At 42.6% G+C, this 44,669-nt stretch carries 31 protein-coding genes and 3 pseudogenes (1 of these 34 only partly in view); 12 read left to right on the top strand and 22 right to left on the bottom strand.

Annotation, left to right across the window (positions count from 1 at the left end; all coding sequences use genetic code 11):
- The 6 genes and pseudogenes from J699_RS02070 to J699_RS02085 form a co-directional block, all read right to left on the bottom strand.
- The coding region (locus tag J699_RS02070; protein ID WP_032882972.1) for an Ig-like domain-containing protein at positions 1 to 286 on the bottom strand (286 nt) is incomplete at its 3' end.
- A pseudogene (locus tag J699_RS19955) lies at positions 270 to 1,502 on the bottom strand (Ig-like domain-containing protein); the annotation flags it as partial. The gene J699_RS02070 and the pseudogene J699_RS19955, both read right to left, overlap by 17 nt.
- A gap of 39 nt (positions 1,503 to 1,541) precedes the next feature.
- Positions 1,542 to 7,307, bottom strand: a pseudogene (locus J699_RS19285) (Ig-like domain-containing protein); the annotation flags it as partial.
- A 465-nt stretch (positions 7,308 to 7,772) separates the two neighbouring features.
- Entirely contained in the window at positions 7,773 to 9,272 is a 1,500-nt protein-coding gene (locus J699_RS02075) for a cation:proton antiporter (RefSeq protein ID WP_005288466.1), read from the bottom strand.
- 286 nt (positions 9,273 to 9,558) lie between these two features.
- On the bottom strand, positions 9,559 to 10,449 hold the full coding sequence (locus J699_RS02080) for a neutral zinc metallopeptidase (protein WP_032869801.1): 891 nt from the start codon (positions 10,447 to 10,449) through the stop codon (positions 9,559 to 9,561).
- 37 nt (positions 10,450 to 10,486) lie between these two features.
- Positions 10,487 to 11,410 carry a DUF808 domain-containing protein gene (locus tag J699_RS02085; protein WP_032869802.1) on the bottom strand — a complete coding sequence of 308 codons (924 nt, stop codon included), beginning with the start codon at positions 11,408 to 11,410 and terminating at the stop codon, positions 10,487 to 10,489.
- A gap of 165 nt (positions 11,411 to 11,575) precedes the next feature.
- On the opposite strand from J699_RS02085, the gene trpS reads away from it, so the two are divergent.
- The 3 genes from trpS to J699_RS02100 all read left to right on the top strand — a co-directional run bounded on the left by trpS (position 11,576) and on the right by J699_RS02100 (position 15,393).
- Positions 11,576 to 12,589 (top strand): tryptophan--tRNA ligase, encoded by a 1,014-nt coding sequence (gene trpS / locus J699_RS02090; protein ID WP_005227112.1) that lies wholly within the window; start codon positions 11,576 to 11,578, stop codon positions 12,587 to 12,589.
- A 416-nt stretch (positions 12,590 to 13,005) separates the two neighbouring features.
- Positions 13,006 to 13,650: a YqiJ family protein gene (locus tag J699_RS02095; protein WP_032869803.1), complete on the top strand. Its 645-nt coding sequence runs from the start codon at positions 13,006 to 13,008 to the stop codon at positions 13,648 to 13,650.
- Positions 13,651 to 13,680: 30 nt separating this feature from the next.
- Positions 13,681 to 15,393, top strand: coding sequence for a flotillin family protein (locus tag J699_RS02100; protein ID WP_032869804.1), 1,713 nt, complete (start codon positions 13,681 to 13,683; stop codon positions 15,391 to 15,393).
- Between the two features lie 53 nt (positions 15,394 to 15,446).
- Here the strand turns inward: J699_RS02100 and J699_RS02105 are convergent, their stop codons facing one another.
- The 13 genes from J699_RS02105 to sdhC all read right to left on the bottom strand — a co-directional run bounded on the left by J699_RS02105 (position 15,447) and on the right by sdhC (position 32,839).
- A complete protein-coding gene (locus J699_RS02105) occupies positions 15,447 to 16,505 on the bottom strand; it encodes a fimbrial protein (protein WP_032869805.1) in 1,059 nt (352 codons plus the stop codon).
- Position 16,506: 1 nt separating this feature from the next.
- Positions 16,507 to 19,023, bottom strand: a complete 2,517-nt coding sequence (locus tag J699_RS02110; protein ID WP_228133447.1) for a fimbria/pilus outer membrane usher protein — start codon at positions 19,021 to 19,023, stop codon at positions 16,507 to 16,509.
- A gap of 39 nt (positions 19,024 to 19,062) precedes the next feature.
- Complete coding sequence (locus J699_RS02115; protein WP_032869811.1) at positions 19,063 to 19,791, bottom strand: molecular chaperone; 729 nt, start codon at positions 19,789 to 19,791, stop codon at positions 19,063 to 19,065.
- A gap of 41 nt (positions 19,792 to 19,832) precedes the next feature.
- Positions 19,833 to 20,372, bottom strand: a complete 540-nt coding sequence (locus J699_RS02120) for a fimbrial protein (protein WP_005227101.1) — start codon at positions 20,370 to 20,372, stop codon at positions 19,833 to 19,835.
- Positions 20,373 to 20,896: 524 nt separating this feature from the next.
- The gene (gene sucD, locus J699_RS02125) at positions 20,897 to 21,787 is read right to left on the bottom strand and encodes a succinate--CoA ligase subunit alpha (RefSeq protein WP_003655479.1); all 891 of its coding nucleotides are present in this window, start codon (positions 21,785 to 21,787) and stop codon (positions 20,897 to 20,899) included.
- 12 nt (positions 21,788 to 21,799) lie between these two features.
- The gene (gene sucC / locus J699_RS02130; protein ID WP_004640348.1) at positions 21,800 to 22,966 is read right to left on the bottom strand and encodes an ADP-forming succinate--CoA ligase subunit beta; all 1,167 of its coding nucleotides are present in this window, start codon (positions 22,964 to 22,966) and stop codon (positions 21,800 to 21,802) included.
- 135 nt (positions 22,967 to 23,101) lie between these two features.
- A complete protein-coding gene (gene lpdA / locus J699_RS02135; protein WP_004652192.1) occupies positions 23,102 to 24,535 on the bottom strand; it encodes a dihydrolipoyl dehydrogenase in 1,434 nt (477 codons plus the stop codon).
- 131 nt (positions 24,536 to 24,666) lie between these two features.
- Positions 24,667 to 25,857, bottom strand: a complete 1,191-nt coding sequence (odhB, locus tag J699_RS02140; protein WP_005227096.1) for a 2-oxoglutarate dehydrogenase complex dihydrolipoyllysine-residue succinyltransferase — start codon at positions 25,855 to 25,857, stop codon at positions 24,667 to 24,669.
- Complete coding sequence (locus tag J699_RS02145) at positions 25,857 to 28,697, bottom strand: 2-oxoglutarate dehydrogenase E1 component (protein ID WP_005227094.1); 2,841 nt, start codon at positions 28,695 to 28,697, stop codon at positions 25,857 to 25,859. Before J699_RS02145 ends, odhB begins: the two co-directional genes overlap by 1 nt.
- A gap of 742 nt (positions 28,698 to 29,439) precedes the next feature.
- Entirely contained in the window at positions 29,440 to 30,150 is a 711-nt protein-coding gene (locus J699_RS02150; RefSeq protein WP_005227092.1) for a succinate dehydrogenase iron-sulfur subunit, read from the bottom strand.
- 14 nt (positions 30,151 to 30,164) lie between these two features.
- Positions 30,165 to 32,060 (bottom strand): succinate dehydrogenase flavoprotein subunit, encoded by a 1,896-nt coding sequence (gene sdhA, locus J699_RS02155; protein WP_005227091.1) that lies wholly within the window; start codon positions 32,058 to 32,060, stop codon positions 30,165 to 30,167.
- Positions 32,061 to 32,072: 12 nt separating this feature from the next.
- Positions 32,073 to 32,438 carry a succinate dehydrogenase, hydrophobic membrane anchor protein gene (gene sdhD / locus J699_RS02160; RefSeq protein ID WP_005227090.1) on the bottom strand — a complete coding sequence of 122 codons (366 nt, stop codon included), beginning with the start codon at positions 32,436 to 32,438 and terminating at the stop codon, positions 32,073 to 32,075.
- On the bottom strand, positions 32,438 to 32,839 hold the full coding sequence (gene sdhC / locus J699_RS02165; RefSeq protein ID WP_050441709.1) for a succinate dehydrogenase, cytochrome b556 subunit: 402 nt from the start codon (positions 32,837 to 32,839) through the stop codon (positions 32,438 to 32,440). The genes sdhD and sdhC overlap by 1 nt, the downstream gene beginning before the upstream one ends.
- An 898-nt stretch (positions 32,840 to 33,737) precedes the next feature.
- On the opposite strand from sdhC, the pseudogene gltA reads away from it, so the two are divergent.
- Together gltA and J699_RS02175 are read left to right on the top strand one after the other, a co-directional pair.
- A pseudogene (gene gltA, locus J699_RS02170) lies at positions 33,738 to 35,013 on the top strand (citrate synthase).
- 118 nt (positions 35,014 to 35,131) lie between these two features.
- Positions 35,132 to 36,895 (top strand): DKNYY domain-containing protein, encoded by a 1,764-nt coding sequence (locus tag J699_RS02175; RefSeq protein WP_032869817.1) that lies wholly within the window; start codon positions 35,132 to 35,134, stop codon positions 36,893 to 36,895.
- 79 nt (positions 36,896 to 36,974) lie between these two features.
- Here J699_RS02175 and J699_RS02180 read toward each other — a convergent pair whose 3' ends face one another.
- Positions 36,975 to 37,472, bottom strand: a complete 498-nt coding sequence (locus J699_RS02180; RefSeq protein ID WP_032869819.1) for a DUF1289 domain-containing protein — start codon at positions 37,470 to 37,472, stop codon at positions 36,975 to 36,977.
- A gap of 109 nt (positions 37,473 to 37,581) precedes the next feature.
- Between J699_RS02180 and J699_RS02185 the strand changes: the two genes are divergently transcribed.
- The 3 genes from J699_RS02185 to J699_RS02195 all read left to right on the top strand — a co-directional run bounded on the left by J699_RS02185 (position 37,582) and on the right by J699_RS02195 (position 40,063).
- Positions 37,582 to 38,514, top strand: coding sequence for a rhodanese-related sulfurtransferase (locus J699_RS02185; RefSeq protein ID WP_005288517.1), 933 nt, complete (start codon positions 37,582 to 37,584; stop codon positions 38,512 to 38,514).
- 145 nt (positions 38,515 to 38,659) lie between these two features.
- Positions 38,660 to 39,277 carry a DedA family protein gene (locus J699_RS02190; protein WP_032869822.1) on the top strand — a complete coding sequence of 206 codons (618 nt, stop codon included), beginning with the start codon at positions 38,660 to 38,662 and terminating at the stop codon, positions 39,275 to 39,277.
- 384 nt (positions 39,278 to 39,661) lie between these two features.
- On the top strand, positions 39,662 to 40,063 hold the full coding sequence (locus J699_RS02195; RefSeq protein ID WP_228133448.1) for an ABZJ_00895 family protein: 402 nt from the start codon (positions 39,662 to 39,664) through the stop codon (positions 40,061 to 40,063).
- A 79-nt stretch (positions 40,064 to 40,142) separates the two neighbouring features.
- Here J699_RS02195 and J699_RS02200 read toward each other — a convergent pair whose 3' ends face one another.
- Positions 40,143 to 40,667 carry a YecA family protein gene (locus tag J699_RS02200; RefSeq protein WP_005227080.1) on the bottom strand — a complete coding sequence of 175 codons (525 nt, stop codon included), beginning with the start codon at positions 40,665 to 40,667 and terminating at the stop codon, positions 40,143 to 40,145.
- Positions 40,668 to 40,743: 76 nt separating this feature from the next.
- The gene (locus J699_RS02205) at positions 40,744 to 40,950 is read right to left on the bottom strand and encodes a PA3496 family putative envelope integrity protein (RefSeq protein ID WP_004775189.1); all 207 of its coding nucleotides are present in this window, start codon (positions 40,948 to 40,950) and stop codon (positions 40,744 to 40,746) included.
- Positions 40,951 to 41,297: 347 nt separating this feature from the next.
- On the opposite strand from J699_RS02205, the gene rpoD reads away from it, so the two are divergent.
- From rpoD to J699_RS02225, 4 genes are all read left to right on the top strand, one after another.
- The gene (gene rpoD / locus J699_RS02210) at positions 41,298 to 43,187 is read left to right on the top strand and encodes an RNA polymerase sigma factor RpoD (RefSeq protein ID WP_005227079.1); all 1,890 of its coding nucleotides are present in this window, start codon (positions 41,298 to 41,300) and stop codon (positions 43,185 to 43,187) included.
- Between the two features lie 130 nt (positions 43,188 to 43,317).
- On the top strand, positions 43,318 to 43,605 hold the full coding sequence (locus J699_RS02215; RefSeq protein ID WP_004775193.1) for a YbeD family protein: 288 nt from the start codon (positions 43,318 to 43,320) through the stop codon (positions 43,603 to 43,605).
- Between the two features lie 148 nt (positions 43,606 to 43,753).
- A complete protein-coding gene (gene lipB, locus J699_RS02220; protein ID WP_032869831.1) occupies positions 43,754 to 44,407 on the top strand; it encodes a lipoyl(octanoyl) transferase LipB in 654 nt (217 codons plus the stop codon).
- Positions 44,408 to 44,487: 80 nt separating this feature from the next.
- Positions 44,488 to 44,669, top strand: partial view of a hypothetical protein gene (locus J699_RS02225; RefSeq protein ID WP_032869833.1) — the 5' portion only. 352 nt of this gene lie beyond the right edge of the window; only the first 182 of its 534 coding nucleotides appear in the window; it begins with the start codon at positions 44,488 to 44,490; its stop codon lies off the right edge, out of view.

Below are 44,669 nucleotides of genomic sequence, written 5' to 3'. Positions count from 1 at the left end.
TGCCTGCGGCATCTGTTGCCGTAATGCTGACATTGATGGTGCTGTCTGCATCAAGCACTAACTGTCCGCCATCAACGGTCACACTCCATAAGCCACCGGTTTGTACCGTGGTGGTGATGTCTACGCCATTGACGTTGACCGTAACCACGTCACCCACGGTGTATTCACCGGTGACCGTACCGCTGATGGTTTGATTGGTTGCGGCTTCGCCTGAATCTACAATGCCATCGCCTGCAATCGGGTTAATGGTAATCGTCGTCGTGCTGTTGATTCGGTGCAGTGACATCCACGTTATAGACTTGGGTGTCAGTCACGCTGCTGCTGTTACCTGCTGCATCGGTGAAGGTCGCTGTGGCATCAATGGTTTTATCGCCATCGGCCAACAGGTCGCTACCTGCGACATCGGCTGTCCAGTTACCTGTTGCTGCATCTACAGTTGCAGTGTAAGTCACGCCATTGATAACTAAAGTCACCACTGTGGTAGCTGCATCTGCAGGGATACCGGTTAAGGTACCTGTCACTGTTACTGTGCCCGCTGATTCTGCTGCGTTGAGGACGTTGTCCGCAGTTACCGCATCAATCGCAAGGGTTGCACCCGCTGGATTTGGTGGGGTCGCATCGACGGTTTCTGTACCTGGTACAGACGGGTTGCCTGCAGGGTCGGTGGCAATCGCAGTGATGGTATCACCATCCACCAGACCGCCCGGGTTTGGTACAGTCCATTCGCCTGTTACTGGATCAGTCACCACATCAACGGTGCTGCCATCCGGGAAGGTCACAGTCACAGTTGAACCTGGTTCTGCCGTACCGGTGATTGGATCGGTACCATTGACCGGATCAATCTCTGGGGCATTCGGTGCAGTCACGTCAACAGTGAAGCTTTGGGTATCAGTGATTGTGCTGCTGTTACCTGCTGCATCAGTGAAGGTCGCTGTAGCATCGATGGTTTTATCGCCATCGGCCAACAGGTCACTACCTGCTACATCGGCTGTCCAGTTACCTGTTGCTGCATCTACAGTTGCAGTGTAAGTCACGCCATTGATAACTAAAGTCACCACTGTGGTAGCTGCATCTGCAGGGATACCGGTTAAGGTACCTGTCACTGTCACTGTGCCAGCTGATTCTGCTGCGTTAATAACGTTGTCTGCTGTTACTGGCGCAACAGTCAGTGTGCTACCAGTGGTATCTGGTGCAGTGGTATCCACAACATAGCTGTGATCTGCACTGACCGGACCTGTACCTGTTACATTCACGGTCACTTCAATGGTGCTGTCTGCATCTGCAGTCAACTCGCTACCTGGAACGGTCACGCTCCATGTACCATCCGCCTGTACCGTGGTGTTGTAATTGTTGCCGTTGACCACAACCGTCACTGCATCACCTGCAGTGAAGTCGCCTACAACCGCACCACTGACCGTTTGGTCCACACCCGCTTCTGCTGCGTTAACGGTGTTATCGCCTGCAATCGGGTTGATCACCACCACTGGTGTGGTGATATCCACGGTGTAGCTGGCATCTGCTGTCACAGTACCGGTGTTGCCTGCGGCATCTGTTGCCGTAATGCTGACATTGATGGTGCTGTCTGCATCAAGCACTAACTGTCCGCCATCAACGGTCACGCTCCATAAGCCACCGGTTTGTACTGTGGTGGTGATGTCTACGCCATTGACGTTGACCGTAACCACGTCACCCACTGTGTATTCACCGGTGACCGTACCGCTGATGGTTTGATTGGTTGCGGCTTCGCCTGAATCTACAATGCCATCGCCTGCAATCGGATTAATGGTAATCGTCGTCGTGCTGTTGTCCGGACCAGTGGTATCGACTGTATAGACTTGCGTGTCAGTCACTGTGCTGCTGTTACCTGCTGCATCGGTGAAGGTCGCTGTGGCATCAATGGTTTTATCACCATCGGCCAACAGGTCACTACCTGCCACATCAGCTGTCCAGTTACCAGTTGCTGCATCTACAGTTGCAGTGTAAGTCACACCATTGATAACTAAAGTCACCACTGTGCTTGCTGCATCTGCCGGGATACCAGTTAAGGTACCTGTTACTGTTACTGTGCCCGCTGATTCTGCTGCGTTGAGGACGTTGTCCGCAGTCACCGCATCAATCGCAAGGGTTGCACCTGTATTGTCTGGTGCAGTGGTATCCACTGTATAAACTTGAGTATCGATGACTGTGCTGCTGTTACCTGCTGCATCAGTGAAGGTGGCTGTGGCATCAATGGTTTTATCGCCATCTGCTAGCAAGTCACTACCTGCCACATCCGCTGTCCAGTTACCTGTCGCTGCATCTACAGTTGCAGTGTAAGTCACACCATTGATAACTAAAGTCACCACTGTGCTTGCTGCATCTGCTGGGATACCGGTTAAGGTACCTGTTACTGTCACGGTGCCAGCTGATTCAGCTGCGTTGAGGACGTTGTCTGCAGTCACATCATCAATTGCAAGAGTTGCACCTGTATTGTCTGGTGCTGTGGTATCCACTGTATACACTTGCGTATCAGTGACAGTACTACTGTTACCGGCCGCATCAGTGAAGGTGGCTGTAGCATCAATGGTTTTATCGCCATCGGCCAACAGGTCACTACCTGCAACATCTGCTGTCCAGTTACCTGTCGCTGCATCTACAGTTGCAGTATAAGTCACGCCATTAATTACAAGCGTAACAACCGTGCTTGCGGCATCTGCTGGAATATTCGTTAAAGTACCTGTGATGGTCACAGTGCCCGCTGATTCTGCAGTATTCAATACATTATCGGCAGTTACGTCATTAATGCTTAATACCGAACCTGTCGTATCTGGTGCATTCGTATCTACTGTATAGCTTTGATCAGCATTGATTGGCCCAACACCTGTAACTTCAACCGTTACATTGATTTTACTGTCTGTATCTGCAGTCAGATCGCTACCTGGAACAGTGACGCTCCATGTACCACCTGTTTGCAAGGTAGTCGTGTAATCTGTGCCATTCACATTGACAGTGACTTTATCTCCAACAGTAAAGCTGCCAACTACTGAACCACTAATAGTTTGGTCGACACCCGCTTCTGCTGCGTTAACAATGTTATCCCCAGCAATCGGGTTAATCACTACCACTGGTGTGGTGATATCCACGGTATAAGTAATGTCTGCAGTAACAGTACCTACGTTACCTGCGGCATCTGTTGCCTGAATAGTTACATTAATGGTTTTGTCTGTATCAAGCGCCAATTGACCACCGTCAACTGTAATACTCCATACACCACCCGTCTGAACCGTTGTCGTGATATCCACGCCATTAACGTTGACAATAACGACGTCACCAACTTTATATTCGCCTGTTACGCTACCACTAATCGTTTGATCTGTGCCTGCTTCTGTTGAATCCAGAATATTGTCACCCGCAACCGGATTAATTGTAATCGTCGTTGTACTGTTGTCAGGGGCTGTTGTATCAACCGTATAAGTATGATCTGCAGTAACAGAACCAACGCCAGTTACATCTACAGTCACATTAATGGTTTTATCCGCATCTGTGGTTAGCTCAGCGCCAGCAACCTCAATACTCCAGTTACCGTTGTTATCTAAAGTAGTGGTGTAATCTGTACCATTGACATTGACAGTGACTTTATCTCCAACAGTAAAGCTGCCAACCACTGAACCACTAATGGTTTGATTGACGCCAGCTTCTGCTGCATTCAGAACGTTATCACCCGCAATTGGATTAATCACCACAACAGGCGTGGTGATATCGACCGTGTAGGTCGCATCAGCCGTTACACTACCCACATTACCAGCAGCATCTGTTGCCTGAATAGTCACATTAATGGTTTTATCTGCATCAAGAACCAGTTGCCCACCGTCAACCGTGATACTCCATAAGCCACCCGTCTGAACAGTTGTTGTAATGTTGATACCATTCACATTGACAGTAACTACATCACCAACACGATACTCGCCTGTGACTTTACCGCTGATGACTTGACTGGCACCTGCCTCTGTTGAATCAACAACATTATCACCCGCAATCGGGTCAATGGTAATCGTGGTGGTGCTGTTGTTTGGTGGAGTTGTATCTACAGTTTCTGTACCCGGTGCTGACGGGTTACCTGCAGGGTCGGTGGCAATCGCTGTAACAGTATCGCCATCTTTCAAACCGCCCGGATTTGGTACGGTCCATTCACCTGTGGTTGGATCGGTAGGAACTTGGACAGTGCTGCCATCCGGGAAGGTCACCGTCACGGTTGAACCCGGCTCTGCAGTACCGGTGATTGGATCGGTACCATTGACAGGGTCAATCTCCGGTACAGCTGGTGCAGTCACATCCACGTTATAAGTTTGTGTATCCGTAACGTTGCTGCTATTGCCTGCGGCATCAGTGAAAGTCACTTTTGCATCAATGGTTTTGTCGCTATCCGCCAGTAAGTCACTACCTGCAACATCTGCCGTCCAGTTACCCGTCGCCGCATCCACAGTTGCTGTATAGGTCACACCATTAATCACAAGCGTCACAACAGTGCTCGCAGCATCTGCTGGCACACCTGTTAATTTACCTGTAATTGTGACAGTCGACGTTGACTCTGCTGCATTGAGGACATTATCTGCTGTGACCGGATCAACGCTAAATTCAACGTTACCCGTAATCGGTGGAGTAAGGTCTACAGTTTCTGTGCCCGGTGCAGATGGGTTACCTGCTGGGTCAGTCGCAATAACTTTAATCGTATCGCCATCTTTTAAACCGCCCGGATTTGGTACGGTCCATTCACCTGTGGTTGGATCAGTAGGAACTTGGACAGTGCTGCCATCCGGGAAGGTCACCGTCACGGTTGAACCCGGCTCTGCAGTACCGGTGATTGGATCGGTACCATTGATTGGGTCAATCTCTGGTACAGCTGGTGCAGTCACATCCACGTTATAAGTTTGTGTATCCGTAACATTGCTGCTATTGCCTGCGGCATCAGTGAAAGTCACTTTTGCATCAATGATCTTATCGCTATCTGCCAGTAAGTCACTACCTGCCACATCAGCAGTCCAGTTACCCGTCGCTGCATCCACAGTTGCTGTATAGGTCACGCCATTAATGACGAGTGTCACTACTGTGCTCGCAGCATCTGCAGGGATACCGGTCAAAGTACCGGTAACCTTCACAGTCGAAGTCGATTCTGCCGCATTCAAAACGTTGTCTGCGGTCACTGGATCTACATTAAATTGAACTGAACTTGTATCCGGTGGTGTACCGTCAATAGCCACGGTTTCTGTGCCCGGTGCAGATGGGTTACCTGCTGGGTCAGTCGCAATAACTTTAATCGTATCGCCATCTTTTAAACCGCCCGGATTTGGTACGGTCCATTCACCTGTAGTTGGATCCGTTTCAACATCAACTGTTGATCCATCAGGGAAGGTCACAGTCACGGTTGAACCCGGTTCTGCAGTACCTTTGATTGGATCGGTACCATTAATTGGGTCAATTTCTGGTACCGCTGGTGCAGTCACATCTACGTTATAAGTTTGTGTATCCGTAACGTTGCTGCTATTGCCTGCGGCATCAGTGAAAGTCGCTTTCGCATCAATGGTCTTATCGCTATCTGCCAGCAAGTCACTACCTGCCACATCTGCCGTCCATTTTCCTGTTGCTGGATCTACAGTTGCAGTATAGGTCACGCCATTGATAACTAAAGTCACCACTGTGGTGGCGGCATCTGCAGGAATACCGGTTAAAGTACCGGTCACCTTCACAGTCGAAGTTGACTCTGCTGCGTTCAATACGTTGTCTGCAGTTACCGCATCAATCGCAAGGGTTGCACCGGTATTGTCTGGTGCTGTGGTATCCACTGTATAGACCTGGGTATCGGTCACGTTACTGCTATTGCCTGCAGCATCAGTGAACGTCACTTTTGCATCAATGGTCTTATCGCTATCTGCCAACAAGTCACTACCTGCGACATCTGCCGTCCATTTTCCTGTTGCAGTATCTACAGTTGCCGTATAAGTCTTACCATTAATGACGAGTGTCACGACTGTGCTTGCTGCATCAGCAGGGATACCGGTCAAAGTGCCAGTAATTTTCACAGTCGAAGTGGATTCTGCCGCATTCAAAACGTTGTCTGCGGTCACTGGATCTACATTAAATTGAACACCATCTGTATCTGGTGGTGTGCTATCAATAACCACGGTTTCTGAGCCCGGTGCAGATGGGTTACCTGCCGGGTCAGTCGCAATAACTTTAATCGTATCGCCATCTTTTAAACCGCCCGGGTTGGGTACGGTCCATTCACCTGTAGTTGGATCAGTAGGAACCTGAACGGTACTGCCATCAGGGAAGGTCACAGTCACGGTTGAACCAGGTTCTGCTGTCCCCGTGATCGGATCTTTGCCATTAATTGGATCAATTTCTGGTACCGCTGGTGCAGTCACATCTACGTTATAAGTTTGTGTATCCGTAACGTTACTGCTATTGCCTGCGGCATCGGTGAAAGTCACTTTTGCATCAATGGTTTTGTCACTATCAGCCAGTAAGTCACTCCCTGCCACATCAGCAGTCCATTTACCGGTTGCTGGATCTACCGTTGCCGTATAAGTCTTACCATTAATGACGAGTGTCACCACTGTGTTTGCTGCATCAGCAGGGATACCGGTTAAGGTACCAGTCACCTTGACGGTCGATGCTGATTCTGCCGCATTCAGGACATTATCCGCAGTCACCGGATCTACATTAAATTTAACTGCGCCAGTGTCTGGCGGTGTAGTGTCTGGATTATTACCATTATTATTATCGCGCCCATGACCATCGCTGCCGCCACTTGCGGCTGCAATAATACCGCCAGCCACTAAAGGCACAGCCCACAACCATGGATTCATACCACCATCATGGTAAAGCAAAGGTTCTACAGACTGAATCGGTTGATAGACCACATCTGAAACAGGAACCTCTGGAGCAGCCTCTGGCACAACCGCTGGCGTTTCTTCTAAGTATACTGCCCCTTCCGTGTCTGCATCTGCATCTGCATCTGCGTCACTATCTGCATCCGCATCATTTTCGGCATCTTTAAAACGTGCCCAAATGAGTTGACCATCTTCGCCTTGAAAAACCAGACTGTTATCCAGATTCGCCCCTTCATTAAAGAAGTTTTGAATAACAATTGTTTCTCCGTTTTTCAGTAAAATAACGGCATTAGAACCATCTCTTTTTACTGTTGAGATATCGTTGACAGGGATCTTAACCAGAACCACCGTGGCCTCAGATGGTAAAGTCGTTGTTTTTTCCGTCGTATTTGCAAGGGTTTTATGACTTTCCTTGGAAATAATTTGTATTTCAGACATGATTATATTCCTCAATTATATATTATTAATTTCAAATCAATTTCTAATGACGTTATTACTGAAGTTAAAATTATTTTTTCAAGTGATAGAGTTCACGACACTACTTTAAATTAAACCGAATAAATGTTAAATAGCTCACAAAACAAAGAAAATAAACTTACATTGAAATAAATTATAACACTTACACAAATATATGTTTTACAACAACAAAAAAAATAAAAATTACTTTAAAAAATAAAAAATTTACACTTTTAAACAAATAAATTTACAAAGAAATAATAAGTTCCTAAAAAGTATTTTAATTAAATTAAACAAACTTTTTAAATATATTATTTAAATTAAAATAAAAGCCGCTCCCACACTTTAATTAAACTAAACACACCATTTAACGATTTTGTTAACTAAAAACAAAAAAGCCTTTTCATTATAAAAAGGCTTTTTTTAACAAAAGAAAAAAATATACGATTAAAAATTATCAGGATTTTCCAAGCGTTTGACCTCTTCCCGTTTACTTGGGTGATGCATGGTGGCGACCCCGTCCTCGGTTTTCTGATCCAGTAAAATTTCAGGGTTATAGATAGTAATCGTCTCTCGCCCTAAAGCATCCTCACCAATAATATATTTAAAACCACGGCGGTTCATCTTGTTACACATGCGTTGATAGAAGCCTTTTAAGCCTTCTTTCTCTTCATTTGGATTGTAGTAGAACGCATTCATCACCGCAGGCAAACCAAGACCACATACCACCCCGGACAGCAACACACTGATAAAGGTATAACCAATCAGGATACTGCTGTATGGGCTAAGCTGAGGAATGTTGGCCACAGCCAGAATCAAGGCCAGTGAAATACCACCACGTACCCCTCCCCAGGATAGAATCGCTAAACTGCCGTTATAGCTTTTTTTACGGAAAGAGGGAAATAAGGCAAAAGAAGCAAAGTTGGCCGCAAAACGGGACAGATGCAGGATAATAAACGCAATAATCCCGCCAATAATCAGGTTAGCACTCAGATCAAGAATAAAGAGCTCCAGACCAATCAGGGTAAATAAGAAGGAGTTGATAATGCCTTCAACCGTATGCCAGAAGTGATTCACTTCACGTATTTCACGCTGTTCACGAATCTCTTGCCATTTGTTGCCGACAATCAGACCGCCAATGACACAAGCGATCGGTGCTGATGCATGAGCAAATAATGCGACCAGATAAGAACCACTGGCCAGCAAGGCTGTGGTTAAGATTAATGACTCCATCTCGTGTTTACCGCGTAATAAACGCAAGATTGCAAAACCGAATCCAAAACCAATAATCACCGCGACAAAGATTTCATAAAGTAAGGTTTCAACGGTTGCCAATAATGAAAAATGCTCACCTTGTAGCACTTTTAATAAAGTCATAAATAAGGCAATACACATGGCATCATTAAATAAAGACTCACCTTCCAGCTTTACCATGAGATGGTGTGGCGCACGAATTGAACTGAGTACACCTTTAACACCAATAGGATCTGTCGCCCCAAGCGCTGCACCTAATAACAATAAAACGCCAATCGGGACCGGATAACCAACCAGCCATTGAAATAAATACAATAAACCTGCATAAAATCCTGCACATAGCACCAATGCAATAGTGGCTAAAATACCGATAGGTTTCCAGTAGTTTTTTAAATCTGAAATTTTAAACTTAAGTGCTGAAGAGGTTAAAATGAAACAAATCACACCATTAATTAAAAAATCATAAAAATCAATATTTCTTACAGCAGCTTCAATATTATGAATATTAATGGTAATAAACTGGTTGCCATTTAACAGGCTTGCGCCCCACTGTAAAATAAAGACAAAAATCGCAGAAACAATCGGAACCCCAATCGCTTGAGGAAAACCCAGTATTCGTTTATTAAAAATGGTGGTGGCAATGGATAATGCAAAAATTACCGTTAATGCTTGTAAAAGAAAAAAATTACCCATATGACCTCTTTATTTATTTCAACTTCGACACATACAATTTATTTAAACTTTACAACTCACCATAAAGTGCAATTCAAAAGTCTATTGTTTTTTATGATTGAATAAAGAATGAAGGTCTATGCTGCAGTTTGACTCACTAATTATTTAATTTTATTTACAAATGATTCAGTACAGTAATAAACCTATCATCCTCAATTCAGCATAGACATGTTATTTTACGTTAATTCTGCTTAAGCTTCGTATATCTTCCGTATAAAAATCAAGGACAAAAAACCGCCGGGGCTGATCACTTAAAAGTATTACATTGATTGACATCACCCGATTTCAAACCGGTCTGAAACCACTGCATACGCTGTTCACTGGTGCCATGAGTAAAACTATCAGGCACAACCTGTCCTGTGGCACGACGCTGCAGATAGTCATCACCAATTTTTTCAGCGGCATCCATCGCTTCTTCAATATCCCCTTGCTCAAGGAATTGGGTGCGCTGCTGATTTTGATGCGCCCATATACCGGCAAAACAGTCGGCCTGTAATTCTAGACGTACAGAGAGTTGATTGCCCTGTGCCTGGCTCGCCTGAGCACGTGCTTGCTGTACCTGATCTGAAATTCCTAACAGATTCTGGATATGATGCCCCACCTCATGTGCGATTACATAAGCTTGGGCAAAGTCCCCGGCCTGATCCTGACGGGAAAGCTCGGTCTGGTTCTGCTCACCAGAGATGCCCATCTGTTGACGCATATCCTTAAAGAAAGAGGTATCAATATAGACCTTTTGATCTGCCGGACAATAGAACGGTCCCATCGCGGCTTGCGCAGTCCCGCAACCTGATCTGTCCACACCACTAAACAGCACCAGACGAGGTGGCTTATAAGTCATTCCCAATTGCTGGAAAATCGGCGTCCAGGTATCTTCTGTATCTGCCAGTACCGTACCGACAAAATCACTGGCCTCTTTCTGCTCAGCGGTTAGGCTTTGTGGCGCACTACCTTGTTGAGACGATTGTGCCGTGACGGCTTGCGTGGCCTGATAGGCTTGTTGTGGATCGACACCAAAGAACTTCCAGGCCACAAAAGCCACCACCAGACCCAATATACTGATACCACCTGCTTTTGCACCGCCACCACCACGACGGTCTTCAACATTGGTACTGACTCGACGACCTTTCCAACGCATAACTACCTCACATAATTCTGATGATGACGATTCAGGCTTAAGTTGATGCCTTTGGCCAAACTTTCTGAATCAGACTGATAATAAGCAATACAATTGCGCCCGCCACCAGACCAATTCCAAGATTGATCAAAGTCGGCGTCAATGCACCAATGATTGAACCCACATTGGGAATCAGCTCTAAATGGTCAACGGTTTCTTCGGTAAAATGATGCAGTAAAGGAATGGTATGCGAAATAATACCGCCACCGACTAAAAACATGGCAATTGTCCCAACAATTGACAGTGTTTTCATCAAAACTGGAGCAAAAGCAAGTAAACCACGTCCTATTTTATTTTTAAATTCAGAAGCCTGTTGGGTTAAAAATAAACCTAAATCGTCAATTTTAACGATCATTGCAACCAGACCGTAGACACCGGCCGTCATGACAATTGCAATAATACTTAATACTGTCACTTTAGACATAAATGGTGCGGTTGCAACTGTACCTAACGAAATCACCACAATTTCAGCCGATAAAATAAAGTCGGTACGAATCGCCCCTTTGACTTTTTCTTTTTCGAATTTGGCCAGATCAACTTCGACATGCTGTAAATCTTCACTCGCCTCTTCTTTGGTTTTGGCTTTTTTATGCTGCAAGGTATGAACGACTTTTTCCACACCTTCATAACAGAGAAACAAGCCACCAATCATCAACAAGGGATTAATCAGCCAGGGCGCAACCACACTGATAAGCAATGCCAATGGTACGAGGATTAACTTATTAACAAATGATCCTTTTGCAACACTCCACACCACAGGCAGCTCTCGATCTGCACGTACGCCACTGACCTGTTGTGCATTCAGCGCCAGATCGTCGCCCAAGACACCCGCAGTTTTTTTGGCTGCCATTTTGCTCATTACAGCAACATCATCCAGAATCGTCGCAATATCATCCAGTAATAATAATAAACCACTCGCCATTTTTAATTCCTCATTTGTATTTATGTCGCTATTGTAGATTCCCTCAATATATTCACAATATTATTTTTCAGAAAAAGTTTCAGCAATCGCTGACGAAAAAAAATTATTTCCCGTACAATAATATCAATCTTATATTTATTAAATCACTGAATCTTGGAACATATCATGAGTAATATTGATCAACGTCCAATCATTTTGACAGGCGACCGTCCGACTGGACAACTTCATCTTGGACACTTTGTCGGTTCATTACGTTCTCGTGTAGGTCTACAAGACAGTCATCATCAACATCTGTTATTGGCTGATGCTCAGGCCATGACAGACAATGCCGATAACCCGGATAAAGTTCGCAATAACATTCTTCAAGTGGCACTAGATTATTTGGCAGTCGGCATTGATCCGAGCAAAACCACAATTTGTGTACAGTCATGCTTACCTGCGCTAAACGAATTGACCATGCTGTACCTCAACTACGTGACAGTTGCACGTTTAGAGCGTAACCCGACCATTAAATCCGAGATCCAGATGCGTGGATTTGAGCGTGATATTCCAGCGGGCTTCCTGTGCTACCCGATCGCGCAAGCAGCAGACATCACGGCATTTAAAGCCACCGTTGTTCCTGTCGGCGAAGACCAGATTCCAATGATCGAGCAAACCAACGAAGTGGTTCGTCGTGTTAACCGTCAAATCGGTCATGACCTGTTACCAGAATGTAAAGCGTTGTTATCCAATATGGCACGTTTACCTGGTTTTGACGGTAAAGCAAAAATGTCTAAATCATTAGGCAATACCATTGTGCTGAATGCTTCTGACAAAGACATCAAGAAAGCGGTTAATGCCATGTATACCGATCCGAATCACTTACGGATTGAAGATCCAGGTCAGGTTGAAGGCAACATCGTATTCACTTATTTAGATGCTTTTGATCCAAATAAAGAAGAAGTGGAAGAATTAAAAGCGCATTATCGTCGTGGTGGTCTCGGTGATGGTACAGTGAAAAAACGTCTGGAAGGTGTACTTAAAGAACTGATTACACCAATCCGGGAACGTCGTGCCGAGTTAGAAAAAGATCCGGATTACATTATGGATGTGCTTAAACAAGGCACTGAAAAATGCCGGATTATCACTCAACAGACGCTTGATGAAGTCAAAGACGGCTTAGGATTATTTAAATTCTAATTTATGTTCTTATTCACATAAAAAGCCCGATTTCGGGCTTTTTTTAATATAAGCATTTGATTTAAGTTTGATTTTAGAACTTCCCGATAAAATATAAAACTAACACTTTTTGTCACTTATTAACATGTATTAACAGTTGTTAACATGAATACCGATGAACTTGGTCGGGATTTTAAATAAGATTGCGTTGTAGATTAGCAAACACTAATCTCATGACATTTCTCCTTTCAACCGAAACTGTTTTAAACAGATTCGTTGTTCAACGCAATGACAACCCCAATCATTGCGTTTTTTTTCGCCTGTCATAATCTGAACAATTTAAGTTGAAATTCAACTGTATTAGTTTTATTCTTATAACTGTTTTATTTTTATAAAAAATTTATTAATTATCTCTAAAAGAAATAAGAGAAACGCTGATGATCTGGGATTTATTAACACATCCTTCTAATCTTATTTTTAGCATTGCCTTAATGCTATGTCTATTTATCGGTGTACTCGAATTCATCTTGCTATTATTTGGCGGTAGTTCCAGTTTTCTGGAACAGTTTCTTCCCGATAGCCTGACTGATATTGACCATGCCGATGTTTCACTGGAACAGTCAGGAAATCTGTTTACCCAGCTTTTAGAATGGCTTTATCTGGGCAAGGTCCCGTTACTGATCTGGTTAATTATTTTCTTAACCCTGTATGCATTAACAGGTCTGATTATTCAGGATGTTTTTTTCCAGTTTACAGAACAATATGTATCGGCATGGATCATTGCCCCTGCCTGCCTTTTTTTGGCAATGCCACTGGTACGTTATAGCGCGGCGCTGATTGCCAAGATTATTCCCAAAGATGAAACCACCGCCATTCGGCATGATGATCTGATTGGCCGTACCGCCCACATTATTTTAGGGGAAGCCAGACCAAACTCCCCTGCTCAGGCCAAAGTAAAAGACCAGTTTGGCCAGATGCATTACGTCTTGGTTGAACCCGAATTTGATATGGTTTTCCATCAAGGTCAGGACGTTATTTTAACGCAAAGAACCAAAATTGGCTTCCAAGCGATTGTTGTTTAGTTTTTATATTTATTACATGAGGGTGTTTAAATGTTGAGTTCAGCATTGACTGAAATTCTAATTATTACAGGTGTTATTTTTGCTGCACTGATTTTTATTGGTATTGTCATCGCGCGTCTTTATACTCGTTCCAGCAAAGAAGTCTCTTTCGTGCGTACCGGTTTTGGTGGTGAAAAAGTCATTTTAAATGGAGGCGCTATCGTGCTTCCTGTTTTACATGAAATTATCCCGGTCAACATGAACACCTTACGCTTAGAAGTAAAACGTGCCGCGGATCAGGCATTGATTACCCGTGACCGTATGCGTGTCGATGTCATGGCAGAATTTTATGTTCGGGTCAAACCGATTGCAGAATCCATTGCAACCGCGGCACAAACCTTAGGCCGTAAAACCATGTCTCCACCAGAGCTAAAGGATCTGGTTGAAGGTAAATTTGTCGATTCACTACGTGCGGTGGCCGCTGAAATGGCAATGGAAGAGTTGCATGAAAAGCGTGTCGACTTTGTGCAAAAAGTTCAGCAAGTGGTCTCTGAAGATTTATCCAAGAATGGTCTGGAACTTGAAACCGTGTCTTTAACCGGTCTCGATCAAACCAGCTTTAAATTTTTTAATCCGCAAAATGCCTTCGATGCAGAAGGTTTAACCAAACTGACTGAAACTATTGAAGATCGTCGTAAAAAGCGTAACGACATTGAGCAAGATGCTGACTTGGCGATCCGTGCCAAAAATCTTGAAGCTGAACGTGCCCGTCTTGGTATTTCGCGTGAAGAAGAATATGCCAAGCTAGAACAGGAACGTGAAATTTCCATCCGTAAGGCCGAACAATTGGCTGAGATTGCCTCTCAGGAAGCAGGCAAAAAACGTGAAGCTGAAGAAGCACGTATTGCTGCGGAACGTGAAGTGGAAATTAAACGGATTGCTTCTGCACGTGATGTCGAAAACGAGAATATTCAAAAAGCGCAATTAATCCAGAAAGCGCAGGTTGAACAGAAGAAAACCATTGAGCTGGCTGAACAGGATCGTGCCATTGCCATTGCTGAAAAATCCCGTGCCGAATCAGAAGCTAAGGCGCTGGCGGATAAAGCCCGTGCTGAAGCGGTAAAAGCAGAAGAAGAAGTTGTCACTGTCCGTGAAACCCAACGCGCTGAACGTCAAAAGGCGGTTGAACTGGTTGCAGCGAAACAAACTGCCGAGAAAGAAGCGATTGCCATTACCGTTGCTGCGGATGCGGGTAAAAAAGCCGCTGCCGATGAAGCAGAAGCCGTACGTATTGCCGCAGAAGCGGATGCTGAGAAAATCCGCTTAAAAGCCAAAGGTGAAGCAGATGCGAAAGTGTTGCTGGCTCAAGCCCTAGAGAAACAATATCAAGTCGATGCAGAAGGTGCGCGTGCAGTCAATGAAGCAGCCAACACCCTTTCTGCTGAACAGGTTGAAATGCAGGTGCGTCTGGCCTTATTGAAGCATTTACCAGAGATTATCCGTGAAAGCGTGAAACCGATGGAAAATATTGATGACATCAAGATCTTGCAAGTCAATGGTTTAAATGGCTTCGCTGGCGCTTCTGCAACTTCCGGTGAAGCGGTTGAAAACGGTTCAACCTCATTGTCTGATCAGGTGGTGAATAGTGCCCTACGCTACCGTTCACAAGCACCCTTAATTGATAGCCTGATGAATGAACTGGGCCTGCAAGGGGGCGACATCAATGGTTTGACCCAAGGCCTAAATAAACCGAAGGCAGAATAAGTTTGATATGAAATAAAAAAAGAGCCTGCTGCAGGCTCTTTTTTATTGCACTTTTACTTGTAGTTCACCATGACGGTCGCCTGCGCATTGACACTTCCCGCAACGGCAGCAACATTATCTTTCTTATAATATTTTGCATAGAAATTTTTAGTTAAAGCTGGATTTGATCCTGCGCCCAACCGACCAAACGAATATTCTGTGCCATAGGTAATCGCTGAATTATTAGATACATCATACACTCGAATGCCGACATTACTGGTTGCAGCATTACTATTGCTCAATACGTTAGTGATATTCGCGACATTGGCATTATCACTCATCGTAAAATAAAGTGCAGTACTGGCAAGCCCGGAACTGCATGTCGCCGTGATTGAAAAAGGGGTTTTCCCCCCTGCTTCGGTTCCGATAGTGGGCAAGGCACTGGTGGCAATGGTCGGCAAGGTCACAATCGGATTGTTTAAGCTACAGGTCTTGGTATTTTCTGGATTCAGTGTTAATTGCACAAAGCCCGATTGACTATCCTGATAACGGTTTGTGCCTTCGGTCAGGTCCACCACCACCTTGCCTAAATCAAGCTGTACTGCTGGCGTACTTTCGGTCAATCCAGAAGTAAAATAAAACTTCAAATTAACAATATTGACGCCTTGGGTCGCAGACTCGCCTGTCGCATTGTTATACAAGCTCACGGTCTTGGCTAAATCAACAACGGGCTTTCCAGACTTGGTATCCTGTATTTGAAAGGTGACATACGCATATTGATTAAAGTAAGGACTACTGCTGTTGACGATTTTGTAATAAGTCGAACCTGCATAACTGATCGTTTGATCAAAGTTGACGTTACTTCCTACTGTAGTAAAAGATGTAGTTTTTCGGTCAGGCACATTGTCTGCGACTTTGTTTGAACAATTCACCAAAGAATAAGCCGCAATCGATGTGGCAAAGTTGGTAACAAGTGTCCAGTTTGAAGTTGAATTTGTAATACTACTGGTATTCATCGCCAAAGGCTGAGTTGGATTAGAAGTACACACGCCGTTATCCGTAGCAAAAGCATGTTGCCCCTGAGCAATACCTAAAACAGTAAATAAGAGCGTAATTGCATATCTGGTCTGCATGTTATTTACACTCCACATCAATCATCTGCATCCGTTTCGTTGACTTATTCTGCGGAATCATTTTCTCTGGTGCGGCAATACGGCAAGCATAGGATTCATTCATCCCCCATTGCACATAGAGATCTTGTTTTAATAATTGCGCTTTTTCTATAAATAGCTGATTTGACTGGCCAAACATGCCTGCAACTTTCCCCGCCTGATTCACTGCCTGCACCCCGATCGGAATCTGCTGATGTTCACCCTTAACTTGTACATTTAATAAAATATTTGAGCTTTGCTCGACATCAAATTTGATCAAGGTTGAACTATAACGGCGTGGAATGACTTCCGCCTGATTCGCAGTTAAATTCACATCCAGAGGCAAATACTTGGTATCTAAACGGATGGTGTTGGCTTCATAAGGAGAAACATTGGCATAAATTGCATTGCCCCAATAGTCAACTTTACTGCCCCAGGCATTCACGACATCAGCGCCATGCGCACCCTTTGCATGAACAATGGTAAACGTGTCCGATAAATTATTGGTTGCGGTAATTCCATAAGGATGAGCGACAACCGCACCTTTGGCACTGAAACCATATTGAGTCTGGTCATCACTCCAGCCTGTTACCACGCCTAGTTGTACTTGAGCTAAGCTGTAATTCATATTGGCTGAAACAGCAGAATTATTTTTTCCATTGTTCCAGTTCTGGGTCGTGGTTAAGCCATAATTGAATTGATTGTTTTCCCCTAATGTTCCAGTGAAACCCACATTCGCTGTGGTTGGATGGCCGACGTTATCTGCATATTGAATATTAGAATACAGATTGGCCTGCTTTTTACGCCACTCTAAAGGTAAAGACAAGCTCAGATAAACCTTATTTTCTTTTCCAGCATCATTTAACTGATTATTATTTTGACTATAACCGATAGAATAGCTCAATTTATTCCAGCGATTACTATAGTTAATACTATATTGCACATAGTCTTTATTGGTATTCCAGTATTTATTTTGGGTGGCATTTAGATAAACAGAGCCTAAACCCTCTTTAAAGTTTTGATAAAGCGAAATATTGAATTGCTGTTTTAATAAATAGGTAAGAAAAAGACTATCAATTTCGGCTTGATTCAAATCATTAAAATTTCGTAAAGACATCGTATTACTTAATGTCATGTATTCACGATCTTGATATTGTGCTGAAATGTTCAGAAAAGTATTCAACGGACTATAGCTATATTGATAAGCAGCTTTATATTTCCATCCAGCATAATCATTTTTTGCTAAGCTCGCATTTGATTTTTCTGCATCAAATCTTAGCCCTCCCAGACGCGTATTTTGGCCAAAACCGAATAAATAGCTTTGAAAATCATGACTGAGATTGCTGCCCAGATATAGGCTGGAATAATTGCTTAGGCCATATTCGGCACTGAGCTGACCAATATAATCATCCGATGTTTTATTGTTGATTTTGTATTGCCCAGAAGCAATGCTGTAGTTTAACTGTCCCATTCGAACAAGGTTCATATTTCCTTGCATCGGCACAATGAAGCTGTGTTTTTCCCCACCATTTTCAGTGACCTGAACAGTTAAATCACCATTATTATTAACCGCTGTGAGATCATTAAACTCAAACTCACCCGCAGGTACGGTACGTTCGTAAATTTTTCGGCCATTCTGAAATACAGAAACCAAGGCATTGGTGTTAGCCAAACCACGAATCAAAGGTGCATAGCTGCGCTGCGACATCGGCAGCATACTAATATCGGAAGCAAGCTGTAAGCCGCGTATTTGCGCCGAATCAATTGCATAAGTCTGGGTATTAAAGTCACCCATCTCTAGCCGTGCTTTCAGCGCAGGAATATCTGTAGACAAGACATTCAGATAAGATTGATCCCCGCCGAGCTGTGTTCCATCTGAGTCAAAACTTCCCGCATGACGAAAGTTAAAACGACTGAAGTTAAATCCACCGGTTAAATTCAGATAATTGCTGCTGACTTGTTCTCGCTGATTCAATTTACTGGTGTAACGATTAAAATCGTAACCAAGATAAGCAGCAGTCACCCCCTGCTCAAATCGTTCAGGTGCAATATAACCTTCTGGTCGCTGATTAATGATGGCTAAAGGTAAAGAAATATCCAGACTTAATGCCGACATATCCAGATCATAGTAGGCATCCGGATTCAGCTCTTTAATGGTCAAGCATGGCTTTTTAGGTAGTTTTTCCAAGACTTCCGGACGTAGATCCAGTCGTTTCAACAATTGCTCATCAATACATAGCACCGCCGTCAGCTCGGCATTCAAATGCTCGAATTTAAGCGTCAACTGACCCAATGAGCGATGATGATTAATACTGGTATTGAGTGAGTACACACCCGCAGCAACACCATTGGTCTGCCGAAATGAAGTTAGATCAATATCCTGATTGCGTCCGCCGAATAATGCACGTGCATCAAAGGTATAAATCCGGTTATTTGAGCCATCTCTCGCTTGCAATTTCTGATTGATATTTTCATTTTCTGCTGCATAAGTAGCTTGCATGCATAAAAAAATAACGCTATATCTGAATGCATGCTTCATTTATTCTGCGCCATTGATGACGGCTTGATAAGCCTGATTTCCACCATAATCATTAATCAATAAATAGCTAATATGCTGAGGCTTAAATTGAATTCCAGGTTTAAAACTTTCAGTAGAATAAGGCGCAACCATTAATGGATCAGCATAAACAATATTTTCTTTATCCGGATTCAGGCTCACATTATAAAAATTTATATAATAAGGTGATGGATTATTTACCGTGATGCTTTTATTAATTTCATTATATTTAAAGGTGATATTTGCAAATGCTTTGTCTTGTGAGATTTTTAAATTAACAGGACGATAAAACAGTTTGATCCGTGAACGAATCGACACCTGTAATTTATTCTTTTCTGCGCTTTCTACCTGTTCAGCGGCTGGAATATCCAAAATATTAAACCAATATAAACTTTCTCTATCCTGAGGCAAAGCCGTAGTATCTTTCGCAATTAAGCGCAGCATTTGTCCTTTATTTGGGGCAATTTGCGTTAATGGAGGCGTTAAGATAAACGGTATCTTATCTGCCTCCGGGATCTGATGCGGGTCACCATTGTCTAACCAGGCCTGAATCAATGCAGGACGATCATCAGGATTGCTCAATTGAACCGTGACCGTATTCTGGTTGGAAGGAAAAATAATACGCGTACCAGTAATCGTCACTCCTGCACATGTTGCAGTAGAGATCGAACTGAGCATTGCAATGCCAAAGGCAATCGATGAGATACGCATATTGTGATATTTCCCCTGAACCAACCAAAATGAAACAACAATTATTTATAAATAATGCTGTAGCTTACTGATGACGTTACTGCACCGGCAGTGGTTGCAGCTGTCGCGAAATAACGTGCGAAATAGTTGAAGTCATTGCTGTTTGTACCAGCAGACACCCCTACACTGCTTGACTGGGTTGGTGCTGGTGCATTTACGTCAATCACGGTCTGGTTGTTGGTCAACAGTTGCACATCAACACCTGTCGCTGCGCCGGTGTTAATTAAACGACCTGCTGCATTCACTTTAGCCACTTCTGATTCGAAGTAAGGCGTCGCATTTAAACTGCTTGAAGTACAACCTGTACCGGTTAAATTGATTTTAAATGCAGTGGTACCCGCAGTTGCATTTGCCGCACCTAAAGCAGCGGTATTAACCGTTGGTAAAGTTACAGAGGCAGATGCATTACCACTTCCCGCAACGTTGGCACTACAGGTTCCAGCAACCAGCTGACCCGTAAAAGTGATCACGCCAGTTGCAGCAAAAGTTGTCGATGTTGCACATACAGCCAGGAGAGCAAGCCCTAAACTTAATTTTTTCATTTGAGAGTATCCATAAAAATTTGATTGATTTTTCATTACTTAGCTTCACCCCAAATTGTTTAAAATCTTTGTAAAAAAGCTATGCAATTCAGAAACAATAATATACACAAAAACAACATTTTCAATAAAAATTCGCAAACCATGTCACACTTTTACCGATTAATACACAACAATTCCAGTTTTGATTTTTTCATGATTTAAAACATCAACTTAAAAATACCGGAGATTAAAATCCATGTTTTTTAAGCTTTTCCTTTTTGGTCAGAAGGTGAATATTTTTGTCACTTTGGTACAAGTTATTGAAATTTAAGCAGCTCATACAATTTTTTAAAATGCATAAAAAATAGACAGTCATTTAATGTTTTAGGTGTATATTCCGACTGCAATGCTGAATTTTAAGTTTTATTGAGGATCAATTTTTATGGCCAAACCCACTTATATTTATAGCTCCCACCTAAATTTTTCAGGCAATAAAAAACCCCAATGTCGCCATTGGGGTTTTTTAAAGATTAAAATCTAACGTATTACGCTAAACCTTTCTCTTTTAAAACTTGCAACATAGTAGAACCAAGCTCAGCTGGGCTACGCGTGTAAGCCATTCCCGCGCGTTCAAATGCAGCGAATTTCTCTTCAGCAGTACCTTGACCACCAGAAATGATCGCACCAGCGTGACCCATACGCTTACCTTTAGGCGCAGTTACACCAGCGATGTAACCGACTACAGGCTTAGTCACGTTAGATTTGATGAATTCAGCAGCTTCTTCTTCCGCTGTACCACCGATCTCACCGATCATGATGATTGCATCAGTATCTGGATCGTCTTGGAACAATTGAAGCGCTTCGATTTGGTTCATACCTGGGATTGGGTCACCACCAATACCGATACAAGTAGACTGACCTAAACCAAGCTTAGTTGTTTGAGCAACAGCTTCATAAGTCAATGTACCTGAACGTGAAATGATACCAATACGACCTGGTTGGTGAATGTGACCAGGCATAATACCGATCTTACATTCGCCTGGAGTGATCACGCCTGGGCAGTTAGGACCAACTAAACGCGTACCGTTACCGTTAGTTTCTAAGTAGCGTTTTGCTTTAAGCATGTCGATTGTTGGAACACCTTCAGTGATCACAACGATCAGGCCAACACCTGAATCAACCGCTTCAACGATTGAGTCTAAAACGAATGGAGCTGGTACATAGATTACAGATGCATCAGCATTTGTTTCACGTACTGCTTCTTTCATTGTGTTGAATACTGGTAGATCAAGGTGAGTTGTACCACCTTTACCTGGAGTAACACCACCAACAACTTTTGTACCGTAGTCTAAAGCTTGTGCAGAGTGGAAAGTACCGTTTTTACCAGTAAAACCTTGTACCAATACTTTAGTGTCTTTATTAATTAATACGCTCATGATTGATACTCCTTACGCTTTAACTGCAGCTACAACTTTTTCTGCGGCATCAGATAAACCGTTCGCAGAAATTAATTTCAAACCAGATTCATCAAGTAATTTAGCACCTAACTCAGCGTTGTTACCTTCTAAACGAACAACAACTGGAACAGTTACGTTTACTTCTTGAACCGCTGCAATAATTGCTTCAGCAATCATGTCACAACGTACGATACCACCGAAGATGTTGATTAAAACACCTTGTACAGACGTATCAGCAAGGATGATTTTGAACGCTTCGATTACGCGCTCTTTGGTTGCACCGCCACCAACGTCAAGGAAGTTTGCAGGCTGGCCACCATAAAGTTTAATGATGTCCATAGTTGCCATTGCAAGACCGGCACCGTTCACCATACAACCGATGTTACCTTCTAAAGCAACATAGTTAAGATCAAATTCAGAAGCTTTTAACTCACGCTCATTCTCTTGAGACTTGTCACGTAAAGCAGCAACTTTTGGTAAACGGTAAAGCGCGTTAGAGTCGATACCAACTTTCGCATCTACACATAAAATATCGCCATTTTCACGAACTGAAAGTGGGTTAATTTCAAATAATGCAAAGTCATTTTCTACAAATGCTTGGTAAGCAGCGCCCATAATTTTAACAAATTGGCTCACTTGCTTGTCTTTCAAACCTAAAGCAAACGCAACTTCACGTGCTTGGAATGGTTGTAAGCCAACTAAAGGATCAACTTCAACTTTGATAATTTTTTCAGGCGTTTCTTCCGCAACTTTCTCGATTTCTACACCACCTTCGGTAGAAGCCATGAAAGTAATACGACGGCTAGAACGGTCTACAACCGCGCCCAAGTAAAGCTCACGCTCAACTGGGTAAACGTCTTCAGCAACGATAATGCTGTTTACTGGTTGACCATTTGCATCAGTTTGATACGTTACAAGACGAGTACCAATGATGTTGTTAGCAAATTCGATAACATCTTCTTTAGATTTTGCAACTTTAACGCCGCCAGCCTTACCACGACCACCAGCATGAACTTGCGCTTTCATTACCGCGAATTTACCACCAAGCTGTTCAAATGCAGCAACTGCTTCGTCTGCATTTGTTGCCAAGATACCTTCTTGTACTGGCATGCCATATTCTTTCAATAATGCTTTAGCTTGATACTCATGTAAGTTCATTTAGTTACCTACTATGTTGTTTGTGTGATACAGCCTGGTCTTCTTAAAATCAGGCTGCTACATATTGAATAAATGATTGCCTGAACCAGACAATCATCATCATTCAAAAAAGTGTGGCGAACCACACTTTATGTTTTATTTACGCTTGCGTTGAATCGCGTGGATTGCACGACCGTCAACAGAAAGCGCTGCTTCATGTACAACTTCAGAGAAAGTCGGGTGACCGAAAGTCATCAATTGCAAGTCTTCAACAGAAGAAACGAATTCAAGCGCGATCATACCTTGGTGTACGATGTCAGATGCATTAGGACCCACAACGTGCATACCTAAAAGACGATCTGTTTTCGCATCAGCAACGAATTTCACAAAACCAGCAGTATCACCAGCAGCCAATGCACGACCATTCACCGCAAACGGGAATTGACCAGCTTTAACTTCATGACCTTTTTCAGCGGCTTGTTCTTCAGTTAAACCGACCCAAGCTGCTTCTGGATGCGTGTAGATCACGCTGATGATGGTGTCGTAGTTCACTTGAGCAGCATGACCGTGGATACGTTCAACTGCCATTACGCCTTCTTCCATTGCTTTATGTGCAAGCATTGGACCGCGTACCAAGTCACCAATCGCATAAACGCCTTCAACAGATGTTTGGCATTGATCATTGACATCAACCAAACCACGTTCAGTGAGTTTAATGCCAGAATCTTCTGCCAATAAACCTTCTGCATATGCTTTACGGCCTACACAAACGATTAACTTGTCAAAAACTTGTTCTTTGTCTTCGCCAGCCTGGTTATATTTAACCGTTACTTCGCGACCATTGGTTTCAGCACCAGAAACTTTTGCACCGATACGGATATCTAAACCTTGTTTTTTCAAGATTTTTTGATATTCCTTCGCCAATGCTTTGTCTGCCATTGGTAAGAAAGCATCTAATGCTTCAAACACAACAACTTCTGAACCCAGACGACGCCATACTGAACCAAGCTCTAGACCGATCACACCGGCACCGATCACACCAAGACGCTTAGGAACTTCTGGGAATTTTAATGCGCCAGTAGAGTCAACAATCAAGTCTTCATCAACAGGAGCGACTGGAATATTGACAGGTACAGAACCCGTTGCAAGGATCACGTACTTTGGTTCTAAAACCTGTACATCACCTTCAAACGGTGTAAATTCTACTTTTTTACCTGCAAGTAATTTACCCGTACCTTGTAACCACTCGATACCATTACCTTTCAGTAATTGAGCAACACCACCAGTCAATTGATCTACAACTTTGTCTTTACGTGCCAACAAAGTGTCTAAATCAAATTTAACTTCACCCGTGGTAATACCGTGTTCAGCAAGTTCGTGAACAGTGGCTTCGTAACGGTGAGAAGAGTCAAGCAATGCTTTAGAAGGGATACAACCCACGTTTAAACAGGTACCACCTAAAGATGGTTTACCGTTGTGAATACGTTTTTCGATACAAGCAACTTTGAAACCAAGTTGAGCTGCACGAATTGCCGCTTCATAACCACCAGGTCCACCGCCAATAACAACAAGATCAAACTGTTGAGACATCTTTATCTCCAATGAATCGCCCCTATCTTCTTTTATCAGAGAAGAAATTTCACAAACCCAGAAACTAATCAGACTTGTGAAAGTCCCTCTTGTAATTCAAGAGGGACTTCGGGGGATTTTTAAATAAAAAATTATAGGTCAAGAATGAGTTTAGCTGGCTCTTCTAACAATTCTTTGATTGTTACCAAGAAACCTACCGCTTCTTTACCATCGATTAAACGGTGGTCATAAGAAAGCGCTAAATACATCATTGGCAAGATTTCAACTTGACCATTCACCGCCATAGGACGCTCTTGGATTTTATGCATACCCAAGATTGCAGTTTGTGGCTGGTTTAAAATAGGTGTTGAAAGCAATGAACCGAAAGTACCACCATTGGTGATTGTGAACGTACCACCAGTCATGTCTTCGATGCCTAACTTACCGTCACGTGCTTTAAATGCATAGTCACGGATACCGTTTTCAACTTCTGCATAGTTCATACGGTCAGTATCACGAAGTACAGGAACAACCAGACCACGGTCAGAAGAAACAGCTACACCGATGTCATAGAAACCGTGATAAACGATATCGTCGCCATCAATAGATGCGTTTACAGCTGGGTAGCGTTTTAATGCTTCAGTTGCTGCTTTAACGAAGAAAGACATAAAGCCTAAACGAGCACCATGACGTTTTTCGAAAGCATCTTTATATTGCTTACGCATTTCCATGATTGGCTTCATGTTCACTTCGTTGAACGTAGTTAACATTGCAGTTTGTTGTGTAGCCGCCAATAAACGCTCAGCAACACGCTTACGTAAACGTGTCATTGGAACACGTTTCTCGATACGCTCGCCTACAGCAACGCTTAATGGTTGAACTGATGCAGCTGGCTTATGGTTCGCAACATCTTCTTTAGTGATGCGACCACCACGGCCTGTACCTTGAACGTCAGCAGCATTGATACCAGTTTCAGACAATGCTTTACGTACTGCAGGTGCCTGGTTTTGATCAACCGGTTGAGTTGATGCAGCAGCCGCAGGTGCAGATGCAGCAGGCGCCGCTTCTGCTGGTGCAGCAGCTTCAGGAGCAGCCGCAGAAACAGCACCAGCTTCGAATTGAGCAATCACTTCGTCAGAAAGAACGGTATCGCCTTCATCTTTGATGATTGCAACAAGGCTACCATCAGCTGGAGCAACCACTTCTAAAACAACTTTATCGGTTTCAATGTCACAGATCACTTCATCACGTGATACAGGTTCACCTACTTTCTTGTGCCAAGTTGCGATCGTACCGTCAGCAACTGACTCTGGAAATACCGGTGCTTTAATTTCGGTTGCCATTATTTAGAATCTCCTGATTGTTCAACTTCAATAGCAAGTGCGTCATTGATGAGCTGAGCTTGTTGTTTTGCATGCAAGTATGGCGAGCCACAAGCAGGTGCGGCAGATGCTTCACGACCAGCATAGCTAATACGGATTTGTTTACCAGATTTAAGAACGTCTTCATACAAGCGAGGAACGATGAATAACCAAGCGCCTTGGTTCTTCGGCTCTTCTTGTGCCCAAACAAGTTCTTGAATGTTTGGATACTCAGCCATAACTTCAGCCAAGCGTTGTTCTGGGTATGGATACAATTGTTCGATACGAACGATCGCAACATGGTTAAGACCAAGTTCACGACGTTTTTCAAGCAAGTCGTAATAAACCTTACCACCACAAAGCACTAAGCGAGTTACGTCTGCTTTATTGATTTGATCAATTTCATCGATCACGGTTTGGAATGAACCGTTTGCCAATTCATCAAGTGTTGAAGTCGCAAGTTTATGACGTAGTAATGATTTTGGTGACATTACAATCATTGGCTTACGAATCGGACGAACTGCCTGACGACGTAACGCATGGAAAATTTGCGCAGGAGTCGTTGGCGTCATCACTTGCATGTTGTCTTCAGCACAAAGCTGCAAGAAACGCTCTAAACGTGCAGATGAATGCTCTGGCCCTTGACCTTCATAACCGTGTGGCAACAACATGGTCAGACCACAAACACGCTCCCACTTGGTTTCACCCGAAGCGATAAACTGGTCAATTACAACTTGCGCACAGTTTGCGAAGTCACCGAACTGCGCTTCCCAAACGATCAAGCTTTTCGGCAAAGTGGTTGAGTAACCGTATTCAAATGCCAGTACAGCTTCTTCAGACAATAAAGAGTCATAAACCGCAGTACGTGGCTGATTCTCTTTGATATGGCAAAGCGGAATATAAACTGAACCATCTACCTGGTTGTGCAATTTCGCATGACGGTGCGAGAATGTACCACGACCAACGTCTTCACCGGTGATACGTACTAGGAAGCCATCATCAAGCAAAGTTGCATAAGCTAAGGTTTCAGCAGCACCCCAGTTCAGTGGCATTTCACCTGTTTGCATTTTTGCACGGTCATCGATGACTTTTTGAACTTGACGCTGTAATACAAAACCTTCCGGCAATGTATTCATCTTCTGACCAAGCTCTTTCAAACGGTCGATGCTGAATGTTGTATCCCAGATGTCTGTATATTCATGGCCCAAGTATGGCGTCCAATCTACAAACATTTTTTTGTTCGGCTCACGAACCAGTGCATTGGCAACGTGGTTACCCGCTTCCAGATCAGAACGGTAGCCTTCAACCATGGCATCAGCACTTGCACGGTCAAGAATTTTTTCCTGAACCAGCTGATCAGCATACAACGTACGTGTCGTTGCTTTCTTGCTGATGACTTGATACATCAATGGTTGTGTTGCAGATGGCTCATCCGCCTCGTTGTGACCGCGACGACGGTAGCAGAACAAGTCCAGAATGACATCTTTACGGAATTCATGACGGAAGTCATGTGCAATTTGAGTGGCAAAAATAACCGCTTCAGGATCATCACCGTTTACATGGAAAATCGGTGACTGAATCATTTTCGCAACGTCAGTACAGTATTCGGTAGAACGTGTATCACGCGGATCAGAAGTCGTGAAGCCCACTTGGTTATTGATCACGATATGGACTGTACCGCCCACTGTGTAACCACGGGTTTGTGACATCTGGAAGGTTTCCTGGTTCACACCTTGACCTGCAAACGCAGCATCACCATGAACGATAACAGGAAGAACGTCATCACCGCCAATGTCTTTACGACGTACTTGACGCGCACGAACCGAACCTTCAACCACTGGACCAACGATTTCCAAGTGCGATGGGTTAAACGCCAATGCCAAGTGAACTTCGCCGCCTGGTGTCATGACGTTTGAAGAGAAGCCTTGGTGATACTTCACATCACCTGAACCTTTTTTATGCAGGCTCTTGCCTTCGAATTCACCGAAAAGATCAGCCGGGTTTTTACCCATGATGTTGACAAGCAGGTTGAGACGACCACGGTGTGGCATACCAATCACAACTTCTTTACAACCGACGCTACCAGCACGTTGAATGATTTCGTTCATCATTGGAATAAAAGACTCACCGCCTTCTACACCAAAACGTTTTGCACCAACGAATTTATTACCGAGATACTTTTCCAGGCCTTCAGCAGCAGTTAAACGCTCTAGGAAACCTTTTTTCTGATCATTGGTATAGTTGAATTTGCCGCGAACACTTTCCAGACGCTGTTGAATCCAACGCTTTTCTTTAGTGTCAACGATATGCATATATTCTGCACCAATTGAACCGCAGTACGTTGCTTCCATGGCTTCAACCATTTCAGACAAGGTTGCTTCTGCTTTTCCAATGGCGAGGTTGCCTGTATTAAATACAGTATCAAGATCAGATTTGGTTAAACCGTGAGCAGATAAATCGAGGTCAGGAACGTCTTCGCGTTTCGCAAGACCTAATGGATCGAGTTTAGCTTTTTGATGACCACGGTTACGGTAAGCAGCGATGAGTTGTAATACACCAATTTGACGACGCTCATGTTCTGTACTTACAGTGCTTTGAACAACAGGTTGAACTCGGCTTGCATTACGGCCCAGAAGGAGGAATTGCTCGCGCACACTGCCGTGTGGTTGATCACCTTTAGGGTATTTATCGAAATATTCACGCCAATCCTCTGACACTGAGGTTGGAGAAGTTAGGTACTGTTCGTATAGCTCTTCAATATACGCTGCACTATCAGCGGAAAGTTCAGTGTCAAGACGCAATGCGTCAGCAACTTCTTGCATTTTTGGACCCATTTCCTATTGCAAAAAATAATACAGGCTGCCTTTTAAGCACACCCATGATTCATAGTGCCAAATTGGTAACACGACACTACTACCCAAGGTAATCCAACCCTGAGACATTATTACTACACATCAGGAGTAATCCCTGTGATGTAACAAATGAGCCATGCACCTTCAATTCAAGGCACATAACTCATTCTTCATACTCGATGAAATCGAGCAATTTTTTGCAAATCATTTTAGAAAAATTAACTAAATTTTTAACTTTTCTAAATTGACTTTTTCACTAAAACCTGTACAAATCTTGAAGGCTTTCTTAATCGATAAGCCCAAGAATCTGCTTATTTTTTGATTCCAGTTGTGGCAGAAATCCTAACATGTTCTCAAGCTTGGATTGATTTTTTTGACACATACCACCTATAAAGCAGCGAAATACACATATCAAATTATATTCTAATATACCGCCCTTTTGATAAAAGTTGCACTCCAATCGATCAAAAATAAACATTCTCTACAAATATTGCACAAAGCGCATCCAGTTTGATTAAAAATAAATCAACCTAGTCACCATATCGATTTTGATGATTTTAATTAGCAACAAAATCCATAAATATTTGAGGCTAAATTTCTCAAATTCAAGTCAGGTTTTATTCAGGCAGTTACTTTTCAACCAGTCGTTAAACTTTCACAAAATAAAAAAGAAGCCCCTTGCGGGGCCCCTTTCTGGCTTAGAAAAAACGAATTAACCCGCTTGATCTAATAACATGTTACGAATGTGACCAATTGCCTTTGTCGGGTTCAAACCTTTAGGACATACAGATACACAGTTCATGATCCCTTTACAACGGAACAAAGAGAACGGATCGTCTAAACGAGCCAAACGCTCTTGTGTTGCTGTATCACGAGAGTCAATGATAAAGCGATACGCATTTAACAATGCAGATGGTCCAAGGAACTTATCAGGGTTCCACCAGAATGATGGGCATGAAGTTGAACAACATGCACAAAGGATACATTCATATAGGCCATCTAAGTGTTCACGCTCTTCTTGAGACTGTAAACGCTCTTTCGCCGGAGCTGGCTGGTTGTTGATCAAGAACGGCTGAATCTTGTCATATTGGTCATAGAACTGGTTCATGTCTACAACCAAGTCTTTTACCACAGGTAAACCTGGTAAAGGACGGATTACAATCTTCTCTGGCAAGTCGTTCAAGTTCCACAAGCACGCCAAACCGTTTTTACCATTGATGTTCACACCATCCGAACCACAAATACCTTCACGGCAAGAGCGGCGGAATGTTAATGATTCATCCTGCACTTTCAACGCAAGTAACGCGTCAAGCAACATACGGTGCTTGTCGGTTAACTCAAGTTTGAAGGTTTGCATGTACGGCGCTTTATCCTTATCAGGATCATAGCGGTAGATTTCGAATGTACGAGTGCCTCTACTCATCTTGGTTCTCCCGATTAGAATGTACGTGGTTTAGGTTCAATTGCTTCAACCGTTAACGGGCTGAAACGCACTGGCTTATATTCAAGACGGTTGTCTGATGAATACCATAAAGTATGCTTCATCCACTCATCATCACGGCGACCGTAAGAGTAAGTTGGGTGATCCGGTGCTAACTCATAGTCAACCACGGTATGCGCACCACGACATTCTTTACGTGCAGCAGCAGAAATCAAGGTCGCCTTCGCAACTTCATACAAGTTTTCAACTTCTAACGCTTCAACACGTGCAGTGTTAAATACGCGAGACTTGTCTTTTAAATGAATGTTACGTACGCGTGGCTCAATCGCCAGGATTTCTTTCACGCCTTTGTCAAGCAACGCTTGGGTACGGAATACACCTGCGTGATCTTGTACGATGTCACGGATTGCATCAGCAACTTCTTGTGCATTTTCACCAGTCGTTGATTCATCCAGTTTACGTACACGCTCTAAGGTATTAACCAATACATCTGTTGGAAGCGGTGCATAGTCATCGCCATGATGTTTGGTCACGTAATCAATGATGTGTTCGCCCGCTGCTTTACCAAATACCACAAGGTCAAGCAATGAGTTGGTACCTAAACGGTTTGCACCATGTACCGATACGCAAGAACATTCACCAATCGCGTAGAAACCTTTTACCGGCTTCACATAGTCACGCGTACCTTTATAAGAATACTCTTTAGTATCCTTATCGTAGTGCGCAGAGAATTCACCCTCTTCCACACCATGCGGCACAACCACTTGACCATGAATGTTGGTTGGAATACCACCCATTTGATAATGGATTGTTGGTACTACCGGAATTGGTTCTTTGGTACAGTCAACGTTTGCGAACTTCTTACCAATCTCATAAACAGATGGCAGACGTTTCATGATTGTTTCAGCACCTAAATGCGTCATATCTAGCAAGATATAGTCGGCTTTAGGACCACAACCACGACCTTCTTTAATTTCCTGGTCCATAGAACGTGATACGAAGTCACGTGGCGCCAAGTCTTTTAAAGTCGGTGCATAGCGCTCCATGAACGGTTCGCCGTCTTTGTTACGAAGAATCGCACCTTCACCACGGCAACCTTCGGTTAACAATACGCCTGCGCCTGCAACACCCGTTGGGTGGAATTGCCAGAATTCCATATCCTGTAATGGAATACCTGCACGAGCAGCCATACCAAGACCGTCACCAGTATTGATATATGCGTTTGTAGATGCGCGATAAACACGACCCGCACCACCGGTAGCAAATAAGGTTGCTTTAGCCTGGAATACCGCGATGTTACCGGTTTCCTGGTCAATGGCAGTTACACCAAGCACGTCACCCGCTTCGTTACGGATCAAGTCTAATGCAATCCACTCAACGTAGAACTGGGTGCCCATTTTCACGTTGCTTTGGTACAAGGTATGCAATAACGCATGACCTGTACGGTCGGCAGCAGCACACGCACGTGGAACCGCTTTTTCACCGTAGTTAGCAGAGTGACCACCGAATGGACGCTGATAGATCGTACCATCTTGGTTACGGTCAAACGGCATACCTAGGTGTTCAAGCTCGTAAACAACTTTTGGCGCTTCACGGGTCATGAACTCGATTGCGTCCTGATCGCCTAACCAGTCAGAACCTTTAACCGTGTCATAGAAGTGATAGTGCCAGTTATCTTCTTGCATGTTACCTAACGACGCACCAATACCACCCTGGGCAGCAACCGTATGCGAACGTGTCGGGAATACTTTGGTCAATACCGCAACTTTTAAACCCGCTTGAGCAAGTTGGTAAGCAGCGCGCATACCAGAACCACCACCACCGACGATAACGGCATCGAAAGTGAGGTTTTGAATATTTGAATAATCTTCTTTAGGGTTAATAGCGCCCATGATCTCTTCCTATCAATTTGCCCAGAAAATCTGGATACCCCAGATTGCGTACACGATCACTGAAATAATGACAGCAGAAGTAAGTACAAGGCGTAAACCTGAAGCTGAAGGACCCATTTGACGAGTCGTTACATAATCAGTAAAGACTTGCCACATACCAATCCAAGCGTGTGCAACCAGCGATAATACTGCTAATAAAGAAAAGATCTTCATTGGCAAAGTCAGCATAAAGCCAGCCCATTGTTCATAACCAAATCCGCTATGGCAAAGGATCCAGCCTAATAAAACAATAGTGTATGCAGCCAACACTACAGCACTGATACGCTGGATATACCAATCGCGTGAACCTGAACCTGTTAAACCTGTAGCACTTTTCATTAGAACATAATCCATACAAAGGCTGCGACGATACCGATCACAGATAAGATCAATGAAACTGTAGCCGCAATACGACCGCTTTGTAATTCTTCAGCGAAACCGAGGTCAGCAAGTAAATGCTTGATCCCTGCGATTAGGTGGAAAATTAATCCAGCTACAAATACCCATACGACAAAACGTACAAGGATATTTCCGAAAACGACATTTTTAACGTAGTCAAATCCTTCTGGTGAAGATAAAGATTTATCCAAAATCCATAAAAGAACAGCGACTAATAAGAAAACGATTACACCTGATAGACGGTGTAGAATTGATGCAATAGCCACGGGTGAGCGTAAATTTACCGCTAACACCTGACCCATGGACAAATTGACAGGTCTGTTGCTTTTCACAGCGGGCATCCTGTAGGTAGAAACTCCATCCGGAGTTTGTTTGAATTAATTCAAAGGAAAGCTGGCATTGTTAGGCAAGCACAGCACATGCCTAACCTATAAACGACATCGAATTATAAAACGTGAAATATCAAAATACAAACAATCAGCTTTCGCTTTAGTCGAAAAAAACTTTAAATAAGAATCATTCACATGCATAATAATGACCAAAAAAACCACATGCTCAGACAAAAAATACTATCTAGTTGTTTTGTAATGATAAAATTAAGATACTATTTTTTATGGATAGTTTCTAATTTAATAAATTCTTTTCTTATATTTTCTCAAAATAATTCGTTTTTAAGTTTTTATTTGTCCAAATAATCACAGTTTATGCATACTCCAAAATAATAGTGCTCATTTATATATTAAATATAATCAATTAATAATCTATTTTTATAAGTCAGCCGCAGAAATCAATCAGTCATTTTTTATACAATCAATTGCACCAAAATGAATCAATTATTAGTTTAAAAGTCACGTTTTTAATTGTTTTTTTAATGACCAGTACAGGCTAAGCATAGGGAAACACAGGCTTTTGAAAAGCGATAAGTATTTATTTTATAAGCAGCAAAATATTGTCTCTCTAAAAATTTACTTACAATTGGACTGATGCTTCATTTTTTTTCTGCACCTAAATCTTGATTTGACATATTATACTCGACCGGTGCTGTGATTTTACTCAGTTTTTTCTTCGATACTGAATGACTAATTGACTGTAGCAACGTCATTTTTTATCCCTAAGTATAATTGACAAAATTTTAGTAGCCACTAATCTTATAGCAAATTTTGACACCGTCTGATTCGCACATGACAAGATTAGTATTTCGAGTCAGATAATCATTCACCAGGACAGGAGATCTATTGAATGTCTGCAGCAACTGGCAAAAAAGCCGTATTACAGCTTGATGGCAAAGAAATTGAATTACCAATTTACAGCGGCACATTGGGCCCAGATGTAATTGACGTTAAAGATGTATTAGCATCAGGTCACTTTACTTTCGATCCTGGTTTTATGGCGACAGCGGCTTTTGGATCTAAGATCACATTCATTTATGGGGACAAAAGGTGTGTTATTACACCGTGGCTATCCGATTGATCAATTAGCGACTCAAGCAGACTACTTGGAAACTTGTTATTTATTATTAAATGGCGAACTTCCAAATGCTGAACAAAAGACAGAATTTGACGCTAAAGTACGTAACCACACTATGGTTCACGATCAAGTCAGCCGTTTCTTCAATGGTTTCCGTCGTGATGCTCATCCGATGGCGATAATGGTTGGTGTTGTTGGTGCGTTATCTGCGTTCTATCACAATGGTTTAGACATCGAAGATGTAAATCACCGTGAAATTACCGCGATTCGTTTAATCGCAAAAATCCCTACCCTTGCAGCATGGAGCTACAAGTACACTGTAGGTCAACCATTCATTTACCCACGTAATGATCTTGGTTATGCAGAAAACTTCTTACACATGATGTTTGCAACACCTGCTGACCGTGATTACAAGGTAAATCCTGTTCTATCACGTGCAATGGACCGTATCTTCACACTTCATGCGGACCACGAACAAAATGCATCTACCTCTACAGTTCGTCTTGCCGGTTCTACTGGTGCGAATCCGTATGCATGTATCTCTGCTGGTATCTCGGCACTTTGGGGACCTGCTCACGGTGGTGCAAACGAAGCTGTACTTAAGATGCTTGATGAAATTGGTAGCGTAGAAAACGTTGCTGAATTCATGGAAAAAGTGAAGCGTAAAGAAGTTAAACTCATGGGCTTCGGTCACCGTGTTTACAAAAACTTCGACCCACGCGCTAAAGTCATGAAACAGACTTGTGACGAAGTTCTTGAAGCTTTAGGCATCAACGATCCACAATTGCAACTTGCAATGGAACTTGAGCGTATTGCGCTTAGCGATCCGTACTTCGTAGAGCGTAAGCTTTACCCGAACGTAGATTTCTACTCAGGTATCATCTTAAAAGCGATTGGTATCCCAACAGAAATGTTTACGGTAATCTTCGCGCTTGCACGTACAGTAGGCTGGATCAGCCACTGGTTAGAAATGCACAGCGGTCCGTACAAAATCGGTCGTCCACGTCAGCTTTACACAGGCTCGACTCAACGCGACATCAAACGTTAATTCATATTAGCGTTGATAAAAAAGGATGCTTATGCATCCTTTTTTTGTTTTATCCGTTATGCTTGAGAAAAATAACACCTACATACCTTTATATACGTCCCACTAAAACATTGAAGCAATGAACAAAAAGTCCGCTGTTTTATACGAAACAACAATCACAGCATACGAAATAAAGATTCCGTCATTTGTGCTGTTTTTGGCACTGATCATTCTGAGCTGGTTATTTTTGGTTTACTGCTTCTACGATTTTAGCCTTTATTATTTTTATCAAATTCTCCCCTTCTTTGCCCAACTGCTTAATATTGCGTTGATGTTGGGTCTATTGCTACCTGTTCTTTATCTTTATAACCAGCTTTATCAAAAATATTTAAAACAAACGATTACGCTTAAACTCTATCGGCAAGGTCTCGGTCTAGAAAAATCAGCGCAGACTTATTTTTATCCTTGGCAAGATTTAATTCATATTCAACTGCGACAACATCATGCCCAGATCCATAGCTTAAACCTGCTGACCAAAACAGTATCGTATCGGCAATATTTTTATTTCAATTCATGGATGTGGCCTGCTACGTTAACCCAGCAACATTGTGAGTTTTTACCATTCTGGAAAAAACTGGAAGCACTGGCAAAACAACAACAGTTGCAACGTACCAGCAATGCAAGTACCAACAAGAAAACCCATGTTGACATCATTAGCATAATTGCAGATCAACAGGCGCTAGCCTCTTTTCAGAGAAAACAAAGATGGCTTACAGTTGGATTAATCCTTGTTATTTTAGCCAGTTTTAGCCTTTTTATGGGCTGCCTCCTCTGGCATGAATTTAACGATAGCAGCGTTGATTTGCCTCATCAACAAACCCAGTCAATCTCCGGCACCAATTTCGAAACATTCCAGAATCAGGTCTATATTTTTAAACAAGGCCAAGGCACATTTCTACTTCCCGCTGCGAGTGCCAATCAATTTACAGGCTTGGCTTTAAGTCATCTTGCTGATCGTGCAGATGAGCTGTATAGCAATGTTGGCAAAACACCCCAACATGTTTACTGGCAAGACCACATCTTGTCTCAATTAAATCCTGCGCAAACAAGCTATTTAGGCAATGATTTCACCAAAGATGGTCAACAGGTTTACTTTCGCGATATACGTTTAACCAACGCAAATGCTGCTCATTTCTCAGCAATACTACATCCAAGATTCAATACACTTAGCTATTTTTACGCCAAAGATGATCAACAGGTCTACTACAAAACAAAAGCATTAACAGATTTAAATCCGCAACAGAGCCAAGCATTTCCAAATAATAGTCAATATATTCACGATCAACAGGTGGTTTATTATCAAGATAAAAAGCTGGGCAAGTTAAATGCGCAACAGACTCAGATTTTTAGTGGCAGCAACCGTTTTAGTCAGAACCTAAATCTAGCAACAGACGGTCGAACTTTTTATTTAAATGAACACCCACTACCTCATATCGCTGAGCATAAGTTTTGGGGAACAACGCCTGTTGATTTATCACACCTGCAACTCATTGGTAGCCAAAGCAGTGAGCCCTATCCAGGAAATTTCAGTTATATTTTTGCAGATCAGCAAAACATTTATATCTATGATGAGTTTTATCAACGATTAAAAGTGCTCTATCATTTTCCTCAACCCATACAACTACAAGCTCTGGAGGATAGACGCTTTAGTGATGGAAAAAATATGTACATCATCACTGAAAAGATCTACCGATCTAAAGGGCGTTCTTCTGGAACGACGACACATGGTTTTAAAATCAGCTTAATTCGTGAACAAGATCAGCAGATCATGGCACAATATTTTTCCCGTAACCCTAGCGCTCTAAAACTATCCAACCTGTTTCATAACAGGGAGATGAACTAATCTCAAAATATGAACAAGATGGGCTAGATGTCTATCAACAAACCTCATGATCAATAAGATTTTTATAACAAGTGCTTGCTTAAATCTCGTCTTCTTCCAGCTCTAAAGCACGCATTAAAGTATTACTGATGCCATCGGCACGTAACCATGCCAGCTCATAACTCGCTTTTGCCAAGGCCAGTACCCGACGTTCAAACTCATCCCAGATCGGTTTAACCTGAGCATCACGAATCCCAAGCCCACTCTCATGGGCCAAATGTTTATTCTTCTCACACAGCTTTAAAGCATGATACAGCTTACGGCCTGTAGTGGCGCTGTCTAAGACCCGAATTCGCTTATTTTGAATAAAGCCTTCAACATGCTGTACGTTTGCATGCGGCAATAAAGGCACAAGGATCTGATCGAGCTGCGCATCTAAACGCTTCCACACCTTCAAACGCTGCTCGGCCGTATAGGTATTCCACTGAATTACCTCGTGATTAAAGCGACGACAACCACGACAGACCAGATCACCAAATACCGTTGAACAGCGCCCTGCACATGGGGTCAATGATGGAATTCGACGATCATTACTCAAAACCAACTCCTATAAAACCATATTTATTTTATGGTTTTCTCGCTTATTTTCAGATTTCACGCTAAGATATGCGCCTTATTTTCCTATCTTAATACATTTGGAGTTATCCATGAACGCTACTGTAGAACAGCTTGCACCTGTAGAACAGCAAGCGACCAATAATTGGGTTGTTGCGGCACTATATCAATTTAAAGAAGTTTCAGATGCAGCAGGTCTGCAACAACGTCTTTTGGACTTGGTGAATCGCATCAATTTATGTGGAACTCTGATTGTTGCTTCTGAAGGAATTAACGGTACGGTTGCAGGTGACCGCGCTGCCATTGATACAATCCATCAATTTCTTTTGGACGAAGGTTTTAACGCAATGGAATATAAAGAGTCTGAAAGCTCTGAAAAACCATTCCGTAAAATGAAAATTAAGCTCAAAAAAGAAATTGTAACTTTAGGTGTAGAAGTAAAGCCACGTGATTTGGTGGGCCACTATCTTGATCCTAAAGAATGGAACGAGCTGATTAGCCGTGATGACGTTATCCTGATTGATACCCGTAATGATTACGAATATAAAGCAGGTACATTCAAAGGTGCGATTGACCCGAAAACAGAAACATTCCGTGAATTCCCGGAATACGTCAAGCAAAATCTTGAACAGCACAAAGACAAGAAAATTGCGATGTTCTGTACCGGTGGTATCCGTTGTGAAAAATCAACTTCTCTCCTGCTTCAAGAAGGTTTCAATGAGGTCTACCACCTGAAAGGCGGTATTCTTAAATACCTTGAAGAAACACCTGCTGAAGAAAGTATGTGGGAAGGAGAATGCTTTGTATTCGATGGCCGTACTGCGGTAACCCACGGCGTTGAAGAAGGCGAAAATATCAAGTGTCACGCTTGTGGCTGGCCACTGACCAAAGTTGAAGCTGAACTACCAAGTTATGAACATGGTGTGTCTTGTGTTTACTGTATTGATAAAACCAGCGATAAGCAAAAAGCAGGCTTCCGTATGCGCCAGTCACAAATTGCCGCTGCTAAACGCAAGCGTCTGTAAACGACAAAAAAGATTTCTCCAAGCCATAGTTAAACTATGGCTTTTTTATGGGCTTGATAAAATGATGTAACGTTTCACTGCTTGAGCAATCGCCCCGGCACAACTATGCTAAAAACAACAATCAAATGAATTATATAAAGGCGTTATGGGACTGGAACAATGGGTGCTTTCCATCATGGAAAAACTGGGATATTTAGGTATCGCATTTTTAATGTTTCTGGACAATGTTTTTCCGCCTATTCCTTCAGAAATTATTATGCCTTCAGCGGGCTATACCGCCTCAAAAGGTGAACTGACGCTCATCGGTGTCATCATGGCAGGTAGCGCAGGTTCCATACTCGCAGCGATGCTGCTGTACTGGATTGGACGCAAAGTTCCTCAACCTCGTCTGGTCAGGCTTATAGAACGATATGGCAAGTACTTGCGTATTCAGGTTGCCGATTTAGATAAAGCACTAGAGTGGTTCAACAAGCATGGTCACCGCATTGTATTCTTTGGCAGAATGATTCCGGCAGTACGGTCTTTAATCAGTATTCCTGCGGGCATGAGCCGAATGCCGTTTAGTAAATTTATGCTCTACAGTACAGCCGGGACCGTGATCTGGACCAGTTTTTTGGCTTATTTGGGTTTTCACTTCAGTCAGAATCAGGCATTGATGAGTCTGATTATGCAAAGGATCAGCAGCATCATTTTGGTGATTGTGATGGTGTATATTGCATGGTGGGCAGTTAAAAAATTTTATCTCAACAAAGCTAAAAAATAAGTGATTAGCGATAAATTTAAATTAAACTTTCAGTGTTAAAAAAGGCTATTAAAAAATAGTGATATTTTCTGACAAATTTTTCCTCCGCTAATGCTATTCTTACTTTAACTAAATATATTTTCAACTCAATATTATTATTTTCTAAATTGACTACAAAAAATGATGTATCCCAAAAATATTTTTAATTTCACTCATCCCATCAATAATTCTCCTTTGACTCATTACTCGCATTTATAATGATTGCTCATTCTCACGATCATTATTGATACTAAAAAAACAAACAAAATTTTGAATAGAATGTTCTGTATAAAAACCTATATTTTAGATTAATATATCTCTACCTATTCAAGAAATATGGCTAAGCCAAACGAATGAAAAAAATATATCCTGACATTTTCTGCAGCCTATGCGCTGGCAATGATCATTATTGCAATATTAGAAACTTTTTTTAAAGCCCCTTCAGGCTCATCTATTATATGTTTAATATCAGGAGGCAGTTGTGCAGCGGCTTTCTTTGTAAAAGATTATCAACGCATACCAGAACCATCCGAGAAAAAAGCTTTAGTTTGGGGCTGTTTTTTTGCCTCAATCATAATTAGCATTATCGCAACAATAATTAGTATTATGATTTTCCCCGAAACGGCACCTTTTCTAGCAGCTATAGCAGAGTTACCAATATGGATATGGTTATTTGCAATCAGTTTTACAGCCCTGCTTCATTATCTCGTTTTATCATTATCCTTTGGCTGGATGGCAAAACGTTTCGCGAAAGCTAAAACAACATAAATATAAAAAAACGTCCACTTGGGACGTTTTCATATTTCTTTTGCCAGAACAGCTTTTTTAAGCTGCTCTGGATGCACCATTACGCTGGCGTATGATACATCAGGTAAAGTTCATTTAAGTTTTCAGGGATTTCTTCTGCCAACTCATCCATCAATTGGCCATTACGGCGGAAAGATTCCATTTGTGGATCTTCTTCATCGATCCCGCTAAAGACCATGATGGGTAAGGTTAAATCGATCAACTGTTCTTCAAACTCAGGTGCAAACCATGCATCTTCATTCAGGAACATTGCATCGACAAAACCCACACTCCAATCGCCCAAGCTTGACTCGACATCCGCTTCTTCGATTTCAAATGGAAACTCGATTCCATTTTCATTGGCTAAATCCTGACGAATCGATTCCAACCAAAGCTTCACCTGCTCAAGCACTTCTGCAGGAAGTTTTTTGTGGTTACCTTCGAAAAGTTCATCTAACCAACGATCAAATTGTGGACCAACGGCAATTGCACACAAAAAGCCATGAGTCGCTGCAAAATCTAGACCGTATTCGTTTTGATCACCGTCAAGATAATTACTCAATAAGTCTAAATCTAACGTGCTCATTCTTTGTTTAATCCAATTTTAAAAATACATCGGCAACAGCATAACATTTTCGGGCGTGAAGTCTTAGCAATTTCGCTTAGTCTTCGTCGTCAAGGTCATCATCGTCGAAATCATAGTCAAAATCTTTTAATTCTCGTTCTAAACGACGTTGAGCTAAAAGGTCATCAATTAAACGGCGCTTTTCTAATGATTCTTTAGCGCTGATTTTTCCTGATGACTCATCAAAACCAACATCATCTTCACCGTAGTTATCATCATCTAGTTCAAAATCTGTAGAAGACACTAAGTACCTCTAATGAAAAAATGTTAATGGGTCTAGCCGCTATTTATCGGTCTTGGCCCACCTTGTCAAGTTTTATTTGTTTTTTTTACTATAAAACCGTGTTTTGTACTTTTTTTCGGCAGTTTTTTTGTGTATTTATAATCCAAGGACATCAACAATCAAAAAAGTTCTTTAAACAGGAATTACGCTTGAAAAATTATGACTTAACCCCATATTCAATGAACAAACGTGCAATCCATTCTATTTTTTATTTAGAGCAAACGGATCAAATCCAAAACATTCACCGTGAATTGTGCTATCATGCACGGTTTTTCACCGCCACAGATTCAACAAAAGAGTAAGCAAAGATGAGCGATATGAATTCCCCTACTTCGCAAGTAGCGGCTCTGATTAGCCGAGGCAAAGAGCAAGGTTATTTAACTTACGCTGAGGTTAACGATCATCTACCAGACTCAATTACGGAAAGTGAGCAGATTGAAGACATCATCCAGATGCTTCAAGACGTTGGTATTCCAGTGCATGAACGTGCGCCGGAAACTGATGACACCATGTTTGGTGAATCCACCGAAGCTGCTGACGAAGTTGCCGAAGAAGAAGCTGCTGCCGTATTAGCATCGGTTGAAAGTGAGCCTGGTCGTACCACTGACCCTGTACGTATGTATATGCGTGAAATGGGTACCGTTGAACTTCTTACACGTGAAGGCGAAATTAGCATTGCAAAACGCATCGAAGAAGGTATTCGTGACGTTTTACACTCGATTGCTTACTGGCCAAATGCTGTTGAAGTTGTTTTACAAGAATATAATGATTTTTTAACTGGCGAACGCCGTCTTGCCGATATTCTTTCTGGTTATTTAGATCCGGAAACTGATGAAGATATTCCAGAAGTTCTGGAAGAAGCTGAGATTGAAGAAGAAGATGAAGAAAAAGATTCTTCATCTAAAGCCAAAGACGTCAAACTTGATGATGATGACGAAGAAGAAGAATCTGAAGGTGATGATGACTCTGAAGGTGATTCAGGTCCAGACCCAGAGGTTGCTAAAGTTCGTTTCTCGGAATTAGAAGCGGCTTGGAACGAAACAAAAACCGTTGTGGCAAAACATGGCCGTAACAGTGAAGAAGCGAAAGCGGCACTCGAAGCACTTGCTGCTGTGTTCATGATGTTCAAATTTACCCCGCGTCTATTCGAAATCATTTCAGAAATGATTCGTGGTACCCATGAACAAATCCGTTCAAATGAACGTGAAATCATGCGTTATGCAGTGCGTCGTGGCCGTATGGACCGTAACCAGTTCCGTACCACCTTCCCTGAGCAAGAATCAAATCCTGCCTGGTTAGACGAACAGATTGCCAAAGCGCCTGCTGAAACCAAAGCCCATCTGGAAAAAGTACGTCCAGACGTATTGGCATTCCAGCAAAAGATTGCCGATATCGAGAACGACCTTGGCCTAAACGTTAAAGACATCAAAGAGATTTCGAAACGTATGGCAGTTGGCGAAGCCAAAGCACGCCGTGCCAAGAAAGAGATGGTAGAAGCAAACTTACGTCTGGTGATTTCGATTGCGAAAAAATACACCAACCGTGGCTTACAGTTCCTCGATCTTATTCAGGAAGGTAACATCGGTTTGATGAAAGCCGTAGATAAGTTTGAATACCGTCGTGGTTATAAATTCTCGACCTATGCAACCTGGTGGATTCGTCAGGCAATTACCCGTTCGATTGCGGATCAGGCTCGTACCATTCGTATTCCAGTACACATGATTGAGACGATCAACAAGATCAACCGTGTGTCACGTCAGCTTCTTCAGGAAATGGGTCGTGAACCAACGCCAGAAGAGTTAGGTGAACGTCTGGAAATGGATGAAGTCAAAGTTCGTAAAGTTCTTAAAATCGCGAAAGAACCGATTTCGATGGAAACACCGATCGGTGATGATGAAGATTCGCATCTTGGTGACTTCATTGAGGACTCTAACATCACTTCTCCAGTGGATGCAGCGACCTCGGAAGGCTTAAAAGAAGCGACCCGTGAAGTACTTGAAAACCTGACTGAACGTGAAGCCAAAGTATTGAAAATGCGTTTTGGTATCGATATGCCAACCGATCATACTTTGGAAGAAGTCGGTAAACAGTTTGACGTAACACGTGAACGTATTCGTCAGATTGAAGCGAAAGCGTTACGTAAGCTGCGCCACCCTTCTCGCTCAGAACACTTACGTTCATTCCTGGAAAACGACTAATCTTTTGGGACCTCTTGAGTGAGGGTTAAGGCCCTTCCTCAAGACTTGAAGTTCAACACTTCATCCCCATCTATGTATTAGATCAAAAGCGCCTGCACTGATGCAGGCGTTTCAAATTAAGAGGTTGCTCATGTTAGACCGCACTCCTTCTCGTGAATTACAAGAACATCTTTGGGTCTTCCCAATGGACTATCCAATCAAACTGATTGGTAATGCAGGGGATGAACTTCGAGTCGCTGTTGTTGATATTTTGCAGAAGCACTTCCCTGAATTTGATGGCAACTCAGTAAAAGTTCAGCCTTCACGTACAGGTAAATACCACTCTTTAACGGCTCAGCTACGCTTTGAAGAGCTGGAACAAGTTCATGCACTCTATGCTGACCTTGCAGCCTGTCCTCTAATCAAGACAGCGCTTTAATACAGAAATCCAAAATGCGAAAGTATTTTGGATTTTTTTACGTTAAAAATAACAGCCTATCTATGCTTAAACGGCTATTTATCTACTCAAAATCATTCCATAATTAAGCCACTCCCCGATTAAAAGCTGCAAAGGAAATTCTGCTGTAATGAGTGCTGTAAAACCGACCTTAATCATTCGTTGTTTCAATGATCTGCAAGATTACACGACACGTTTTGAAGCCATGAAAGACTTCACAACCCAGCGTGATGAAAACACCCCTGACGAAGTCTGGTTATTACAACATCAGGATGTCCTGACCCAAGGACAAGCAGGTAAGGCAGAACATATCCTGATGCAGAGCAATCTACCGGTCGTTCATACCGATCGTGGCGGTCAGGTCACCTGGCATGGCAAAGGTCAACTGGTGGCCTATTTCCTTCTGGATCTGAATCGCTTGAAGTGGCATGTCCGTCCCTTGGTCAGCTTTGCTGAGAAAGCCATGATCGATCTGCTCAAACAATACAATATTGAAGCTTATGCCAAACCTGATGCACCCGGAGTCTATGTTGATGGACGTAAGATCGGTTCACTGGGCTTTAAGATCCGTCGCGGTCGCAGCTATCATGGACTTGCGCTGAATATCGATTGCGACCTCACCGGCTTTCAAACCATTAACCCATGCGGCTATGCAGGTTTAGAAATGGTACGCTTGCAGGACTTACTGCAAGATTATCCAAGCTTTGAGCAGCTTTGCGGTACGTTCATTAGTTACCTAAAAAATACGGATTTCTTTAATGACCTTGTAGTCATATCTGAATAATTTACTTTTCAATCCAATTAAAATAAATTAGAGTAAATACTCTAAATCAGCAGTGCATAATTTTAACAAGGGACGAGCAAGTGATTTCAACCAAAGCAGTGAAGCCCACTTTGCAATTTGCCTATGTCAAACTCATGATGGACGTTGTGGGTCGTGGCCTCGTAATGGCAAGCCAAGTGGATCGTGAAGTTCAAGAGGAAGTGTCCAAGTTTCCTGTTGGTTTTATCCTTTCAATGAATGTTTTTCCAAATGGACCTGCGTT

The sequence above is a fragment of the Acinetobacter sp. 1000160 genome, from assembly GCF_000588715.1.
Classification (GTDB): domain Bacteria; phylum Pseudomonadota; class Gammaproteobacteria; order Pseudomonadales; family Moraxellaceae; genus Acinetobacter; species Acinetobacter courvalinii.
This window is presented reverse-complemented; position numbering and strand designations above follow the sequence as displayed.

What these genes read in the sequence shown, in the direction of transcription:
- J699_RS02075 (WP_005288466.1), bottom strand. Translation starts at nt 9,272, where the DNA reads ATGGGTAATTTTTTTCTTTTACAAGCATTAACGGTAATTTTTGCATTA.
- J699_RS02080 (WP_032869801.1), bottom strand. Translation starts at nt 10,449, where the DNA reads ATGCGTTGGAAAGGTCGTCGAGTCAGTACCAATGTTGAAGACCGTCGT.
- J699_RS02085 (WP_032869802.1), bottom strand. Translation starts at nt 11,410, where the DNA reads ATGGCGAGTGGTTTATTATTATTACTGGATGATATTGCGACGATTCTG.
- trpS (WP_005227112.1), top strand. Translation starts at nt 11,576, where the DNA reads ATGAGTAATATTGATCAACGTCCAATCATTTTGACAGGCGACCGTCCG.
- J699_RS02095 (WP_032869803.1), top strand. Translation starts at nt 13,006, where the DNA reads ATGATCTGGGATTTATTAACACATCCTTCTAATCTTATTTTTAGCATT.
- J699_RS02100 (WP_032869804.1), top strand. Translation starts at nt 13,681, where the DNA reads ATGTTGAGTTCAGCATTGACTGAAATTCTAATTATTACAGGTGTTATT.
- J699_RS02105 (WP_032869805.1), bottom strand. Translation starts at nt 16,505, where the DNA reads ATGCAGACCAGATATGCAATTACGCTCTTATTTACTGTTTTAGGTATT.
- J699_RS02110 (WP_228133447.1), bottom strand. Translation starts at nt 19,023, where the DNA reads ATGCAAGCTACTTATGCAGCAGAAAATGAAAATATCAATCAGAAATTG.
- J699_RS02115 (WP_032869811.1), bottom strand. Translation starts at nt 19,791, where the DNA reads ATGCGTATCTCATCGATTGCCTTTGGCATTGCAATGCTCAGTTCGATC.
- J699_RS02120 (WP_005227101.1), bottom strand. Translation starts at nt 20,372, where the DNA reads ATGAAAAAATTAAGTTTAGGGCTTGCTCTCCTGGCTGTATGTGCAACA.
- sucD (WP_003655479.1), bottom strand. Translation starts at nt 21,787, where the DNA reads ATGAGCGTATTAATTAATAAAGACACTAAAGTATTGGTACAAGGTTTT.
- sucC (WP_004640348.1), bottom strand. Translation starts at nt 22,966, where the DNA reads ATGAACTTACATGAGTATCAAGCTAAAGCATTATTGAAAGAATATGGC.
- lpdA (WP_004652192.1), bottom strand. Translation starts at nt 24,535, where the DNA reads ATGTCTCAACAGTTTGATCTTGTTGTTATTGGCGGTGGACCTGGTGGT.
- odhB (WP_005227096.1), bottom strand. Translation starts at nt 25,857, where the DNA reads ATGGCAACCGAAATTAAAGCACCGGTATTTCCAGAGTCAGTTGCTGAC.
- J699_RS02145 (WP_005227094.1), bottom strand. Translation starts at nt 28,697, where the DNA reads ATGCAAGAAGTTGCTGACGCATTGCGTCTTGACACTGAACTTTCCGCT.
- J699_RS02150 (WP_005227092.1), bottom strand. Translation starts at nt 30,150, where the DNA reads ATGAGTAGAGGCACTCGTACATTCGAAATCTACCGCTATGATCCTGAT.
- sdhA (WP_005227091.1), bottom strand. Translation starts at nt 32,060, where the DNA reads ATGGGCGCTATTAACCCTAAAGAAGATTATTCAAATATTCAAAACCTC.
- sdhD (WP_005227090.1), bottom strand. Translation starts at nt 32,438, where the DNA reads ATGAAAAGTGCTACAGGTTTAACAGGTTCAGGTTCACGCGATTGGTAT.
- sdhC (WP_050441709.1), bottom strand. Translation starts at nt 32,839, where the DNA reads ATGCCCGCTGTGAAAAGCAACAGACCTGTCAATTTGTCCATGGGTCAG.
- J699_RS02175 (WP_032869817.1), top strand. Translation starts at nt 35,132, where the DNA reads ATGAACAAAAAGTCCGCTGTTTTATACGAAACAACAATCACAGCATAC.
- J699_RS02185 (WP_005288517.1), top strand. Translation starts at nt 37,582, where the DNA reads ATGAACGCTACTGTAGAACAGCTTGCACCTGTAGAACAGCAAGCGACC.
- J699_RS02190 (WP_032869822.1), top strand. Translation starts at nt 38,660, where the DNA reads ATGGGACTGGAACAATGGGTGCTTTCCATCATGGAAAAACTGGGATAT.
- J699_RS02200 (WP_005227080.1), bottom strand. Translation starts at nt 40,667, where the DNA reads ATGAGCACGTTAGATTTAGACTTATTGAGTAATTATCTTGACGGTGAT.
- rpoD (WP_005227079.1), top strand. Translation starts at nt 41,298, where the DNA reads ATGAGCGATATGAATTCCCCTACTTCGCAAGTAGCGGCTCTGATTAGC.
- J699_RS02215 (WP_004775193.1), top strand. Translation starts at nt 43,318, where the DNA reads ATGTTAGACCGCACTCCTTCTCGTGAATTACAAGAACATCTTTGGGTC.
- lipB (WP_032869831.1), top strand. Translation starts at nt 43,754, where the DNA reads ATGAGTGCTGTAAAACCGACCTTAATCATTCGTTGTTTCAATGATCTG.